The organism is Gordonia araii NBRC 100433 (genome assembly GCF_000241265.1).
Taxonomy (GTDB): domain Bacteria; phylum Actinomycetota; class Actinomycetes; order Mycobacteriales; family Mycobacteriaceae; genus Gordonia; species Gordonia araii.
The window spans coordinates 57672-113874 of sequence record NZ_BAEE01000063.1 but is presented as its reverse complement, the minus strand read 5'-3'; the positions used below and the strand labels follow the sequence as shown (position 1 = coordinate 113874).

Here is a 56203-nt window from a genome sequence, read left to right as displayed (position 1 = left end):
CCGGATACGCGGCGAATGTCGAGGCGGTCGTGACACCGCCCGGCGAGCCCCGGCCGATCGACGGTCTTCCCGAAGCCGCCGTCCACGACACCGGCGAGACGCCGACGATCGCCACTCTCGTGGAGTGGGCCGACCAAGCCCTGGACCGCGACGTGACCGCGGCCGACACGCTCAAGAACGTGCTGGTCAAGATCCGGCGGCCCGGCGAGGAGTGGCAGATCACCGGCATCGGTGTCCCGGGCGACCGCGAAGTCGACTTCAAGCGACTCGAGGCGTCGGTGGAGCCGGCCGAGGTGGAACTGCTGACCGATGAGGATTTCGCCGCCAACCCGGCGCTGGTCCGGGGCTATATCGGCCCCAAGGGGGTTCAGGCGGCAGGCGGCACGTACCTGGTCGATCCCCGGGTGGTGACCGGCACGGCGTGGATCACGGGCGCCGACGAGCCGGGGCGCCACGTCGTCGACCTGGTCGTCGGCCGTGACTTCACCCCGGACGGCACGATCGAGGCCGCCGAGGTGCGGGAGGGCGATCTCGCCCCCGACGGGGCCGGAAAGCTCGTCACGGCCAAGGGCATCGAGATCGGACACATCTTCCAACTCGGCCGCAAGTACACCGACGCCTTCGACGTCGACGTTCTCGGTGAGGACGGCAAGCCCGTGCGGGTCACGATGGGCTCCTACGGCATCGGTGTGTCACGTCTGGTCGCGGTCATCGCCGAGCAGCGCCACGACGAGAAGGGGCTGCGCTGGCCGCGCGAGGTCGCGCCCTTCGACGTCCACGTCGTGATCGCCAACAAGGACGAGGCCGCGATCGCCGGTGCGCAGGCGCTGGTCGACCAGCTCGACGCCGCCGGCGTCGACGTGCTCTTCGACGACCGTAAAGCGTCGCCCGGCGTGAAGTTCAAGGACGCCGAACTGCTGGGCATGCCGACCGTGGTGGTCGTCGGCCGCGGATTCGCCGAGGGAAAGCTCGAGGTCCGCGACCGCCTGACCGGGGAGACCACCGAGGTCGCGGTCGGCGAGGCGGCTGCCGCCATCACCTCGGCCGTGCGCGGGTCGGCCTAGCTACTTGATCCTCGGATCGCCCGGAACGGCGACGACGGTCGGCGAGATCCCGGCGACCCCGCGCCAATAGGCGGCCCGCACCGCGGAGTCGGTCAGCCCCTCGACGCCGGTTTGCCGCAGTTGGTCGGATTCGGCCTGCTCGACGAGCGCCCGGTAGGCCGTGGCGGCGTCCTCCTCGGCACGCACGGCCGCACTTCCGGCGGAGCGGACATCGGTGACCTGCTGTGGAAGGCGGTAGCCCGCGGCCGGCGTGGGGACCTGGCCGCCGGCCTTCGTGAGGCTTTCGGCCAGCGAGCGGCGCAGCACCCGGTGCGCGGCGATATCCACGGCGACCTGGCTGCGCACGTCGTTGCGGGTGAAAGCGGTTAGCACCCCGTAGGTGAAGATGGCGGCGTCCTCGGCGCGAATCGCCGCGGTGAGCGCATCGGTGACGGTCACGGCAGCAACCCTTTCAGACTTGCGATGGACGCCGAGATCGACGCGGTCAGCCCGGCCTGGAATCCACTCGTCGTCGTCGCGACCTTGCCCGCCGAATCGGCGTCCGCGGTCAGGCTCGTCCCGAACTGTTCGATTCCCGGGGCCGGCGAGGGCGGTGCCGATGTTGTTCCCGGCGCCGACGTCCGCGGTGTCGAGGTGCCCGGTGCCGCGGGCGTCGGGGCCGCGCTGGGCGTCGAGATCAGCGACGCCGACGACGGGTGCAGGCGGGTGATCTCGTCGCGGAGCAGCTTCTCGTGTTCGGCGCGGATGGCCGCGATCTGATCGAGCGCCGCGGCGTTGCGCGTGTCGACGGCACGCAGTTGACGGGCTGTGGCCGCCGATGCCGCGGCAGCGCTGGCCAACGGCACCAGCCGGCCGGCCAGGACCTCTTCGGGCGACGGCTCGCTACTGCACGCCGAGAGCGCGACCGCGCCAAGGGGTACGGCGACCGTCGCGGCGGCGGCACCGCGGAGCAGGGTTCGACGAGACAGGGAAGTCACCTCGGCAATGATGCCATCGCCTAGACTCCTGTGGTGCGCGCCGGGGCCTTCGGAGCGTGCGAGCGGGGACCGACCCGCGACGATGACCGAGGAGTGTGAGTGGCGTGGCGCCCGATGCCGACAGTGTGGCAAAGATCGTGACGCCGATCATCGAAGACACCGGGCTGGAGGTCGACGGTCTGTCGGTCGTACGGCGCCCCGGCAGAGGCGAATCGGTCATCACGGTCGTCGTCGACGGGGACGACGGCGTCGGCCTCGACGCGTTGACCGAACTCACCCGGGCGATCACCGCCGCGTTCGACGAGCAGTCGTGGGCGCAGGACTATGCCCTCGACGTGACCTCGCGCGGAGTCGACAGCCCGCTGACCAAACCGCAGCATTGGCGGCGCAACCGCGAGCGTAAGGCGCAGGTCGTGGTCCGGGGTGCCGGCGGGAGCGGTGCCGCTGCCAACGACGAGAAGTTCACCGGCCGAATCGGTAATCTCGTCGGCGACACGGTGTCTCTCGTCGTCAACCAGAAGGGCCGCATCGCCGTGCGCGAGGTCGCGCTCGACGACGTGGTCTCGGCGGTCGTCGTCGTCGAATTCGGGGAACCGAGCAAAGCGGAGCTGGACCTGTGCCGGGAGAGCGCCGGCGAGTGAACACCCACAATTGAACACCGCACAAGTGAATAGGAGTCACCACGCCATGAACATCGACATCGCTGCCCTGCGCATGATCGAGGCCGACAAGGGCATCCCGATCGACACGGTCATCACCGCCATCGAGACGGCGCTGCTCACCGCGTACCGGCACACCGACGGGTTCGCGCAGCACGCACGGATCGACGTCAACCGCAAGACCGGCGAGGTCCGGGTCATGGCGCAGGAGGTCGACGAGAACGGCGTGATCGTCCACGAGTGGGACGACACCCCCGAGGGTTTCGGTCGGATCGCGGCGACGACGGCGCGCCAGGTCATCCTGCAGCGGCTTCGCGACGCGGAGAACGAGAAGAACTTCGGCGAGCTAGTCGCGCACGAAGGCGAGATCGTCGGCGGTGTCGTCCAGCGCGACGTCCGGGCGAACGCGCGGGACCTGGTCGTCGTCGCGATCGGCAACGAGGCCAACGGCACCGAAGGGGTGATCCCGGCGGCCGAACAGGTGCCGGGCGAGACCTACGAGCACGGCGACCGCATCAAGTGCTACGTCGTCGGTGTGTCGCGCGGACCTCGCGGACCGCAGATCACCCTGTCGCGCACCCATCCGAACCTCGTGCGCAAACTGTTCGAACTGGAGGTGCCGGAGGTCGCCAACAAGTCGGTGGAGATCATCGCGGTCGCGCGCGAGGCCGGACACCGTTCCAAGATCGCCGTCCATACCGGGGTGCCCGACCTCAACGCGAAAGGCGCGTGCATCGGCCCGATGGGCCAGCGGGTGCGCAACGTGATGAGCGAGCTGGCGGGGGAGAAGATCGACATCATCGACTACTCCACCGATCCGGCCGTGTTCGTGGCCAACGCGTTGTCGCCGGCCAAGGTCATCTCGGTGACCGTCGTCGACGAGGCGAACAGGGCGGCGCGGGTCATCGTGCCCGAGTATCAACTATCGCTGGCGATCGGCAAAGAAGGACAGAACGCGCGCCTGGCCGCCCGGCTCACCGGGTGGCGCATCGACATCCGTTCCGACGCCGATCCCGAGCCCGCACCGGCGGCCGGCGGCGCGGCGGTATGACATTGGGGATGGCAGAGGGCTAGACTGGCAAAGGTTGCGCGAAATCTCGCCCTATCCACGGAGAACCTGCATGCGTCATCGTCCGACGAGGATGTGTTTGGGATGCCGGGGACGAGCGGATCGTGCGCAACTGGTCCGAGTGATCGCGCGACGCGGTCCCGACGGACCGGTGGTCGAGGTCGACCACCGCAAGACCCTGCCCGGGCGCGGCGCCTGGTTGCACCCGTCGTCGGAATGCGTTTCCGAAGCGGTGCGCCGCAAGGCGTTTGGCCCGGCATTGCGGGTCGACGGGATTGCCGTCGACCCAGACGGCCTTGTCGCTTCGCTGAATCAGGCGAGCGGCGAGGGCCAACCGGAAGAACAGGTAGCACAAGACATGAGCACACCGTGAAGTTCCCACGATGAGCACGTATCGGAGTTAACTGAGGTCGTAGCGGGTGCCCGCTCGACCTCCAAGTGAGGAGAGCAGTGGCAGGCAAGGCCCGCGTGCACGAACTGGCCAAAGAACTGAACGTCACGAGCAAGGAAGTGCTCGAACGTCTCAAAGAACAGGGCGAGTTCGTCAAGTCCGCGTCGTCGACCGTCGAGGCCCCGGTGGCCCGGCGACTACGCGAATCATTCCCCAAGCCAGAAGCGTCGGCTCCGGCCGACGAGAAGCCGGCTGCGAAGAAAGCAGCGGCGAAGAAGGCCCCGGCCAAGAAGGCCGACGCTGCGGCAGTTCCGGAAACGGTGGCCAAGCCGGCAGCGCCCACGCCGGCGGCGGCGAAGCCCGCCGCACCCAAGCCCGCGGAACCGGCCCCAGCAGCACCGGCTGCCGAGGCGCCGTCGGCGCCAGCGGCATCGGCCGCACCGGCGCCGTCCGCACCCCCGAGCGGCGCTCGTCCTGGTCCCAAGCCGGGACCGCGCGCGCCCCGCGTCGGCAACAATCCGTATTCGTCGGCTCCGGCCCCGGCGCCTCGTCCGCCCGCGGCGCGTCCCGGCGGTGGCACCGCCGGCCCGCGTCCCGGTGGTGCGCCGCGTCCCGGCGGTACCCGGCCCAGCCCCGGCGGCATGCCGCCGCGCCCGAACCCGGGTGCCATGCCCAGTCGTTCGGCCCGGCCCGAGAGCGGTCGGCCCGGTCGCGGCGGACCCGGCGGTGGCGGCGGCGGTCGCCCCGGCGGCGGCGGTGGATACCGCGGTGGTCCCGGTGGCGGCGCGCCCGCGGGCGGTCCTCCCGGTGGCGGCTTCCGCGGTCGTCCCGGCGGTGGTGGCGGCGGTCGTGGTCGCGGCGGTGCCGCGGGCGCGTTCGGTCGTCCCGGTGGGCCCCGCGCAAGGGTCGCAAGTCCAAGCGGCAGAAGCGCCAAGAGTACGACTCGATGCAGGCCCCGACGGTCGGTGGCGTTCGGCTGCCGCGCGGTGAGGGCCAGACGATCCGGCTCGCGCGCGGCGCGTCGCTCTCCGATTTCGCCGACAAGATCGACGCCAACCCGGCAGCACTGGTGCAGGCGCTGTTCAACCTCGGCGAGATGGTCACCGCCACCGAATCGGTGAACGACGAGACGCTGGAGCTGCTCGGCTCGGAGATGAACTACGTCGTCCAGGTCGTCAGCCCGGAGGACGAGGACCGCGAGCTGCTGGAGAGCTTCGACCTCACCTACGGCGAGGACGAGGGCGACGAGGAAGACCTCGCGCAGCGTCCGCCGGTGGTCACCGTGATGGGTCACGTCGACCACGGCAAGACGCGGTTGCTCGACACGATCCGCCAGGAGAACGTCCGCGAGGGCGAAGCCGGCGGCATCACCCAGCACATCGGCGCCTACCAGGTGAACACCAGCCTCAACGGCGAGGACCGCCTGGTGACCTTCATCGACACCCCGGGTCACGAGGCGTTCACCGCCATGCGCGCCCGCGGTGCGAAGGCCACCGACATCGCGATCCTGGTCGTCGCGGCCGATGACGGTGTCATGCCGCAGACGGTCGAGGCCGTGAACCACGCGCAGGCGGCCGACGTGCCGATCGTCGTGGCGGTCAACAAGATCGACAAGGAGGGCGCGGATCCGTCCAAGATCCGTGGCCAGCTCACCGAGTACGGCCTCGTCCCCGAGGAGTACGGCGGCGAGACCATGTTCGTCGACATCTCGGCCAAGCAGGGCGAGAACATCGACTCGTTGCTCGAAGCCGTCCTGCTCACCGCGGATGCCTCGCTCGACTTGCGGGCCAACCCGGACATGGACGCTCAGGGCGTCGCGATCGAGGCCCATCTCGACCGTGGCCGCGGCCCGGTCGCGACCGTGCTGATCCAGCGCGGCACGCTGCGCGTCGGCGACTCCATCGTCGCCGGTGACGCGTACGGCCGCGTGCGACGGATGGTCGACGAGCACGGCGAGGACATCGATGCGGCGCTGCCGTCGCGTCCGGTCCAGGTCATCGGGTTCACCTCGGTGCCGGGTGCGGGCGACAACGTCCTGGTCGTCGAGGAGGACCGCACCGCTCGGCAGATCGCCGACCGTCGCGCCGCGCGCAAGCGCAACGCGCTGGCCGCACGCAGCCGCAAGCGGATCAGTCTGGAGGACCTGGATTCCGCGCTGAAGGAGACCAGCCAGCTGAACCTGATCCTCAAGGGCGACAACTCGGGCACCGTCGAGGCGCTCGAGGAAGCGCTGCTGGGAATCGAGATCGACGACGAGGTGTCGCTGCGGGTCATCGACCGCGGTGTCGGTGGCGTCACCGAGACCAACGTCAACCTGGCTGCCGCGTCCGATGCGATCATCATCGGGTTCAACGTGCGCGCGGAGGGCAAAGCCACCGAGCTGGCCAGCCGCGAGGGCGTCGACATCCGGTACTACTCGATCATCTACCAGGCCATCGACGAGATCGAGAGCGCGCTCAAGGGCATGCTCAAGCCGGTCTACGAAGAGGTGGAGTTGGGCCGCGCCGAGATTCGCGCGATCTTCAAGTCCTCCAAGGTCGGCAACATCGCCGGTTGCATGGTGTCGTCGGGTCTGATCAAGCGCAACGCCAAGGCACGCCTGCTCCGCGACAATGTCGTGGTCGCCGAGAATCTGACGATCTCGTCGCTGCGCCGGGAGAAGGACGACGTGACCGAAGTTCGCGAGGGCTTCGAGTGCGGTCTGACCGTGACGTACTCCGACATCAAGGTCGACGATGTCATCGAGAGCTACGAGTTGCAGGAGAAGGCGCGCGATTAGGGGTTCAGCCCTGGCCGCGCCGCTGGTGAAAGGCGGTTCGTGATGGTGGATCAGGCTCGCGCGGCCCGCTTGGCCAAGCGCATCTCGGCGATCGTCGCGTCGGCGATCGGCTCGGGTGAGATCAAAGACCCGCGCCTGGCGAACGTGACGATCACCGATGCCCGGGTGACCGGGGATCTGCATGATGCGACGCTGTTCTACACGGTGATGGGTGAGACGATCGACGCCGAGCCCGATTACGACGGCGCGGCGGCGGCATTGGCGAAGGCCACCGGGCACCTGCGATCGCTGGTCGGCGCGGGTACCGGTGTGCGGTTCACGCCCACTCTGACGTTCCAGCTCGACACCATGCCCGACACCGCGCGGCACATGGAGGAACTGGTGGCGCGCGCACGGGCCAACGACGAACTGGTGGCGCGCCAGGCCGCCGAGGCCAAACCGGCCGGTGACGCCGATCCGTATCGGGACGAGTCCGACCGGTGACGGCCGCGACGGCGGCCGATGTCGCGTCGTTGTTGGTCGACGCGGACGCGGTGACGGTGCTGTGTCATGTGAGGCCCGACCCCGACACGTTGGGCAGTGGTCTGGCCCTGGGGCAGGCGCTGGTCGGCCTGGGGAAGACCGTCGAGGTCGCGTACCCGGGCGACCTGCCGTTGCCGTCGACGCTCGACGGTCTGCCCGGGCGTGAGCTCCTCGTTCCCGAGGCCGACGTGGTCGGTCATCCGGTAGCCGTGTCGGTGGACGCCGCGACGCTGGGCCGACTCGAGGGCCTTGGCGAGAAGTTCGGCGCGGCGCGGCAGCGGGTGGTGATCGATCACCATGTGTCGAACTCGGGCTTCGGCACGGAAGACTTCATCGACTCGTCCGCCGACTGCACGGCCGCGCTGGTTCTGCAGATCATCGACGAGATGGGTGTGGAACTCAGCGAACCCATCGCGACCTGCGTGTACGCGGGTCTGGTGACCGATACGGGGTCGTTCAAGTGGGCGCGCCCGGCGTCCTTCGCCGTCGCGGCCCGCCTCCTCGAGGCAGGGGTCGACGGGGCCCGGTGGAGTCGTCAGCTCCTCGACAACCATCCGTTCGGCTGGATCCGCGTCGCCAGCGCGGTCTTGGCGAACGCCGAACTGGCCGAGTCGGCTTGCGGCGGAACCGGTCTCGTCTATGCGACGGTGCCTCACGACCTGTTGTCGTCGATGGCGTGGGACGAGTCGGAGAGTCTCATCGACCTGGTGCGCACGGTCCGCGACGCCGAGGTGGCCGCGGTGTTCAAGGAGTCCGAGCCGGGCAGGTGGAACGTCTCGCTGCGGTCGAAGGACCGCGTCGACGTCACCAGTATCGCCCGCGTGTTCGGCGGAGGCGGGCATGTCCGCGCCGCTGGCTACAGCGCAGTCGGCACAGCCGAGGACGTGACGGCCGCCTTGCTGTCGCAGGTGGGCTAGGTCGCCTCTCGGGATGATCTCGATACGCCGCCTCGCAAGCTCGGCGGCACTCGATCACCCAAGATGGTCGCCCCAGACGGGTGTATCGAGACCACGGTCGACGAAATGTGCCGCGCCGTTCGGTCGCGTTTGTCTGCCGGGTGCGGGTGATCTCGATACGCCGCCTCGCAAGCTCGGCGGCACTCGATCACCCAAGATGGTCGCCCCAGATGGGTGGTCGAGTGCCGGCGAGCCGCCAGCCGAGACGGGTGTATCGAGACCCCGTCGATCGACGTCTCAGACGGTGGCCCAAATGGGTGGTCGAGTGCCGGCGAGCCGCCAGGCGAGGCGGTGTATCGAGACCCCGCCGACACGGCTCGCCGGCGGGTGGGCCAGTGCCGGGCGAGGACGACGCGGACGGTCTGAAATGATCGGCGGATGCGCCGCATCGCCGACCTCGCCTTCTCGGCTTTGGTCGTGTTGATCGCGCCACCGCTCTACCTGCTGCTCGACCTGGCAGTCGTCGGACGGCTCGGCACGCGCGAGTTGGCCGCACTCGCCGTCGGAACACTGATCCTCGCCGTGCTCAGCACGCAGCTGACCTTTCTCTCCTACGGAACGACCGCCCGATCGGCCAGACGGTTCGGCGAGGGAGACCGCGACGCGGCCATCGACGAAGGCGTTCAGGCGACGTGGATCGCGCTCACCGTCGGCCTGGCGATCGTGATCGCCGGATTCGTCGCGGCGCCCTGGATCATGCGTGCTTTGGTGCCCGACGCCGAGGTGGCGCACGACGGTGCCGGATGGCTGCGCATCGCGATCCTCGGTGTACCGATGATTCTCGTCGCCATGGCGGGCAACGGCTGGATGCGCGGAGTGCAGGAGACACGGGCACCCGTGCTCAACGTCGTCGTCGGGCTGTCCATCGCGGCGGTGCTCTGCGTCGGCCTGGTGCCCGGAATCGGCCCGCTGCCGCAGCTCGGTCTCGACGGCAGCGCCTGGGCCAACGTCGTGGGCCAGTCGACGACCGGCTTGCTGTTCGGCGCCGCGCTGTGGCGCGAGGCGCGACGCAGCGGTGTCGACGGGCGGCCGGACAGGTCGATCATCGCCGCCCAGCTGGTGATGGCCCGCGATCTGATCGCGCGCAGCGCTTCGTTCCAGATCTGCTTCATCTCCGCCGCGGCGGTCGCCGCGCGCTATTCGGTCGCGTCGGTGGCCGCCCACCAGGTCGTGCTGCAGGTCTGGGAGTTCCTGTCGCTGCTGCTCGATTCGCTGGCGATCGCCGCGCAATCACTCGTCGGTGCGGCCCTCGGCGCATCGGCCGTCAGCGAGGCGCGACGAGTCGCACGACGGGTCACCGTCGTATCCATCGGCGTGTCCGTGCTGGTCGCGGCGTTGCTAGCGGCTGGGGCGTCGGTGTTGCCGCGGCTGTTCAACAGCGATCCGGAGGTGTTGAACGCCATCGCGACGCCCTGGTGGTTCCTGATCGCGATGCTGCCGATCGCCGGCATCGTGTTCGCGCTCGACGGCGTGCTGCTGGGCGCCGGTGACGCCGCGTTCCTGCGGACGGCGACCTTGGCGGCCGCCCTCGGCACGTTCTTGCCGCTGATCTGGGCGTCGCACTTCTTCGGCTGGGGGCTGGCCGGAATCTGGACGGGTCTGCTGGTCTTCATGACTGCGCGGCTGGCGGCGGTGTGGTGGCGCTACCGGTCGGACCGTTGGGCGCGATAGCTGAGCGCAGGCTATCCTAACCCTCATGATGAAAGCCTCACTTGTCGCAGCCGCCAGCGCGGTCATCGCCACGGCCGGCCTGCTCAGCGTCGCGCCTGCCGACGCCGCACCGCCGAAGACCAGGGTGATCCTTACGCCCGGACAGTCCGTGGGCGGCACATCGGTGATACCCGCATCCGGCGTGATGGCCGACAACCTGACTTCCCGCGGATACCCGACGACCCTCGTCGATCTTCCCGGCGTCGACCTGCGAAAGGATGCGCGTACCGTGGCGGCCGCCGTCGAACGGACCCGGCGCGCCCACCCGCGCGACCGGATCGCGCTGGTCGCCCACAGCGTCAGTGGGATCAGCGCCCGCTGGTACCTGAAGGAGTTGGGCGGCGCGTCCAAGGTGGCGACGTACGTCGCGATCGGTACGGCCCAGTACGGGTCGCCCGCCTCCTGCACCGCTGACATCGCCCGGGAGAACTGCCCGAAGACGCCGTTCTTCCGGCGGCTGAACGCCGGTGACGACACTCCCGGTCCGACCAAGTACTACGGCATTCGTAGCGAGAACGAGTACGCCGACGGTCACCTCGACGGTGGTCAATGCCGCGTGACGCCGATCCCGATCAACTACGTCCCGGCCGGCTTCGACCACACGATCGAGCCGATCACCCCCGCGGTGTGGGACGCGGTCGCGGCCTCGCTGGCCGGTCGCTGCAAAGGCCGGTTCGTCAACACGCCAGACGGTGTGCTGACCGCGCGCGGGTCGATGCTGCCCAACGCGCCGTACTTCCGCGAGTACAAGCCGTCGCGCTGATTCCGCTGCACTATCTCGTCGAGACTTGGGGGTTGGGATGAAGGAAACGATCAACCTGGGCAGTGTTCAAGAGACACTCCTGGTCCCGCTGTACGGGCGTGCGGTCGATGCACGTCGGCGTCGAAGCATACTGTCGGACACGCGCGCAGCGGAGATCGTCGACGGCATCGACTACGACTTCTCGAAGTTCAGCGTGCCCAACACCGCCGGATCGGTATGGCGCGCATCGATCTTCGACGGATTCGTCCGCGACTTCCTCGCTGTCCATCCGGAGGGAACGGTCACCGATCTCGGTTGCGGATTGAGCACGCGATTCGATCGCCTCGACAACGGGCGGGTCACCTGGCTCGATATCGATCTCGAAGACGTCATAGATCTCCGGCGCAGGTTCGTCGATGACGGCGACCGGTACCGGATGCTCGTCGGCTCGCTCTTGGAGACCGATTGGTACGAGGCGATCGATGCGGCCAAACCGGTACTACTCCTCAGCGAGGGGGTGCTGTTGTACTTCCACGACCACGAGGTCACCGCCACGCTGCGATCGATCTCGGCGGCCTTTCCCGGGGCACGACTGGCCTTTGACACCTCCGGGGAGAAGATGGTCCGAGGTCAGGACCGGACCCATGCCGACGTTCCGGCGGACTTTCACTGGGCGTGCGACGATCCCGCGGACCTGGAGCGATACGGCTTGCGATTGCTCGAATCCCACAGCTTCGGCAACCCGCCGAAGGCAGTCGTCGGCGCCTGGCCGTTGCTGCACCGGCTGGGCATCAAGGTCATCGGCCGCGTACCGCTGTCGAAGGTCTACCGGTTCAATCTGTTCGAGTGCACCCCGGGTTAGTCATCGACCTCGGGGAACGGCGGCGCGGTGCCGCCGTGGCACGATGGTCGGCATGGCAACGCTCTGGGCGATCAGCGATCTGCACGTGGCCCATCGGGGCAACGAGCACATCGTCGACAAGATCCACCCGCGCGACGCGAACGACTGGCTGATCGTCGCGGGTGACGTCGCCGAACGCACGGACGACATCGCCGACACGCTGCGACGGCTGGCGGCACGGTTCGACACCGTCGTGTGGGTTCCGGGCAATCACGAGCTCTACACGACGACGAAAGACCCGTTGCAGATCCACGGCGTCGCACGGTACGACTACCTGGTCCAGACGGCGCGCGATCTCGGCGTCGTGACTCCGGAGGACAGATATCCGCTGTTCGACCCGGGCGACGGCAGCGAGCCGGTGCGCATCGTCCCGATGTTCTTGCTCTACGACTACACGTTCCGCCCGGCGGGTACGGCCAACGCGCTGCAGGCGCTCGCGGTGGCCCGGGAGCGCAATGTGGTCGCCACCGACGAGTTCCTGCTGTCGCCGGAGCCCTTTCCGACGCGCGACGCGTGGGGACGCGCACGAGTCGAATCGACGAAGGCCCGCCTCGACGCCATCGATCCGGTGGAGAAGACGGTGCTGATCAACCACTGGCCGTTGCGCCGCGAACCCACCGAGGTGCTGATGTATCCGGAGTTCTCGCTGTGGTGCGGCAGCGAGCTGACCGCCGACTGGCATCTGCGCTACAACGCCGCGTGCTGCGTGTACGGCCACCTCCACATTCCGCGCACCACCTACTATGACGGCGTCCGCTTCGAGGAGGTATCGGTCGGCTATCCCCGCGAGTGGAAGCGGCGGGGATTGCCCGAGCCGCTGCTCCGGGCGATCGTTCCCGACGCGACGCCGCGCGACCTCGACGAGCACGGCGCACGATTCGAGTTGCCGCCCGACTACGAGGAGCGCGCCGCCGCGTTGCGCCGACGGATCGAGGAGCGCCGGGCACGCGCCGGCAGGACGTCCCGGCCAAGCGCAGCACAAGGAGAAGCGCCGAGTGCAGCACAAGGAGAAGAACAGTGACCGACGGCCCGCAGGCCACCGCGCGCACCATGATCGCGCCGATCCTTCCGTCCGGCGTCGCCTCCGCCGAGAGTTTCGGCGATCCCGACGGTCTGGCGGCGCTGCCCGCCGAAGAGTCGATCATCGGACGGGCCGTCGAAAAGCGGCGCAAGGAGTTCATCACCGCCCGGCACTGCGCGCGCATCGCGCTGGGGGAGTTGGGGATCGAACCCGTGCCGATCATGCGCGGCGAGAGGGACATGCCGCTGTGGCCCGACGGCGTCGTCGGAAGCATCACCCACACCGCTGGCTACCGTGCCGCGATCGTCGCCTACGCCATGCAGATCCGGTCGCTGGGCATTGACGCCGAGCCGCACGAGCCCCTGCCCGACGGTGTGCTCGATCTGACCAGCTTGGAGGTCGAGCGGGACGTCCTCGCGCAACGGCCCGACGGTTTGCACTGGGACCGCCTGTTGTTCTGCGCGAAAGAGACGACGTACAAGGCCTGGTTCCCGTTGACCCGGCGGTGGCTGGGTTTCGAGGATGCGCACATCACCTTCGAGCAAACCGGCGAGTTGAGTGACGGGGGAGCGCACGGCACCTTCGTCTCCCGCATCCTCGTCGACCCGGCCGCGGCGGATGGGGGACCCCCGTTGCTGGAACTGCGCGGGCGCTGGCTGATCGCGCGGGGATTCATCACGACCACCATCGCACTCCGGTGAACGGGGAACAGCGGTGAGTGAACACGCCCACCTCGACAATGCCGGGCTGGTCGTCGTCGACAAGCCCGCGGGCATCACCAGCCACGACGTGGTCTCCAAATGTCGCAAGGCCTTCAACACGCGCCGCGTCGGGCACGCCGGCACGCTGGACCCGATGGCGACGGGAGTCCTGGTCGTCGGAATCGAGCGCGCGACCAAGCTACTCGGGCTGCTCTCGCTGACCACGAAGTCCTACACCGCGACGATTCGGCTGGGGGCGGCTACGACGACGGACGACGCCGAAGGCGAGATCATCCGCCAGGTGCCCGCCGGCGGTGTCGGGGACGACGAGATCGCCGCCGCCATCGGGAAGCTGACCGGAGACATCGAGCAGGTGCCGGCCACGGTATCGGCGATCAAGGTCGACGGGCGTCGGGCCCACGACCGTGCGCGTGAGGGCGAAGAATTCGAGCTTGCCGCGCGCGCCGTGACGGTGTCGCGGTTCGACGTGACGGCGACGAGGCGCGGCGACGACGTGATCGACCTCGACGTCGACGTCGACTGTTCGTCGGGCACCTACGTCCGCGCACTGGCCCGCGATCTGGGTGCTGCGCTGGGAGTCGGGGGACATCTCACCTCGTTGCGTCGCACCGCCGTCGGACCTTTCACACTGGCGCACGCGCGTCCGCTCGCGGACCTCGAGGCCGACCCTGAACTGAGCCTGCACATCGACGAGGCGGCCCGGATAGCGTTCCCGCACCGATCGATCAGCGCCGACGAAGCAGAGGGCATCAGCCAGGGACGATGGCTCGATCCGATCGGGCTGAAGGACGTCTACGTCGTCATCGACCCCGAAGACCGTCCCATCGCGCTGGTGCGGGAGAAGGGCCGCCGGGCGAGCTCGGTCATGGTGGTCCGCCCGGCGACGCTGCGCTGACAGTCGCGACGATATACGCCCCCACGTGCCGTAAGGTATAAATCTCTGCAACGGATCAGAAGGCATCTGTCGAGGGGGATCAAGTGGCGCCAGGACCATTCCAGATCAGTGCTGACGAAGTCGGCAAGATAGTGAGGACGCTCGCCGACGAGTCGACGAACGTCCAGCACATTTCCTACTCGGGTTTCGGTGAGGCCAAGGGCGACGCATCGGCCGTCGCGGCGGCGCTGAAGTCGTTGGAGCAGCCGGCGGCGCGGGCGACGACCTCGATCGCGATGCGGATGGACAATATGTCCACGAGTCTGGAGAAGTTCAACGCGCAGACAGTGGAGAGCGACGGGGCGAGCGCTGCCGCGTTCGATCGGCTCAAGCCGCGATGAGTCCCACCATTGCCCAGCTCCGAACATGGGAGCCGGGCACCTTCGGCACGGCAGGCTCCGCTGCGTCCAAGGCTGCGAGCAAGCTGGACGCAGCGATCGAAGCCGCTCAGAGGTCGATCGACAAGGCCGAGCATTGGTCCGGGATGACCCACACGGCCGCGACGACCAAAATGACGCAGGAGCGCGACCACGTCAACGAGGTTCGTACAGTCTGCTCCAGATCGCAGACGAGGCCGAGTCCGCGGGTATCAACATCGGTCACACCAAAGACTATGTGCTCAAGGAGGTGGAGGCGGCCGACGGTGCTGGCTTCACGGTGAGCGATACCGGTGAGGTGACAGATCCGGCCGGGGAAGCGTTGGAGGACGCCGCGTCCCTGCAGCGTCGAATCCAGGAGGGCCTGCAGTACGCGGGAGACCTGGACCGTCAGTACGGTAAGGCGCTCGCCGACCTGTGTACCGACTTGGCCGCGATGCGGGAAGGGCAGGCGGACATAACCGTTCCCGGTGGCCGCCGGATGGATCCCGACGACGTGATCGCCTACCTGAACTCGCTGTCTCAAGAGGAGCGCCGGAGCTTCTTGTCGAAGATGAGCGAACAGGACATCCGTCGGCTGACACAGGCCAACCCGGAGTTCATGGGCAACACCGACGGCGTGCCCTTCAACGTGCGCGCCGAAGCCAACGAGACATTGATCCGCGATGCGCAGGCCGACGAAGAGCGCGCGGGACGAGGCAACGGCGACCGTGCCAACAAGCTACGGGAAATGCTCGCCGAGGTCAGCGTTCCAGGACGGAACGGCAAACCTGGTAACGAAGCGGCTCCCGGTGCCGACGATCGTCGAAGCGAGCGCAGGTTCATCGTGTTCGAGAACACGAAGAACGGTCGGATCATCGAGATGATCGGGTCGTTGGACAAGAACAGCAAGAGTGCGACGGTCTATGTCCCGGGGACGACGACGAACCTGGACGGCAGCCAGAGCAACTACAACGCGGCGTGGGAGTTGGCCAACAGGACCAAGGGGCCCGTGTTCTTCTACATGGACGGTGACCTACCGCAGGAACTGGGCGACAAGGCTGCGACGCCGCTGATTCCCGGGGCATCGGCACTTGGTCTAGGTCTGCTGACGGCGAATCCCGCGCTCACCGTCGCCGGGCTCGGAATGATCCCGGGCGCCGTGCCCGATGTTGTGGACGGTATGAAGGGTACCGCCGCAGATCCGTCTTTCGCCCGCGATATGGCGCCTCGCTTGGTCTCTTTCGGCAAGGAGCTCGATGCGGAGGTCGCGGCTAACGCTCCGGGGGCCAAGACGACCTACATCGGCCATTCTTACGGTGGATCTGTCGTCGGCAGCGCCGAACAACTGGGCCTGCGCGCCGACAACGTCATCTACGCGTCGTCGGCAGGTACAGGCGTCTTCGAGGGTGACTGGAACAATGCGAACCCCGACGTCAAGCGCTTCTCGATGATGGCTCCGGGTGATCCGATTCAGTACGTTCAATCGCTACCCGGTCAAACACATGGCAATGATCCCGACAGCGCCCCCGGTGTCACACGAATCGACACAGGCTACTGGGATGCCGACAGGCCCGACCAAGGGATAGTCAGCGGTACCGACGGACATGGAAAGTACTGGGACCGACCGGAATCAACGGCATTCCAGAACATGGTGAACGTGATCAACGGCGACGAACCGACCGAGTACGTCGAGCGCCAGCACGACCGCGTCACCGATGCGCACTGGTCGTTCTTCCAGTCCGCGTCCTGGGCCGCCGGGCCGCACGTCGGGATCTTGGTCGACGGTGCCGACGGCGATATCGACACGCCCGGACCCCTTCCCGATATCCCGCTGAAGTGGCCATGGAACTGGTGAGGATCGTGTCTAGATTGAAGCGAAGAGTTTGTGGCACCTTGGTTGTCGGGCTGTCGACACTCGCGGTCGTCGGGTGTTCCGTGTTGTCGCCGGAGCCTGAACCATTGGTGATGAGCCGGGAGGAGGCGTGGCGCGCCGTGAACGAGCCGATGAAGCTGGTGTATCCCGATTGGGCCACCGGCGACGTGCCGGATCCTCCTTCGCCCGGTCGCGACACGACGGAGCTGGAAGGGTGCGAAACGAAGGCCATGATGAGCGTCGGTCCGCCCTGGCGGGTCCGGGTTTCATCTGCTGCGATCGACGATGCCGACGAGTTGGAAGAGATCGCCGGCAGGTTCGATAAGCTGCTTGGCTTAGGGTTCAAGCGCAAGGAAGTGGGTGGCGATCCCTTGAACCGGATGATGGAGAATAGCAAAGGGTTCTGGGTGGAACTCGATGTCGATTCGACGTCCAAGATCGGCAAGTCGGCGCGGCTGAAGGCCGGGTCACCCTGCCTTGAGTTCAGCTACTGACAGGAGGTGATCGCATGGAGTCGCTAGCGAGTAGTCCGGCCGCTGACCTGTGGCGGCGGGGTGCGGTTGCGTTGGCCGAGGAGCGGACCGCCGATGCGCTGTCGGAGTTCGAACAGGCATGGGACCTGGTCGAGTCGCCGTTGGAACGTGTTGTGGGGGCGCACTTTTTGGCGCGGGCTCAGCCGGACGCTCGGTCGGCGCTGAAATGGGATCACCGGGCACTGCGCGAGGCCGAGCCGATCGAGGGCACTCGGGAACTGCTGATTCGTCTTCCCAGTGTCTATAGCGGGTGCGCAGAGAGCTACGCGAGTCTCGGTGATCGCGAGCATGCGGTCGCGATGTACGAAGCGGCTGGCGAGGTTCTCGACGCGGTCGACGAACCGCAACCGGGCGATTGAGGGAAGCGGTCTACGACGGGCTGCGAGTGCTCGAGTATGAGCCGCGCGGGCAGTCGGCGGGACTCGATGACCTGATGACGAGTCTGATGCGGCGCGGAGCGGACGAACTCCTTGACCCGTTGCGGGTCGCCGTTGTCTGCAACACTGGAACGGATGCCGCGCTTGAGCGGTTAGCCGAGACCTTGGAGCGGACCGTCGTGCTGCACCGCGCAGAGCTGCTTGATGACGAGCTGGCTCTTGCCGAGTCGGCGGCCGAGTACGCGCGCGCCGCACTCGAGGCTGACGATGATGCGCCTGTCGATGAAGCAGGAAGCGGCGAGCCAGCGCCCGCGGTAGAGGTGGAGTTGCGGCTATGACCATACGTAGATTGCGGACTTTCCCCTCCGTGGTTGCACTGAGTATCGCAGCCGGACTCTTGGCTGGTTGCTCGACGGCGGGGACTCCGGTCGCCAAGGTGGTTCCCACGGGGCCGGAGGGGACGTCGGTTGTTCCATATCAGCAGAATCCGCTTGCCGTAGCTGAGTTGCCAGATCCGTGCGTCGTGTCTGATGAAGTCCTGAAAGATGCCGGATTAGATCCTAGTTCAGCGAGTGGCCGGCAGTATTCCATGATGCGTTCTTGCGGATGGGATATTCCTCAAGTCCCTAACAATCCCATTGCCTTTATAGCGATGGTCTATGTGTCGAAGGCATCATTCGATCAAGAGCTAAAATCGACGACCAGAACCAACCGAAAGACAGTAGAAGTCGGCCCAGGCCGTAATGCGGTACTCGCAGATGGAACACTCGAACCCGTGGAAGATAACTCCGACGCAATAGTAACCTGGGGCACTCAATTCGGAACTATCTCTGTCGAAATGGACCTGATCTATAATCGTGGACCTAGATCGTTTGATACACGCGCCAAGGCTCTGGAATTTGCACGTGATGTATACAAGAACATGCAATAATTCGCCACAGGAATCTATTTAATCACCAAGGATAAAAATGGCCGAAAAAAATCTGACCACAGTGATGGGCGCAATCAGCGATATGGCGGGGTCGCTAAGGTTCGAGCCGGAGCGCGCTGCTGCGTGTGTCCAGGCGTGCGAACTTCTCCGTATCGAACTGACAGGGATGAAGAATCGACTAGGGGAAGTGCAGACGATTTCGGGACTTGGCGGCTTCGGCTCGATATCTCGGCTATCTGGGGCTTTAGGTGACCAGGCGAAAACAAAGCCTGGAGCATTAGGAAAATCTTTACAAGAACACATCGATGCCGTCGCTGCCCTTCGAGATTCATTCTGGTCGGCAGGGAAGAGTCTGACCGCATCGGACGAGGAGAACGCGCAGAAATATGCCCAGATTATGAGCGCAGCTAGGCTACGTCATCAGCTTGTGTATACGACGAATAGTCTGACTTCGCTGCCGGAATAGAAGGCTATGTTACATGTGCTACAAGAATCTGTTTCGAGACTACAAGGCGCACCCGGAGAACCGGCCGACGCTGCGGCGTCCGGGTTTCAACGATGCTGATGTGCTCGGGAAGTTGGGGCAGACGGAGGACTGGAGCGGAGACACGTATCGGAACATCGCGACGGGCCACCAGGGCGGAGTCGAGTCGTTGAGAACCGAAGATGCGCACTCGGCCGCCGTGGCATGGAAGCGTTTCAGTCAGAACCTCGGCACGATGCAGGGCGACTTGTCCGCTGCGCTAGGGAAGATCCCAGACTGGGAAGGGGAAGCGGGCAATGCTGCGCGGAAGGCGATCGGCGATCTAACCGAGTCACTCCAGTCGCTGGCGTCCGGTTCGCTTCAGATGGGCAGCGTCGTCTCGCACCTCGCGGATACGGTCGATCAGGTGAAGACGACGATCCCCGAGTCGTATGAGTCGTTTCACACGGGCTTGGACGACGCTGGCGCCGACGATGGCGAACGCAAAGCGGCGGAGGAGGCGATGGACAAAGTTGCCCGTGAGACGATGCAGAAGATCTACGATCCTGGGCTGCGGGAGGCGGCGATCGGTGCGCCGAGTTTTGGTCCGCCGACGATCAATCCGGGTCCGGGCCCGGGTCCCGGTCCGGGTTCGACGCCCGGGAACGGAGGCAACCGCAGTGGTTCTGGCACGGGGGGCAATCGAACGGGTGGCACGAAGACGCCGTCTCCGGGCAAGAACGTACCGACCGGCAATCAAGGGAAGGGCGGCGATCCGTCCGGTCTCGGCAACGCTCTGAATTCTGCGGCCCAGCAGATGGCGGGCGCAGGCAAGGACGCGGCTCAGAAGGCCGGCGATGCGGTCAACAAGGCGGTACAGGCCGCAATGCAGAAGAACCAGGCGACCGCGAACCAGCAGCGCAAGGGCAATCCTGGCACGACGGGTAAAGGAACCGGGACCAAGGGCGGAGGCAAAGGCGGCGGTGGCAAGGGTGGCGGAGCCGGTGGCGGCAAGGGACTGGCGGGAGACCTGGGGAAGGCCAGTTTGCGAAACGCGTTGAAGCTGATGGACAACGCGGAGCGTGCGTTGCTGGGTAACGTTGCCCGGTCGGCTGGTCCGATGGGCGGGATGCCAGGTGGGGCGGGCGCCGGTGCACGCGGTGCTGGCGAGGACAAGGCGCATCGTGCGGCGAAGTACCTGCACACGACCGAGCACGGCGAACTGTTGCTCGGCACGCCGGTGGAGGGCTACCGACCTGTCGTCACCGGCGTCGACGAGATGGTGAATGCAGACCCTTATCAGGGACTGCCTGTCGTTCCCGACGACGAAGGTGGCGGTGACTCGAAGAATGAGAACGGCAAGACCGACAACGACGCCAACCGCAAGAAGTAGGGCGTGGTCGTGGCCGAGCAGAAGATCAAGCTGCGCCCCCTGGGGCGCGTGCGGTCGTTAGCCGTGGACATGTTCTGTGAGGGCATCGGACGTGACCGCATGCCCTTTCCATTCATGGCCACGTCGAGATTCGACGATATCGACGAGGACGAGCGGGATCGACGCGAAATCGACCACATGCTCGAGCACGATCCGCCCGAAGAGTTCATTCCGTGGATGAGGCTGATTGGATTCCCGGACCTCACCATGCATCTGTACGGCGTCTACCCGCAGGACGAGGGGCCGATGGATCGAACGATCCGAATCAGTGGCGTGAGGATGGGCGACCTCGCGTATCTTGCAACCCAGGAGCCGACTGACGAGCTTGGTCATTCCGGCGACATCGTCGTCTATGAGGTTCCCGCCGTAGACCTGCATACCGCGATGGTCCGCTTGACACCCAGGTGTCGAGCTGGCGGACTCGGTAACGTTCGAGTCCGCCTGTCCGGCACAATGGCAGTCCCGAAGAGAACAGACCTCAAGCCAGAAGAATGGGAGCGTCGCCAGCGGTTCACGTCGAACAGTTCGGAGTTCTCGGCGTTCTTTCAGATCGTCGAAGGTCCGTCACGCGACTGGGGTCTGGACCCCAAGGCGACCAAAGTCTTCTGGGAGCACAGGTCCGGCGACGGTCAGTACCTCATGGATCGCTCGGATGGGGGCAAGCTTGCCATTCCGGTGGATTCTGACGGGTTGGAGACCGCGGTAACCGACGCCGTTCGAGAGGTGGTCAGGCGCGTTCGTTCCTCGCGCGACGCCATCGCACTGGGTGAACTGTGAGCGGCCGAAATGTTTGAGTCGACCTTAGGGGAGCATGCCTTGCGAATCGTGTCCCGGAGCGGGGGTGCCGTGGCGACCTTATGTGTGGCGGCGGTCTTGGTTGCTGGCTGCTCGACGCGAGTGCCGCCGTCGCCCGGAGCGGAATCAGCCGCACCGTTCGACACATCGACTGCGAACGGCGCGACCCCGTCGAAGCAGCAGCCTAATGAGAAGCGATTGTGGAATCCGTGTAGCGTTCCGAACAGTGCGCTGAGGGCTGCGAAGCTCGATCCTTCGACGACCATGGGGCGCAAACAGGAATTTGGCCGACGAGTGTGCTCGTGGTCTGGCTTCGATCCTGCATCCAACAAGCGTATTTTGGCTCTCGTAATAGCAGACACACAGTCGTTCGAGAAGAAGATCAGGAATGTAAACAACGTCAATCTTCAGATGATTGATCTCGCACCCGGTGTTCGGGGGTTTGTCGCTGATTCCAAATACGGAACGGCAACCGATTCCGCGGCCGCTGTGTGCTGGGGGACTTCGTTCGGCGCAATAAGTGTAAGCCTCGAATTCGAGAATCCTGAGCCTTCGAGGCGACTTGGTGCGCGAGAGCAGGCCTCGTCGTTCGCAAGTTCGGTTCACAAGGTAGCGCCTTCGTGACACGTCCACCCACGAAACTCCGTGGCAGGTCGCGACGCGCCAGTGCGGTGGTTGCCATGGTTTCTGCCGTCGGTCTCCTGATGAGTTGCTCGATCGAGGGCACCCCGGTCGGCAAGTTGGTGCCTACGGGCCCGGAGGGGACGTCGATCATTCCGGGCCATAAGAATCCGCTCAAGGTCGAAGAGTTGTGGGATCCGTGTTCGACGCCCGATTCGATTCTGAAGAGTTCAGGCTTGGACCCTTCATATCCTTCTCCGGAGATCTACGAAGGAGCAATGCGAAGATGTGCCTGGAATAATCCAGAGAGCTCGACTTCCACGCTTACATTCACGGGATTTGTCTTTGTATCGTTGGAGTCGTACGAGGAGAAGGTTAGATCGCCGAATCGTGTCAATCGGACGTTCGTCGAGATCGGCTCCGGTCGGCGCGGATTTATAGCCGATGGTACATCAAAGCCAGCTGAGAGAAATGCGGATGCAATTGTTACTTGGGGTACGTCGTTTGGTTCAATCTCTGTCGAGATTAACTATGTCAGTACCAGTTCGGGGCCGTCTCGTTTCGACGCACGGGAAAGAGTCCTGCCATTCGCTCGAGAAATCTTCAAACTAGCGCCGCGATGAGTGTGACGTGAAACTAGACTATTGTAAATAGCAAAAGTGTTGGGTTGACGTCAGGGGAGCATGTGTTGCGGATCGTGGCTAGGTTTGGTGGTGTCGTAGCAGCCGTGTGTGTGACGGCGGTCTTGGTTGCCGGTTGTTCGATGCACGTGCCATCGACGACGGGTACTGAATCAATGCTATCCGAGAACACGTCGATTGCTGGCGAGTCGAGCCCGTTAAAGGATGAGCCGGGAGAGAGGCGATTGTGGAATCCTTGTAGTGTTCCGAACAGTGCGCTGAAGGCGGTCAGGTTGGATCCTTCTACGACCATGAGTCGGGATCAGGAGTTTGGTCGACGGGGTTGCTCGTGGTCTGGGTTTGATCCGACTTCTAATAAGCGCATCTCGGCCCAGGTCATAGCCGATACTCAGTCTTTTGAAAAGAAGCTCAAGAATGTCAACTACGTCAATCTACAGATGATTGAACTCGCTTCAGGTGTGCCAGGTCTGGTCGCCGATTTCAAATATGGAACTGCAACGAATTCGGCGGCGGTCGTGTGCTGGGGGACTTCGTTCGGTGCCACAAGTGTCATCTTTCGATTGGACAATCCTGAGCCTGGGAGTCGGCTTGGTGCGCGAGAGCGGGCCTTGTTGTTCGCGAGGTCGGTTTACAAGGTGGCGCCTTCGTGACACGCCCACCCACGATCTGTGGCAGGTCGCGACGCGCTAGTGCGGTGGTTGCCATGGTTTCCGCCGTCGCTCTCCTGATGAGTTGCTCGGTTGAGGGGACCCCGGTCGGCAAGGTGGTTCCTACGGGTCCGGAGGGGACGTCGATCGTTCCTTACGAGGAGAATCCGCTCGACGTCGCTGAGTTGCCAGATCCGTGCGATATTTCGGAAGACGTTCTGAGCACTGCGGGATTGGATCCGTCCGCTCGAGAAACGAAATGGTCCATGATGCGGACGTGCGCTTGGGGTATTCCTCAGGTTCCGAATAATCGATCGCATATATAGCGATTGTCCGGTCTTCGAAGGCATCTTTTGCGCAGGAGTCAAAGTCGGCTGCGAGGACCAGCCAACGAAATATCGATATCGGACCGGGGTGTATCGGTAATATCGCGGAGGGTGTCGGCGAGAATGGCACAGATTCGATCGTTACTTGGGGAACAAAATTTGGCACCATGTCCGTCGAAGTAGACCTCATCTTTAATCGCGGGCCGAAACCCTTTGATGCCGAGGGGCCAGCTACGAGATTGGCCCGCGATGTGTGTGCTCTAGCGACGGCCTAGAATCTAGGTACAGATCTAATTTTGGATAGGGCTGCTGTCGTCGCGCTTGGGTCTGTCGGGCTGGCCGGTTGTTAGACCCGGGAATGCTGGCGCGAAAGTGGTCCCGAACGGGCCGGAAGGTACGTCTATCGTTCCTTACGAGAATCCGCTCGACGTGGCTGGGCGTCCGCCCGGCGACGTTGCGCTGACCGGTACAACCTAGGCTGTCCTCATGACTTCTGACGCCACTGAAGCTGATCGGTCCGACGACCTGAACGTGTTGCTCGGCCTGCTCGATGTCGAACAGGCCGACGACGACGTGTTCATCGGACAGCACCCGGAGCAGAAGACCGCCCGCACGTTCGGCGGTCAACTGCTGGGTCAGGGCGTCGTGGCCGCGACACGGTCTCTCACGCGCGGCAATCCGCCGGTGCACGCGCTCCATGCTCACTTCATCCGCGGCGGTGACGTCGAGAAGCCGATGGAGTACCACATCACGCGCTTCCGCGACGGCAAGTCTTTCGCGAACCGCCAGGTGACCGCCCGCCAGGACGGCGAGGACATCTTCACGATGCTCGTCGCCTACCAGGACAACACCGCCGGCCTGGAGCACGCCATCGAGAGCCCGACGGTGCCCTATCCGGAGGAACTGCCGGAGCTCGGCGAGCACTTCAAAGGGTACGAGGACACGATTGCGCTCTTCGTGAACGCATTGCATCCGATCGATATCCGCTTCGCCAACGACCCGACCTGGAAGGTGCGCGAAGCGGGGGAGAAGCTGCTGAAGAACCGGGTCTGGATGCGGACCGACGGTCGCCTGCCCGACGACCAGATCTGGCATGTCGCGGCAATGTGTTACGCCTCGGACACCACTGTGCTCGACTCGATCATCACCACCCATGGCCTGTCCTGGGGCATCGACCGGCTGTTCGCCGCGACCGTCAACCACTCGATGTGGTTCCACCGCGAGTTCCGTTTCGACGATTGGCTGCTGTACGCCACCGAGTCGCCGGTCGCCGCGGGATCTCGCGGCATCGGGTCCGGCCGGTTCTTCACCCGCGACGGGGTGCTGGCGACGTCTGTCGTTCAGGAGGCACTGATCAAGTACTTCCCGCCGAAAAACTGACTCCCGACGTACCCTGACCGGGTTGACCTCCGATCGAGCCGAATCAAGGAGCATGCGCAGCGTGGATCCGCACGACCAGCAGGAACCGACATCGACGCCGGATACGACGTCGGAGATTCCCGCCCCTCCGGGGGAGGAATCGGCGGCGCCGGAGTCCGGTGTCGCCGGACCGGTGCCCTCGACCCAGCCGGCCGCGGGCCCCGGCGCGGCGCCTACGTGGTCACCGCCGCAGATGTGGCTCGGACCCGGTCCTTATCTTCAGCGACGCACATGGCAGCGCACGACGCGCAACGCGATCACCGCGATCACCGGGGTGAGCGGCGCCATCTGGGCGCTGGGGGCGATCGCCGTCATCGTGGTCGGCTGGCTGATGACCGGATTCCTGCGGACGGCACCGTTCGACGGCGCCGGCGGCGTCGTCGTCAGTTGTGCGACGAGGACGACCGGCGACGTCTCGGAGGGCACGCGGGTCGTCGCGTGGTCCGATCGGACCGACAAGATCGTCCGCACGACGTTGCGGCGGGTCAAGGAAATCGAGCGGCCCGACCCGGACAACGCCGGCAAGACGAGGACCGTTTGCTACCTGCCGTTCACCCTGAAGGGGCTGCGCAGCGACGCTGCCGGCTATACCGTCCGGATCGGAGATACCGTGCCGCAGTTCGTCACAACGAAGTCCCTCAAGGAGGGCGCTTTCGTTCCTGTCGTCGTCCAGTCCGGCGGTGATCGGTGAGGGACGACGGGGGCCTCGACTGGGGCAATGAGCTGTCCAAGTCCATCGTCTGGACCCTGTGGGTGTCCGGGGTGGCTCTCGTCTGCCTCGTCGGCATCGGAGCCTTGCTGGCCGCGTATACCCACTGGGGCCGGCAATTCTGGCGCGTAGCCGGGAAGTTCTTCACCGACCGTGAGACCGCGCCGCAGGTGTGGCTGCTGATCGTGGTGCTGTTGCTGCTGTCCATCTTCGGTGTTCGGCTGAACGTGCTGTTCACCTACCAGGGTCTGGACATGTACAACTCGTTCCAGTCCGGCAGCGCCGCACTCGGGATGGACTCGTCGCAGCCGGGCCGATCGGCCGCTATCGACGCCGCGCAATCGGCGTTCTGGAAGTCGATGGCGATCTTCGGCCTCCTGGCGACCATTCACGTTGCGCGCACCCTTATCGAAGTATGGGTGGGCGCGGCATTCGAAGTGCGGATGCGCACGTGGCTCACCGAGCACGTCAGCGACGACTGGTTGCGTGGACGGGCCTTCTACCGCAACCGGTTCGTGCCGATCGAGGACAGCGGCGGCGAACTCACCGCCGGCGTCGACAACCCGGACCAGCGCATCGAGGGCGACATCACCACGATGGTCGAGTGGACACGACAGTTCGTGTTCAGCAAGGGCGGATCGGCCACCGGCGGCGTGATCCCGGCGGTCGTCACGATCGTGACGTTCACCATCATGCTGTGGGGGCTGTCGGGCCCGATGGATCTCTTCGGTTGGCACATACCTCACGGCCTCGTCTTCCTGCTGGTGATGTTCGTGTTCCTGGGATCGGTCATCGCGTTCTGGATCGGCCGACCGCTGATCCGGCTGAACTTCCTGAAGGAGCGGTTGACCGCGAACTTCCGATTCGCGCTGGTCCGCGTCCGCGAGAACGCCGAGAACGTCGCGCTCTACTCGGGTGAAGAGGTTGAACAGCGCAACCTGATGGGCCGCTTTCGCTTCGTCATCGACAACTACTGGAAGATCGTCTACCGGAACCTGCTGTTCTCCGGCTGGAACCTCGGCGTCAGTCAGACCTCGGTCGTTCTGCCGTACCTTGTGCAGGCCGGGCGGTTCTTCTCCGGGAGCATCAATCTGGGACAGCTCCAGCAGACCGCTGCCGCGTTCGGGAACCTCAGCGATTCGCTGTCGTTCTTCCGCCTGATGTACGACGATTTCACCGAGTATCGGGCTGCCCTGATCCGCCTCGACGGCCTGCGGGACGCCAACGAGAAGGCGCGTCATCTGCCGACGATCGCCACCTCCGACGGCAATATCGTCGAACTCGACCAGGTGAGCATCACCAAACCGGACGGCTCGCTTCTGGTCGACGATCTGGCCCTGACGCTGGAGCCCGGCGACGCGATGGTCGTCAAAGGCCGTTCGGGGAGCGGGAAGACGACGCTGTTCCGCGGGCTGTCCGGACTCTGGCCCTACGTCGACGGGTCGTTCAGCCGGCCCGGTGGCGGGGACACGCTGTTCCTGTCCCAGGTGCCCTACCTGCCGCTCGCCGACCTGCGTTCGGTGCTGGCGTATCCGGCACCCCCGCACGAATTCACCGACGAGCAGTTGCGCCAGGTGCTCGTCGACGTATCGCTGCCGCACCTGGCCGACCGGCTCGACGAGGACGAGTACTGGGCCAAGGTTCTCTCCCCGGGTGAGCAACAGCGGGTGGCGTTCGCCCGCATCCTGCTGTCCAAGCCGAAGGTGGTGTTCCTCGACGAGGCCACCTCGGCCGTCGACGAAGGCCTCGAGTACGCGTTGTACAGCCTCATCCGCAGCAGGTTGCCCGAGACGATCCTCGTCTCGATCAGTCACCGCAGCACCACCGATCAGCACCACACCAAGATGCTGGAACTGCTGGGCGACGGGCCGTGGCGGCTGAGCGATATCCCGGTGAAGGTGTAGCTGCCGGCGCACGTTACGAAGCCTTTACTTTTTGTCGGGCGAACCCCACCCGCCGACCCCTCGACCCGACTACGGTTGCGGTCAACTCACCGATTCACGCAAGGGGTATTGGCCATGGCCGACGATCTGATCACGTTCCCGCACGCCTCCGGAAAACCGGTCGCGACCCTGCCCGAAGGCTTCCAGGAGACGATCCGGCTGCGGCCGGAGGCCGTCGCCTTGCGCACCGTCGGAGGTGGGGTGCAGATCACGTGGAAGCAGTACGGGGAACGGGTGCGGGCAATCGCTTCAGGGCTCGCCGCACTGGGCGTCGGCCACGGCGACACCGTGGGCATCATGCTCACCAACCGTCCGGAATTTCATCTGGTCGACACCGCGGTGCTGCACCTGGGCGGCGTCCCGTTCTCCATCTACAACACCAGCGCGCCCGAGCAGGTCGAGTATCTGTTCGGCAACGCGGGCAACAAGATCGTCGTCACCGAGTCGGCTTTCCTGCCGATCCTCAACGCGGCCAAGACCGGCGTCGAGACGATCATCAGCGTCGACGGCGGCGAAGGCACGACGCCGCTGGCCGATGTGGAGGCCACGCCGGCCCCCGACGGGTTCGTCTTCGACGCGCGCTGGCGGGCCGTGCAGCCTGGCGACCTCGCGACGCTGATCTACACCTCGGGTACGACCGGGCCGCCCAAGGGCGTGGAGATCACCCATCGCAACATCATCGCGGAGCTGGCGTCGCTGCGGGAGATCATCGATGTGGACTTCGAGGACCGCCTGCTGTCCTACCTGCCGGCGGCGCACATCGCCGACCGCGTCTCGACTCACGCGACGAACATGATCCGCGGGCCCCAGATCACCAGCGAGCCCGACCCGCGCGCCATCGCCGCCGCGCTGCCTGACGCGCGGCCGACCTTCTTCTTCGGCGTGCCACGCGTATGGCAGAAGATGAAAGCCGGGATCGAGGCGAAGCTGGCGGAAGAGTCGAGCGGCATCAAGAGCAAGCTCGCCGGGTGGGCGTTCAGCGTCGGTGCCGAGGTCGCCGACCTCCGCCTGCAGGGGAAGTCGCCGTCGGGACTGCTCGGTATCCAGCACGGTCTGGCCGACAAGCTGGTTCTCTCCAAGGTGCGCGGCGCGATCGGCATGGACACGATCCGCGTCGCCGCATCCGGCGCGGCGTCCATTCCACCGGAGGTCCTGCGCTTCTACCTGGGCATGGGGATTCCGGTGCTGGAGGTGTGGGGCATGTCGGAGACGACCGGCGTGTCGACCATGACATCCGAGGACAACCTGGCGATCGGCACCGTCGGGCGCCCGATCGGTGGCGTCGAGGTGAAGCTCGGCGAGGACGGCGAACTGTTCGTCCGCGGCCCGGTGATCATGGCCGGCTATCGCAACCAGCCGGACAAGACGGCGGAAACGATCGATGCCGACGGTTGGCTCGCCACCGGTGACGTCGCTCAGATCGGCGCCGACGGCAACGTCACCATCGTCGACCGCAAGAAAGAACTGCTCATCAACGAGTCCGGCAAGAACCTGGCGCCGACCAACATCGAGAATTCGATCAAGGCGACATCGTCGCTGATCGGACAGATCGTCGCGCTGGGCGACGGCAAACCCTACGTCACCGCTCTCATCGTCCTCGATCCCGATGTGGCCGTCGTCAAGGCGCACCAGCACGGGATCGACGAGAACGACCTGGCGGCCATCTCGTCGCACCCGGAGGTGGTGGCCGAGGTGCGCAAGGCGGTCACCGAGGGCAATGCGAAGCTGTCGCGCGTCGAGCAGGTCAAGCGGTTCGTCATCGTGTCGTCCCCATGGGAGCCGGGCGGCGAGGAGCTGACGCCGACGATGAAGCTGCGCCGTTCGCCGATCAACACCAAGTACGCCGACGAGATCGTCGCGTTGTACTCGGATCCGGCCGGTGAAGGGGTCGTCGACCTGCGCTAACGCTGTGACACCGGTATTGACGATGGTGAATTCGTGTTTGACGGACGGCGACGGGGCTCAATAGCATCGCCGGCGTCCTACAACGGGGAAACGGCGCGGCCCGCACTGGCCAAACTCTTCGGCCCGCGCCCGGGATTCGACTACCTCACCCTGTCGGGGAGGTCGGCCGGACCGGTGCGGGTCAAGGATGCCCGGGCGCGGGCGCCGATGACCGGCGTGATGGTGGGCGTGCCGGTGTCGACGTTCGACTACCACTACCTGCGTGAGGACGGTCGGTGGAAGTTCGACTGGAAGCGCACCTGCCAGGAACTCAAGTGCCGCGGCAACCTGTTCTTCGGGTACTGACGTCGCGAGCGCAGGAGTGTGTAAGGCCGCTTAGGTTTGACTAACCAAACTGGCGGTCAATAGGATTCACTCAAAACAGACATTCGCAGAACGCAACCCCACGAGGAGATCGTCATGTCGAAGTTTGCCCGCGCCGCGTTCGGCGCCCTGTTCGCCGTCGTCGTCGCCACGGGGCTCGCAACCCCAGCCGCCCAGGCCGACGTGTCGGTCCGCAACGGCAAGGCCGCCGACCTGTCGGTCCGCGCCGAGCGTCCCAGTTCTGGCCAGCTGGAGCGCCAGTTCGCCGCGTTCTGGAACCCGAACGTTCCGCTGGGACCGAAGCTCGCGGTGACCTACCGCGGCAATACCCCGGCCGTGCGCAAGGCACTGGGCAACGTCATGTCGATGTCGCGCACCTACGACTTCTTCTCCGTGCAGGGCCGTTTCGGCGCCCCCAGCGTGTCCGGCAGCCGCATGTCGGCGACCGGCTCCGGCGTGATGGCGGGCTTCCCCGCGACGTCGGTGCGCTACCACTGGATCCGCGAGGGCGGTTTGTGGAAGTACGACTGGAAAGCCATCTGCTCGGAAATGAAGTGCAGCGGCAACCCGAACTTCGGCTACTGAACGATGCAAGCCGATCGCGAGCCATCAACAACTGAGGAGTGGCCCCTTGTCCAAGCTCATCACCGGTATCGTCGGCGTAGTTTTCGCGGCCCTGTTGGCGGTCGGTCTGGCGGCCCCGGCCGCGCACGGCGACGTCACCATCCGCGGCGCGAAGACCTCTGACCTCTACATGCGGTCGGCTACGCCGAGCAAGGCCGAGGTGAAACGGTCCTATGCGGCGTTCATGAACCCGAGCCTGCCGATCGGGCCGAAGCTGGAGGTGTCGGTCAACGGCGCGGCCAACCGCGGCGAGCTGCAGCGGATGCTCGGACTGTCGCGCCAGTACGACTTCTTCTCCATGAAGGGCGACGTGGTGTCGGTGAACGTCAGCGGCAACACGATGACGGCCCGATTCCACGGCACCATGGCGGGCTTCCCGGCGCAGGGCTTCACCTACTCCTACGTCCGCGAAGGTGGGCTGTGGAAGTACGACTGGAAGCGCAACGCGCAGACCAACGGCATGCCGGCGAAGTTCGTTTGATCGAGATATCTGGCGTCACCAAGGCTTACGGGGAGAAGAAGGCCGTCGACGATGTGTCGTTGACCGCCGTCCCGGGTGGCGTGACCTACCTGCTCGGACCCAACGGCGCGGGCAAGTCGACGGTGATGAGGATGATCGCCGGATTGACGTCGCCGGACTCCGGAACGATCGCCATCAACGGCCGGTCGCTGCGCCGGATCCGCGACGTGAAGCACGAGATCGGCTTCTCGCTGAGCGCTCACTCGCGAAACCCCAATCACACGGCGATTCAGCATCTGCGATGGCAGGCGCGACTCGCGGGGATCGGTGACGGCGAGGCCGAGCGAGTACTCGCCGAGGTCGGACTCGAACCCGCGGCCAAGCGACTCGTGGGAGGGTTCTCCCTCGGCATGCTCCAGCGCCTCGGAATAGCGTCGGCACTGCTCGGCGACCCCGCCGTGCTGGTGCTCGACGAACCGGCCAACGGCCTCGACGTCGAGGGCGTCCTGTGGCTGCGCGATCTCTTCGGCCGCCTCACCGCCGAGGGGAAGACGCTGCTCGTCGCGTCGCACAGTCTCGGCGAAGTGGAGATCACCGCATCGTGGATCGTGATCATGGGTCGGGGACGGGTGTTGTGCAACGCGAGGGCCGACGACGTCCTCGCCCGAGCGGCCGGACCGCGCAGGTTGGAGTCGATCTACTTGGAACTCACCCGCGGCAGCGTCGAGTACTCGGCGGGGGAGGCACGTTGACCGCGTTCGTCCGGTCGGTGCGATCGGAGATGGCGAAGCTGTCCTGGCGCAGCCCGCTCTGGTACGCCCTCATTCCGCTCGCGCTGATCATCCCCGTGGGAATCAACGCGTCGCTCGCCGCCGCGGCACAGATGAACAAGATCGACGGCAGCGGCGGGATGGACACCGACAACGCCGCATACTGGGTCATCGTCTTCTCCACCTTCATCTTGATGGCGGGAGCGGTGACTTCCTACTGCGGTGAGTTCAAGGACAAGACCGCAGACATCGTGTACGGCATCGTGCCGGCACGGTGGCTGATGCCGGTCGCGAAACTCGTCGTCTACGGAATCGTCGCCGCGGCAACGACTTTCGTGGCGACCCTGATCAATCTTGCCGTGCTGCCCAAGGTGTTCCCGGAGATATGGGATCGGGTAGATCCGCTGGATCCGGCCGGCGTACGACTCCTGATCGGGACGCCAACGCTGGCCTTTCTGGTCGTCATGCTGGCGCTGGGCGTCTCGATGCTCATTCCGCGGCCCGGGGTGGCGATCATGGTCCTCCTGCTGTGGAAGTGGGGCGTCGAGACGTTCGTCGGATTCATCCCGGGCGACTTCGGCATCTTCCTCCAGCGCATCGCGCTGTTCAAGAACGGCGAGATGGGTGCCGGTCAGTCGCCGACGTTCGACAGCATCTTCGGCGGGCCGAACGGGTCCATGGTCTACTTCGCCGCCGTCGCGGCCGTGTTCTTCGGCATCGGCGTCGCCCGGCTCACGTTCCGGGATCTGCCCGGCGACTGACCGGTTGGCGGTTGCCGGTGTTCACCGAGCCCGCACGACGACGGCGTTGCCGTCGTGGTCGGCCGTTGTATAGGTCGCGTCCGGACCGCTGGCGTTCCGAGCGGAACGGTCTGGGTGCGCTGGTAGACGCTCCTGGCTTCGAGGGCGGCCGCCAGCTCGTCGCGTGCGCGGTTGAACGACGAATAGACGTGCTGCGGCGGGATGTGCCCGTAGTCGACATTCTCCCGGCTCAAGGCCCCGATGAAGACCCATCCGCCATCCGTGCGATGCGGCCCGAAGATACGTCCGTGATTGTTGTTCTCCTCGAACGGGTGCGTGGAGAAGGCGTGGTCCTTCTGCTCGGGCAGCTGGCCGTGCACCTGGCCGCCGATGACACCCCGGTAGCCGGATGAATGCCCCGTCCGCGGTGGGTAGCCGGCGCTGGTCATCGCCTCGACGAGCCGTGCTTTGGCCTCCGCCGCATCGCGGGCCCCGGCATCGACGAAGATCACATTGATCGGCTCGCGGAAGGGCTTGCCGGCCAACGACATCCCGAGCCAGGCTGCGATCTCGCCGTCCGGCGCGATCATCCACTGGCCGATGCGCGGGAGTCCGGGGACATCGGCGGTACCCATCGCCACCGGCGACACGGGCGCGGTGGCCGCGGTCGTCGGTGCAGGTGAATGAGCTTCGGGCGGCGTTGCCTGCCGGCTTGACTCCGACGGCGCGACCGGGCCGGAGTTGGTCGTGGTGCAGGCTGTGGCGACGGCCGCCAGGCAGATGGTTGCGATCACGTGCCGGAGCCGTCGGGGAGTCATGGCCCGATCCTAGGTCGGCGGGCGTCCACCGACCTTCGATTCGAGCGAGTGCCTCAGGCGTAGGAGGGGACGAACTTGATGCGCGCGTGCTGCTTTCGTGCCGCGTCGCGGAAGTTCTTCATCGCTCGCTTCATGTGGAAGCCGTTCGTGACGATGACCGCGCCGTCGGCGCCCATCGCCTTGAGCATCCGCACGGTGTTGGTCGCGTTCTGGACCGTGCTCTTGGACTGTCCTTCGTTGACCATCTGCCACACGGGGATCCCGCGCTTGATCAGTCCGATGTTCATGAACTGCGCTTCGGACACGGGCAGCCACCAGGTGTCCCCGCCGGAGACGACGATCCGGTTGAACGGGTGAGTCCGGCCGAGCCGTGCGGCCTTGCTCAGCCGCTGCTCCAGGATGGCCGGAGTCTGACCGAAAGTGCCCATCTTCGCGCCGAGCACCACGATGTAGCGGCCACCGGGGTTCTGCCACAGGAACATGCCCTCCGGACCGAACATGTCCGTACCGGAACTGCCGAAGTCCATGCTGCCCGCCGCGGCTTTGTGCGGTGCCGGGGCGGCCTGTGCGGCGCTCACCGAACCGGTGATCAGGGCGGCAGCGGTAACCAGGGCAGCGGAAAGCAGGAGTCGCAGGCGCATGTGCGCGAGTGTAGCGGCGAATCCTGGCAACAACCTGCGGGGCAGGTGTGAACCAGCGGGACAGATGTGAAACTGTGACGACGTTCTCAGCCGAGCCGACCGGCCGACGCCAGCTCAGAGCCAGCCGCGTTCACGAGCCCGGACGGCCGCCTCGTAGCGGTTCGAGACCGCCAGCTTCGTCATCGCCGAGGAGAGATAGTTGCGGGTCGTGCCGGCCGAGAGGTGGGCGCGGGTAGCGATCTCCTCGACGGAGAATCCCTCGAGGGCCAGTTCGAGGACATCGGACTCGCGGGGCGTTAGAGGTGAATCGCCGGTGCTGATGGCTTCGGCGGCCAGTTCGGGATCGACGTAGCGACCGCCGCCGTGCACGGTGCGGATGACGTCGGCCAGTGTCGTCGCCGAGGTGGTCTTGGGCAAGAATCCGCGGATGCCGGCCTCCAGTGCCCGTTTGAGGTAGCCGGGGCGCCCGTGGCTGGTGACCATCACGATTCCCGCATCAGGGGTGAGACTCAGGAGTTCGACCGCCGTCTCGATGCCGTCGCGCCCCGGCATCTGCAGGTCGACGATGGCGACGGCGGGTTCCGCTCCGGCGTCGACCCTGGCGCGCCAGGCGTCGAGGAGTTCATCGCCGGTCCCGACGTCGGCGACGACGGTCAGGTCGTCCTGGAGGTCGAGCATCGATGCCATCGCGGAGCGGATGAGGTTCTCGTCGTCGGCCAGGAGAATGGGAATCATGATGGTCCCCACCGTATGCGCAGCTCATAGCTGCCGTCGTCGGATGTGGTCGACATGCGGGCACCGACCTCGCTCAGCCGTTCGTCCAGGCCGCGGAGTCCGGAGGGCGTTCCCGGCCCGCTGACGACCCCGTCGTTGCGCAGCGACATCCCCGACGCCGCCAGCGCGAGTGTCGCCGACCGTGCGCGGGAGTGCTTCACGATGTTGGTCGTTCCCTCCCGCACGACCCACGCCGCGACCGGGTGGAACTCGGAAGGGATCGCCGCGGTGGTGCCTTCGACGTGCAGTTCGCAACCCGCGGCCGACAGCAGTGATCGAGCGCCCTTGACCTCAGCCTCCAAGTCGACGTCGCGGTAGCCGCGGACGAGGGCGCGCATCTGTTCCATCGACTCCACGGCGAGCGACTTCACCTCGTCCATCTCATCGGCCGCCCGATCGACGGCTCCCGCGCGGGCCAGCGTGGTGGCCAGCTCGCTCTTCACCGCGATCGCCGAGAAGCCGCGGCCCACGACATCGTGCAGATCGCGCCCGAAACGCAGGCGCTCCTCGGCGACCTTGAGTTCGGCTTCGGCGGTCTTCGCCCGCTCCAATTCGTCGACGATCCGGAGGCTCCACAACGTCAGCAGCGCGGTACCGAGAAGTGCCGCCCCGGTGGCGAATATCGCTGCGGTCGCGGCCAGTCCCCAGGTGACCGGGGAGCGCAGGATCAGCCCGGTGGCGGCGCTCAGCACCAACAGCGCCGACCAGGGCCTGACGACGAAGGGAAGCACCGCCATGGCCGCCACGAACACGGTGAAAGCCGCGGCGACTCCGACGCGCGAACCGGTGTGGTCGTCGGGCAGGGCGAACGACGCGGCGATACACCCCAGCCACAGCGCGCCCAACACGAGACAGGCGGCCGGGATCATCCACGGCCTGGTTCGGGCCGAGCGGGGGTCCGCCGCGAACTCGGGTCGCCAGCCGATGACCGTCACGCCGACCGCTCCCGCGGTCCCGATCACCAGCAGTTGCCAGCCGTCGGTGCCGCGAAAAGCCAGCGAGGCGATGACGACCACGATCACCGCCTGCAGGGTCGCCCGGGTGTAGAGCCGGTACCGGGCCGGATCCGACAGCTGGCGCCACCAGTCCGCGAGCGGAAGCGTCATCCGCGGTCGTCCCAGCGAAAGCGCTTGTAGACGACGAAGAACGCGATCGCTGCCCATAGCCCCAGTGTGACAAGAGGACGCCCGAAATCGGCGAACGACTCGGCGAAGCGCAGCGGCTCGCCGCCGGCCAGGGGAGTCCCGGCGGCTCCGAGGCCGATCAGATCCGATACGGCGGCGAACGGGGTCCAATCGGCGATCGTGCCCAGGCGGTCCGGCAGCACGCTCCGGATGGAGCCGAGCCCGACGATTGCCAACACCATGACGGGCATCGACGTGATCTGCGCGGCTTCGGCGTTCTTGGTGAACACACTGGTGGCCAGTGCGAGCAGCGTGAAGACGACCGCCCCGCCCGCCAGGGCTAGAACGAATGCCAGTGGATTGACCGGGGCCGGCGCGCCGGTGGCATAGACCACCGCGCCGACCACCACGGCACCGATCAAGGTGAGTATCAGCCCGGGGACCGCCGGTGCCGAGAGGATCTCGCGGTCGGTCGACTCACCGGTCCGGAGTCGTTTCAAAACTCCCTCCCCGCGCCGGGTCGTCACCATCGACAACACCGAGTAGTACTGCACGAAGACCAGGGCCATGAGGGCGAACGTCTCCAGCGTGCTGGTCGCCAGGGCGGCCGCGTCGGCGGTGGTGCCCTTCCCGATGAAATGCCACGCCAGCGGGGTGGCGATCGGGAACAGCACGCCGGTCACGACCAAGGTCTTGTTTCGCCGGAACTGGAGCCATTCGGCCTTCGCCAACGACCCGAAGCGGGTTCTCTTCGGCTGCCGGGGGCCGTGCCGTCCGCTGGCTCGGCTCGGCAGGTGGATGGTGTCTGGCTGAGTCATCGTGCTGCTCCGATCGTGGTCGATGCGGTCGACGGGAGATCTCCCGCGGTGGAATGGTCGTCGGCGATGGTGAGGAAGACCGTCTCCAGGGACGCGGCGCTCGCCTGCAGATTCGGCAGCGGCACTCCGGCGTCGCGCGCCCAGCCGAGCAGCAGGTAGAGATGCTCGGCGAGATCGTGCGTGGCGACGGTGACTCGCGCACCGGCGTCGATCGTGGCACCGGCGAGTTCCGGCAGCGCGATCCCGGGATGATCGAAGGCGATGGTCGACGGATGGTCGTCGACGATCTCGCCGAGCGTGCCTTCGCGCGCGATCTCTCCCGCGTGCATGATGGCGATGCGGTCGGCGAGGGCCTCGGCCTCGTCGAGGTAGTGGGTGGTGAGGACCATGGTGACGCCCTGGCGCTTCAGTGCGGCCAGCAGATCCCAGGTGGCGCGCCGGCTTTCCGGATCGAGCCCGGTGGTGGGTTCGTCGAGGAACAGCAGCCGCGGCTGCCCGAGTAGCGCGCAGGCGAGGTCGAGCCGCCGCTGCTCGCCGCCGGAGAGGGAACCGACCCGCACGTGCAGGCGATGGGTGAGACGCACGTTGTCGACGACGTCGGCGATCTCGGCCGGGAAGGAACACGTGCCGCGCCACATTTCGAGCGTTTCGGCGACCGTGAGTTCGGCCGGGAGACCGCCCGACTGCAACATGATCCCGATCTGCGGGCGGAGGTCGGCGCGGTCGGCGATCGGATCGCAGCCGAACACTTCCACGGTGCCGCCCGACGGCGGGGCCAGCCCTTCGAGCACGTCGAGGGTCGAGGTCTTGCCCGCGCCGTTGGTGCCGAGCAGGGCGAAGACCTCGCCCTCGGCCACGTCGAGGTCGATGCCGCGGACGGCGTCGTAGGAGTCCGAGCCCGACCGGTAGGTGCGTCGTAGCCCGCGGGCGGTGATTGCTGGTACCTGGGTCATGGCACTACCTTCGCGCACGCCGAGCGCTACCGGCAGTGGGGAGAGTCATCGGTTTCGCGACGGTCTGTCATGACGCGGCGATGACAATTGTCATCTCTCAACCGAAGGTGAACGAGTAGGCGGTGAGCCCGGGGGACAACGAGATCGTCACCGTTCCCCGTTCCGACGACGAGCGGGTCGCCACGGTGCGGATGTTGGGCGGTCCCGACACGGGGACGGTCTTGGTGCTTCCGTCGCCGACGGTCGTGAGCGTTCCCGACCCGCCGACGTTCAGATATACCTCGCGGGCGCGGTAGGTGAGCGTCAGCTTGGCGTCCGGACCAGCGACGATGCCGTCATCGGTGAGCGTCCAGGTCCCACTCAGGCGATAGCGGTGGAGCGCGGGAGGCCCGGTGTCGGCGAACGTCCGGACCCCGGCGGTGTACTCCCCGGTGCCGTCGTACATCTGCTGCTTCGAGGCGCCGAGGAAGACCTCCGGGGTGCGTTGCTTGTCGGCCGGCGTGTTGTCGGGCAGGTCCGACGGCGGCGGCAACTCGACGCCGGGAGTGGCCGCGGCGAGCAGCGCGCGGATGTAGGCCTCCTTGCGGTCGTACTTGCCCTCACCGAGACTGACGTGCCGGATCACGCCAGTGGCATCGACGAGGTAGCCGGCCGGCCACGCCACGTTCTGATACGCCTTCCAGGTGCCGTAGCCGTTGTCGATGGCGAGCGGAAAGGTGAGCCCCATCTTCTTCGCCCCGGCCACGACGTTGCCGGTGTCGCGCTCGAAGGCGTATTCGGGTGTGTGCACTCCGACGACTCGCAGACCGAACGGCTCGTACTTCTTCCACCACGCCTCGACATGGGGGAGGGAGCGCTGGCAGTTGATGCAGGAATAGGCCCAGAAGTCGATGAGCACGACCTTGCCCCGCTGGTCGGCCATCCGCATCGGCGGACCGCCCAGCCACTGGTCGATGCCGGCGAACTCGGGTGCGTGTCCGCAGTCTTCGAGTCCTTTGTCCTCGCCGTTGAAGGCAGCCTCCTGGCAGGCGCGCAACGAGCCGTTGCCGGCCGCGACCGGAACGTTGATGTGCGCCTTGAGCGGGTCGGCAAGGGACTTGGTGTAGTCGGGGATTCGGCGCTGGATCGCGCCGGTGACGTCGAAGGTGAGCGCGACGGCGAGAGCGATGATCATCGCCCCAGCGATGCCGCGGACGAGGCGTTGGCGGCGCTGCAGTCCGCGCACGCGCGAGGTGAGTTTGTTGCCGGCGAGCGCGATGCCCAGGAGCGGTATCGATACGCCCACCGCGAAGGCGATGGTGAGGAGAACGGTCTCGGTCCCGATGGTCCCGGTCGCGCCCGCCACGGCGATGGCGGCCAGGACGGGACCGGCGCACGGGACGAACACCGCGCCGAGCGCGAGGCCGAGGATGAAGCCGCCGCCGGCGCCGGAGCCTTTCGAGGACACCTGTCGCTGCGGGATCCGGGCGAACGCGCGTTCCAGCAGTTGTTCCAGCGACGGCACCAGCATCGCCAGTCCGACGAGCACGAGGGCGGCCAGACCCAACCAGCGCAGGAGCGAGGCCGGCAGGTTCAGGGCGGCGAGCAGCAGTGTTCCGAACAGGGTGATGAGTGCGAAGCTCAGCGCCAGACCGGCAACGATGCTGACGGCGCGCAGCCGCCCGGGGTGTGTGTCCGACGGGGCCGCGCCCGCTGCCGTCGGCGCTCCCGCACCTCCCAGCAGTACGACGGGCAGTACCGGGAGGACGCACGGCGACACTCCCGCGAGGACACCGCCGACGAAACCGACGAGCAGGAGCGTTACGCCACTCACGTCACCACGTCGTGCCGTTCATCCCCGGGATCACGCAACGCCCGGTGCGGTCGACCCGGCCGATGAGCATCAGGTCGTAGCCGGTGCAGGACGAGTTGATCGGCGCACACGTGCCGATCGTGGTGATCACCTTGTTCGGGCCGCAGGGCGTTCCCATCTTGGGTGCGGCATTGGCGGTCGCGCCCAATCCGCCGATTCCGGTGATGACGGCCCCGGTAGCGGCTACCGCGGCGATCAGGCGGCGGGTTGTGGTCACTCTGGCCATCGTGGCCTCCTAGGTGGATCGTTGCGAGTCTCCCGACCTCACCCAGAATACGCCGGGTGTGACTTAAGTCATATCGTCGTAACGGGCCGCATCGTTAGCGCCGGCCGCCGATGAGTTGTGCCGCCCGCTCGCCGATGACGACCGCGGGGGCGTGGGTGTGTCCGCGGATGATCTCGGGCATCACCGAGGCGTCGGCGACGCGGAGCCCCGCCACACCGCGAACCTTGAGTTCGGGGTCGACGACCGATTTCTCGTCCTTGCCCATCCGCGCCGTCGACGTCGGGTGGTAGAGCGTGTGCGAAAGGTGTTCGAGCGCCGTCGTGATCAGGTCCTCCGGCGACAGTCGTTCGCCGCCCGCCGGCGCCACGTAGGTTCCGTTGATCACCGATTTGAGGCTGGGTGCGCCCAGGATCTGCTGGGTGATCTCCAGGCCGCGAGTCATGGTCGCGCGGTCGATGCCCTCGGGGTCGGACAGGTAGTTGGGGTCGACGATCGGCTTGGCCGTTGGGTCGGCCGACGAGAGCCGGATCCCTCCTCGGCTGTGCGGCTGCAACAGGATCGGCCCCGTTGTCAGGGCATGCGCGGGAATGCCGGTGAGGCCCTCGTCGACGTAGGCGACCGGCGCGAAGATGATCTCGACGTCGGGCAGCTCCAGTGACGGATCGGTGCGGACGAACCCGTACGCCTCGGCGACGTTCGAGGTCAGCATTCCCTTGCGCCGCAGCAGATAGCGGGCGAGCTGTCCGAGGCTGGTCGCATCCTTCAGAGTGTTCCCGTCGACGCCGACGGCGAACATGCTCACCAGGTGATCGCGCATGTTCGCTCCCACCTCGGGCGCAGCGGCCACCACGTCGATCCCGAATTCGCGCAGGTGCTCCGGGTCGCCGATGCCCGACAGCATCAGCAACTGCGGCGTGTTGACCGCGCCCCCGCAGAGGATTACCTCTCGCCGTGCCTTCGCTTTGTGCCGCGCGCCGTCGCGCAGATACTCGACACCGGTGGCCGCCTTGCCGTCGAACAGGACGCGGGACGCCTGTGAACCCGTCCGGATCGTCAGGTTGGGCCGATCGCGGGCCGGATCGAGGTAGGCCTTCGCCGCGCTGTGCCGGGCACCGTTGGATTGCGTGACCATGGTCTGGGTGAAGCCGTCGGGCTGCGGCCGGTTGGCCTGCTCGACGTCGAAACCCGATTCCCGTACCGCGGTCAGGAAGGTCGCGGTGAGTTCTCTCGGGTCGCGCTGCGGCGACACGCTGATCTGGGTCGAGGCGAGCAGCGGAGCCAACGACTCCCAGGCCCAGCCGCCGCCGGCCGCTTCGCCCCAGGCGTCGTAGTCGGCCGCGAAACCGGGCACCCACATCATCGCGTTCAACGCCGACGATCCGCCGAGCACCTTCCCGCGCGGCCAGTAGACGGTCCGGCCGTCCAGACCGGGTTGCGGCGTCGTCTCGTAGTTCCAGTCGAATTCCGACTTGAACAACTGGGCGAACGCGGCGGGGATGGAGATCTTGGAACTCTTGGCCTCCGGTCCGGCCTCGAGCACGAGAACACTGTTCGAGGTGTTCTCGGAGAGTCGGCCGGCCAGCGCCGAGCCGGATGATCCGGCTCCGACGATGATGTAGTCGAACTCGTCAGTCATGGGTGTCGTCCTCGTCGTTCTGAAGGTCGTCGGTGAGTTGAACGGGGGAGCGTCTGCTCAGGCGCGGAACGCGGACAGGAAGATGCCCGGGAGTTTCAGCCACGAGGGGGCGGTCGCGTAGGCGTTCAGCTTTCGGCCGGTGCCCGCGGCGCTGCGCGCCGTGACGAACCACGGCGGCTTGGGGAACAGCGAGAACTCTCCGCCGAGCACCGACCGCGGGAACGGGCGGAACGGTCCGGTGACCACGGTGCGCTCGGTGTCGGGGATCAGTAGGCCGTTGTGGACGATCCCCAGACCGCTCTGCGCGTCGTCGAGGGTGTGGCCGGGGAACGCGCCCCACGTCGCGGTGGGCGTCAGGAAGGCCATTCCCGTCCACGCGTTGATGCCGATCGCGCCGTAGCGAAGCCGTGCGACCGCATCGTCGAAAGCCGTGCCGAGCTGTTTGCGCTGCGCGGGTGCGATGAGAATGTTGGCGCCGAGCGTGCCGACGAGGTCGTCGTTGGAGTACGCGACCGCCCGGTCGAGGAATGCGCCGGCATCGTCGGCGTCGAGTTCGACCACACCGAGGACCGGGGCGAAGTACTCGGTCGTCTCGACGGGGCAGTCCTCGCCCGCTTGCGCGCGGATCAGCACCCGCTGGCCGCCGGAGAAGGCCTCGGCGGATTCGTGGGAGTCGGCGGCGGCGGACAGACGGGACTGGCTACCCGGATACCACGGGGTGCGCGGAGCGATGCGCTCGAGCGCGTCCCGGAGCTCTTTCAGGAAGGCCTCGCGCTGGTCCCAGGAGCGGTCCAGCACGACGACCTGGCCGGCGATGCAGTTGTGACCGGCGTTGTGTAACCGCATCGTGGCGACGTTCTCGGCCTGGAAGCGCAGATCGGCGCGGCTCCACTTGCCGGGGACGACGATGATCGGGGAGACGCCGCCCAGTTCGCTGGTGATGGGCTTGTCCAGCAACGGGCGGTTGTCGCGGCGGCGCTCGTCGGCGTCGGCGCCCCGCCCCCACACGATCGCGTCGTGCGTGTTGATGCTGCCGGTGATGTGGACGTGCGAGATGCCGTCGTGCTGGCAGAGGTACTCGCCCTCGGCGGCGCCTCCTTGGACGACGCGGACCAGGTCGGCCTCGACGAGGGGCGCCAGTGCTGCCCGGTAGACGGTGAGGAGATTGGCGAAGGTCGGATTGATCTTGAGGATGCTCGTGCGATTGTGGGCGACCAGCTCGGAGAGGACGTCCAGCGGGCCGATCGAGGTGATGTTGCCGGCGCCGAGGACGAGCGACACTCCGCCGGACGCGCCGGTGTCGCGGGCCGCGGCCCCTGCACCGGCGCGCACGTCCGCCTCCTTCTCACCGGGCAGCGTCCAGACCTCGGCGGAAAACCCGTGGAACAGGAGTCCTTCGCGCAGATCGTGCGGCAGCACCCGCCACGCGAGGCGCCCACCGGGAACCGGACGGGCTTTGACGCCGTCCAACGGCGACTTGCCCTCGGCGAGTGCCTGTAGCGAATGGGCGACCGTGCCGAAGCCGGCCAGCGTGGCGTACGGCCCGGACAGCCACTCTTCGCCGACGAGCGGAGAGTTCGGATCGAGTCCTTTGATGTCCGTCGCTGTGCGAGTCCATCGCTCCGCCACACGCGCGATTGACTCGTGCGTGCGGCCGATCAGCGCGGCCCGCTCGGCGACGCGAAGCGATGCCCACGATGCCGCGCCGTCGGCGAGTGCGGCGACCGCCGCGTCGAGGCGCTCGGTGTCGATTGAGGCCGATTTCTGGGCTTTCGTCGTGGGCATGCCGTCTCCTGGTGTGTCGCGGACCACATAGTGTGTGGGTACATTCTGTGGCGGCCGACGCAGGATTGAAATAGGCCGATGCTCAGAGTTTTCAGATGCAGACTGTGCACGTGCACAGTTCGGGGGTAGCGTGTGGGCATGTCGCACAGTCTTGCGGAACCGCGCAGGCGGTCGGTTCTCGCCCACGTCGATCCCGACGCGCTGACCCGGTCGGTCACCGACGAGATCCTCGCCGGGGAGGATGCCTATGCCGAGCGCACCATGCCGCGCGACCTGTTGGACGCGGTGACCCGTGACAACATCCTCGCGTTGTTCGCCGCGATCGACGGCGAGACCCTCGACCTCGAGCCCGCGCGCCGTGTCGGGAGCCTGAAAGCCGAACTCGGGATCCCCTTGGCCGGCGTGATGCACGCCTACCGGATCGCCGGGATCAAGCTGTGGCACGAAATCGGCGACGTCGCGGCCGGCAGCGTCGAGGAGGGCGGGCTGTTCGAGCTGGGCATGCAGGTTTGGTCGATCCTTGACCAGTTCTCGACAGCGGCCGCCGAGGCGCACCGCGAAGTCACCGACTCCCGCGGCCGATGGGTGGAACAAACCCGCATCGCCGCGGTGCTCGACCTGCTTGACGACGCGTCCGATCCGCAGCAGCGCGACCATGCCGCCGCGGTGCTCGGCTGGACCGACGATTCGCGGCTCGTCGTTGTCGCCACCGACAGCCCGATCAGTGCGCTGAGCACCTCCGATGGACCTGCCGGTGCCATTCAGTGGGTGGATCGCGGTGGGTTGCGGATGGGGGTCTCGGTCGTCTCGGGTGGCACGACGCGGCGGCGGTGGACTCCGGATCTCGATGCCCGGATCGGGGTCAGCGAGGAGTTCGATCTGCTCCAGGACGCACCCACCGGCGGGCGGCAGGCAGCGCTTGCCCTGCGATGCGCCGGCACCGCGCGTGCCGGCGTCGTGCACTACGGCGAGATGCCGGTGGAGACACTGGTCGTGTCACAACCGGCGGTTTCGCTGGAGGTGGCGGCACAGATCCTCGGTGGTCTCGCGGACCTGCCGGAGGATGACAGGAACGTCCTGCTGGATACCGTCGAGGCGTGGATCGAACTCGACGGATCCAGTTCCAAGGCCGCCGGTCGACTGCACTGCCATCGCAACACCGTGCTGTATCGGCTCCGGCGGGTGGAGAAGCTGACCGGCCGATCGGTGGCCAAGCCGGCCGATGTCGTCGCACTGGGCGTCGCCGTGCTGGCCCGACGCCACCTCGGGTAGCGCTCTCGCGGTCAGCCCAGGGCCATGGCGCCGCCGCTGTACTTGGCGGCGCGGGGATCCTTCTCGGTTCCTCCGGTGTCGCGGCTGATCCACACCGTCGGCGTCAGTTGCCGGTATTCGTGGATGCTGACCGGAACGCCGAAGAAGTCGGCTCGGAAGTCGGCCGTCCATGCGGGTTTGCGGTCCCACGTCGAGACGCCCTTCTTCAGCGGTGCGCCGATGTCGCGGCCGAAGATGTAGTCCTTGTAGACCCACGGCTGGCCTTGCGGGCCTTTGGTGAAGGTGAGGCTGCTACCGAACTTGGACTGAGTCTGGGTGAATGCTCTGGCTTGCTCGTAGGGCGCCAACTTGCCTCGTACATGCATGACCGGCAGCAGGGCCAGCGGCTTGCGCCCGACGGGAGCAGCGCCGAGCGGTGCGGCGGCGAACAGATTCAGGATCTGTTGGCCGGTGCAATGATTCATCAGCGAGTCGATCGTGCGGTCGCGGTCGGTTGTGCTGATCACGCACCGGCCATCCGGGACCGAGCGCGGCGCGGCGGCCGCCTGGCCGGTGCTCGCGACGAATCCGATCACCGCCAGCGAACTGATGATCGCGCGAACTGTTGTCTTCCGAAGATCCATTCGATCTCACCCCGATCCGACCGACCCCGACGGCGGTCTCCATCGCGATAGTAGCCATGCCGGGAAAGCAGGCCGGGGGACCGGGGTCAGTTTGGGAACGACAACCCGACCTCGTCGGCATACTCCGACAGACGCTCCAGATGGCCGCCCAGGTGGGGTTCGGCACCGAGGTGCGCGCGGCGGTGCAGGACGTAGTCGGTGAAGATCGCCTGCGCCCGCGCCGTGTTCCCCGAAGCCAGGTGCATCCGGACCGCCAAGAGGTGATCGGGTCCACCGATCCCGCAGGTCTCGTGACTGGAGGGTGGCCTGCCCTCCAATTCCGCCAGCAGGGCGGTGCGGTCCGGGTAGCGCGCCAGCCAGCCGAACCCGTCGGTGGTGATCGCGGTGGTGAGCCGGGCAACGGTACTCGCGTCACCCAGGGGCCAGGACTCGCCTCCGTTTCTTCGGCCGACGAACCGGCGCAGGACCGACCGATTATCCTGCGGCCGCGATAAACGGCGTCGCAGTTGGCAGTCGGATTCGCTAATCCATTTCTTGTCGTCGATGGGTGGGCCTTCGGGGCCGAACCGACTCGACTCGAGCCGCCACGCCTCGGCGACGAATACCCCGAGGTTCACGGCGAAGTAGGCGTAGGGGTTGGGTCCGCGTCCTCGGATCTGCAACGTGTCGAACGGCGCGATGACGCGCCCGAGCTGAAAGTTGACGACGTGCACGAAGCCCGGGGAGATCGTCCGGTTGTAGGTCCTTCCCCTCTTGCGGAACCCGGCCGTTCGCAGCGTCGGACCCACCTGCGCGACGATCTCGTCGAGGGTGCGGGACAGTTCGCTCGCCATCGGGCCAGTCTAGGTCCGAGCCGCGCGACGACCTGCCGCGGCGGGGCGCCTAGAACGACGTCTCGTTGTACTTCGCCAGGACCTCGCGAATACGTTTATCGTCGCGGTCGGCCGCGGGCACCAGCACCTCGGCGACGACGTCGGTCAACTCGGCGACGCGCTGATGCAGGCGTTGGGTTTCCTGCACTTCGCGCTCCAACTCCCGGAAGCGCGACGGCAACTGACGCAGCTTCGTCACCGAGCCGACGGCGCGAGCGAACTGCTCGTTGAGCAAACCTGTCCGGGACTTCAGCGCGCCCATGTCGCGACCAATCTGCACACGTGGGGATCCTCCTGTTTGTAGACGGCGAGGCCATGTCCGGCCTCAAGGTGTTCGATGGTGCCGCCGGTCGACTCGATTTCGGCGGCGACGCTTCGCGGTTCGAGGTAGCGGCGGAAATGCTCGCCGAATTCGTGCTCGGCGTCGGCATCCAGGCCGGTGCGGAACTCGAGGTAGAACTTGCCGCCGCGGCGCAGACTCATGCTGGCGATCCGCCACAGGTTGTGTCGGCCGGCGTCGTGCAGGGCATGAATCAAGAAGCGTCCGTACAGGATCGGCGGTTCGTCCCGGTGCGAGAGCTCCCCGCCGATGCCGAGTACCTGGCGGATGTCGTAGAGGTTCAGCGTCTTGAACCGCGCGGGTAGATCATCCTCCCGCGCGATGATTCCGGCACGTTCGGTCGCTGCCGGCACGTAGTCGAGACCGAGTACATCGCGGCCCTGCCGCGCGAACCACAACGCGTCGCGCCCGGTGCCAGTGCCGATATCGACGATCTGGGTGGCGGCGTTCGGCTCGCGGTCGAGGAACCAACGCGCGAACGGTGACGGTTCGGTCGGAACCGATCGTTGCGATTGGCCGAAGTAGAACGGCCACCAGTGGTCGTGATTGCCATCGTTGCCCCGCAGCCATCCGTCGAGACGATGCCGCGCCCAGCGCGGCACGTCGAACTTGAACGACGGGTCGGGGATGCGCCAGCCAGAGCCGTAGGTGATGGCCAGCAGCGCCTCCGGGTCGGCGGGCGCCACGATGGATCGGCCGTGGAGTTCGACCTTGCCCAACGGCAGGACGATGTCGCGGTGGAACTTCTCCGACACCACCTCGGGCAGCAGGTAGAAGGTGTCCTCGACGACGAAACCCGCGAAGACGTCGATGGCTCGGCCGCCTTCGGCGTCGGGGACGATCACCTTGAAATCGCCCGCTGAGAATCGCCACGTCCAGTAGCCCGCCTCGATCATGACCCGTTCCAGCGCGTACGACTCGCGCATCACGTCCACCGGAGTGGTGTGCCTGCTCAAGTAGGCCACGTCGGCATCGGAGTCGTGGGCGATGAAGGTGCCCTCGCGAACGGCGCCGAGCAGTGCGCCGTAGGCGAGAAAGGCGTCCACCCCGGCGTCGGTCAGCCGCGCGAGAACGTCCTCGACGGCGTCGAGCAGCGCGTTGATGGTGGCCTCGCCGCGCTCGGCGAATGCGCACTGCAGGTCGCCGGCCTTGTCGACGGTGAGAGGCCGTCCGGCACGGTCGACGATGTTCACCCGCTCGCCGCTGTCGTCGAAGACGTGCTCACCCTCGTAGAGGGTGCGGTCGGCGGAACGGTCGCGCACGGTGATGTGCCCGGAACCCCGCAGATACGGCTTGAGGCTGTCGGGCCAGGGGGCCAGGCGGTTCGCCGCACCCAGGAGTAACACCCGCCTGGTGTCACGCGCCGGTTGAAAGGACCACACCCACTTTCCGTCGAAGAGCACGTCGACGACGGAAGGCTCGGCGGAATCCACGGCGACGCCCTCGCCGTCGACGCGCGCGGTTCGGAGTTCAGCCATGAGCGCACCCCGGCGCCAGGTGAACGCAGCGCGTCTTGTTGATGAACATGAGTTCCAGACGCTAGCCGCAACTGCGGGCGCGGGAGAGGGATGAAATCAGGCTGATCGGATCTTGACCGAGCGCGCCGATCCTCCAGTCGCTACCGGCCGGTGCCGGAGCGCTGCTCCAGTAGGTAGGCGCCCACCCCGGCGACGAGTGCGGCGGGCAGGATATTGATCAGCAAGATGGGCAGTTCTTCGGCGAGGGTGTAGCCGTGGCTGATGCCGATGCCCATGTTCACGACCATCGCGATGGCCCAGACGGTGACGAAGGCGATCGCCGCGCGGCGGACCCCGAGCCGTTCGCTTCGGCGCCCTATCGCCAGAGCGGCGAGTGCCGCGACGATGCCGATGGTGATGATGATGACGGTCCGCACGGTGTCTTTCTCCCGGTCAGTTGTTGGCGCGTCGGAGGAGCTGGCTGTAATTGTTGCGAGCGTCGAATCCTAATAGACGGCAGCCTTGGTCTGGCGAATTTCGGAAAGCCTCCTCGCCCGGCCGGGCGAGGAGGCAGTCCGCCGCCTAGGTGAGGAGTCCGGCGAAGAACGCGCGGATGTCGTCGGCGACAACAGCCGGGCGCTCCAGGGCGGCGAAGTGGCCGCCCTCGTCGAACCGGCTCCAATGCACGATGTTCGAGTTGTCGCGTTCGGCGAAGACTCTGATCGTCTGGAAATCGTCGGCGAAGACGGCGACCCCCGTCGGGGCCTCGTTGATTCGATCTTCGGACTCGATGCGTGCGTCTTCCAGGTAGCTGCGGCCCATGCCCGACGCCGCATTGGCGAACCAGTTCACGCTGACTTCGAGAAGGATCGTCTCCATCGGCACGAGGGAAGTGCCGTTGCCGAAGGAGTTGAACAGCTCACTGTAGGCGAGCAGTCCGATCGGGGAATCGCTCAGGCCCACCGCCACCGTCTGGGGCCGCGAGGCGTTCATCGTGTTGTATCCGCCGACCGACTGGAACCACTGCATGTGCTCCAACCCGGCGTAGTCGCCCGGTTCCAGCTTCTCGAACTCCGCGGGATCGCCGGACGGAAACGAGAAGAGTTGCAGCACATGCAAACCGAGGAAGCCCTCCGGGTTCAGCAATCCGAGTTCGCGGGCGATCATGGCTCCCTTGTCGGAACCGTGGACGCCGTAGCGGTCGTAGCCGAGTCCGCGCATGAGCCGGTCGTAGGCCGCCGCGACGCGTGCGCTCGTCCAGCCGGACGAGGAAAGAGGTTGTGAGAAGCCGTATCCGGGCGCGTCGGGGATCACGACGTCGAACGCGTCTTCGGCGCGGCCTCCGTGTGCCACCGGATCCACGAGCCTGTCAATCATGTCGAGGTAGTCGATCGCCGACCCGGGATAGGTGTGGGCCAGGAGAAGCGGGGTGGCGCCTTCGTGTGCGGAACGGACGTGCACGAAGTGGATGGTCTGGCCGTCGATCTCGGTGGTGAAGTGCGGCACGGAGTTGATCCGCGCCTCGGCGGCGGGCCAGTCGAAGGCGCGCCAGGCCTCGACCGCCTCGCGAAGATACGAGTTCGGCGTTCCGGCGTCCCAGTCGTCCGACGGCGAAGGCTGGGGGAGACGGGTGCGATCGAGGCGATCGTGGAGATCCGCGATGTCGTCGGCACTGACCGACACGGTGAACGGGTGGACTTCGAGAGCGGTGTTTGTGTTGTTCATATCGACAACGCTAGATCGCAAATAGGTACGATCATTTCCTAATATTGCACCGACTTTTCGGAGGTTTCCATGGCCGACCCGACAGCGAGACTTCTCGCGCTTCTGGCGCTGCTGCAGTCGGCGCCGGAACGCTCGGGGCGGGAGCTGGCCGAACGGCTGGGCGTGACGCCTCGCACCATTCGTCACGACATCGAGCGCCTGCGCGGTCTCGGCTACCCGGTCGACGCGAACCGCGGGGCCGTTGGTGGCTACCGGCTCGGTGCGGGCGGGAAGCTGCCGCCGTTGCTGCTCGACGACGAGGAGGCCGTTGCCGTCACCGTCGGACTGCGGGTTGCCGCCGGCATCGCGGGCGTCGACGAGGCCGGCGCGCGAGCGCTCGCGAAGCTTGAGCAGGTGCTTCCGTCCCGTATCAGGCCGACCGTCGATGCCTTGCGGTCCACCGTCGACCGGGCACCGGAGAATGACGACACGGACGCTCCCGATCCCGAAGTGGACGCCGCGGTGCTTCGGGCCGTGGCGGCGGCGATCCGCGCCGAGGAATGGTTGCGCTTCGACTACCAGGATCGGCCGGTGCTCGTCGAGCCGTACCGGCTGCTGACCTGGCACCGGCGCTGGTATCTCGTCGGCCGCGACCCGCAGGACGGGCAGTGGGCGACGTACCGCGCGGACTGGATGAAGCCGAGAATGCCGACGGGGCGGCGTTTCGACCCGCAGCCGCTTCCCGGCGGCGACTACACGGCGTTCGCCATGCGAAGCATCGCCATCAGTGCCTGGAAAGTGCACGCGCGCTTGCGAATCGAGGCGTCGGCCGAGAGTGTGCTCGCCCGCATCCACGCCGCGGTCGGTGTCGTCGAACCGATCGACGACAATCACTGCGTCCTCGTCACCGGAGCGGACAGTCTCGACACCATCGCGGCCTACATCGGCATGCTGACGATGGACTTCACCGTCGAATCGCCGCCCGAGCTGGTTCCGCTCCTCAAACTCATCGCGGAGCGCTATCAGCGTGCCGTAGCGGGATCGTCGTTCGGGGATTGACGCCGATGAAGCTGCGCCCCGAGTCGATCAGAGATCGGTTTGGTTGCCGGGCAATTTGGTTGGTCACCGCCGCGCGCGTGGTTGGGTCGCGCGCCAGGAATGTGTCATCGGCCCCAGATCGAGGGGCTGGATGCGGTCGATCTCGACGTCGCGCACCGTATCCAAGGAGCCCCATAGCGCGGCACCGCCGCGAGTCCGCAACAGCGGTCCGACAACGCGGCGGAATCGCTCGATTTCGTCGCTTGTGCCGGCTCGCACGGGTGCCACCCGACCGAGCAGACGGAGGCCCGGGGTGGCGGAGAACCTTCCCCGCATCAGTGCGGGCAGCCACAGGCGTTGCCTGCTGTCGACGGCCAGGATCGCGATGTTCGGGTCGCGATCGACGTTGGCGGCGAGGCGTTTGTTGAATGCCTCGAAGTAGATGGCCGTCCCGGGATCGCCGAGCATCACCGATCCGATCGGTGTGACGTGCGGCGAGCCGTCGGGATTCGTGCTCGCGATGCTGCAGCACAGCGACGATCTGACGGCGCGGCGCACGACCAGGCACGCTTGGGCCCACTGGGCGTCGGTGATCATGACGTCGGCCGGTCTGTGGGGTGGGCGGCGGCGGTCTGATGCTGCGTCCGCCGGTCGATCGCTCGCAGGATGTCGCGCCGGATTAGTCCGCTGAACGGACGAATCACTGCCCAGTAACAGCCGAACTTCCGGCGGGTGGCGGAGTCGGTCGCCTCGCACAACGTCGTCGTTTCGAGCCTGGTCCGGCCGTCGGGGAGTTCGACAAGGACGAACTCCGCCCCGTATTTCAGCCAGCCGGGCTCATCGAAGGCGACGAGCGCGGCGAGGTCGGGCACGTCGCGCTCGTCGCCGTGCAATTGCCATGGCCGCCCGATCATCCCGCTGCAGAGGTAGTGCGGCGCCTCTTCGTGTATCGGCGCCATCGGGCTCGGCGGATCGAGGAGCCGACGACGGGTGGCGTCGGCGAGCGAGTGGCCGCGGATCCGCATGAGCGGCTTGGTGATGAGGAGGTCGGACCAGGTGGTTTCCTGGAGCGCTCGCCACGTGTCGTCGATGCCGGCGGCGATCACCCGATGGTGGTGTTCGGCGAAGTGGGGTGTCAGGGCGTCGGAGAGACGTCGTGGAGGCGAGTGTTTTAGTTGATCAATTCTAATTGGCATGTTCTAAAACTAGCTCTACGATCAGATCGTGGCAAGACCCAGCAAGTTCAGCGCGGAACAGATTCTCGATGCGGCCCGTGATGTGGTGTTCAGTGTCGGCAAGGATGCGTCGGTGGCTTTGGTGGCGGCCGAGCTCGGCGGGCCGGTGGGGTCGGTGTATCACCGCTTCGCTTCTCGCGAGGAGCTGTTCGTGGCGCTATGGGTGCGCTCCATTCGGCGCTTTCATGTGGGGCTGCTCGACGCGTTGGACGACGGTTCTCCCGCCGATGCGGTACTCGCCACCGCGATGCACATCCCGCGGTACTGCCGTCTGGAACCGGCCGAGGCGGCGGCGATGACGCTCTACCGCTGGGAACGCGTGCGGCAGGCACCGCCGCAGCGGTACGCCGACGAGGTCGAGACTCTCAACGACGACGTGTTCGCGGCGATGGCGCGGTTGTGCACCCGACGATATGGCCGGGCCACCGAGCGACGACGCCGCGTCCTGGACATCGCGATCCGGCAGTCGCCGTACGGATTGGTGCGCCCCTACATAGGTCCCGGTAGCGACGGCGTGCCCGAGTGGATGGACGAAGTCGTCGTCACTGCCAGCCGGGCGATCGCCGCGCTGGGGGACTGATGGAGTCCTCGTCGCTAGTGGAGGCCAGCCGGACGAATGATGTGCGACGTGGCACCCGGGTAACGTCAGCGGCCAATCAATCGGCCGATCGGGAAGCCCATGAAACCTACGTTTGAGCGCGACACCCTGCCGGGTGTTCTGCGCACCCGCCTGACAGCCACGCGGCAGCTCACGAATGATCTTGCCAACGCTGAGTTCGTCAGCTCCCCGGTCGTGTGGGTGGCGGTACTCCCCGGTGCGCTGATAGTTCCGATGCTCGCCGCGGGATCCTTGTTCGGCCTGGTGATGGGCGGTCCGTCGATGTGGCAGTACCACACGATCACCAGCGTCTCGATCTTGGTGGCTTCGCCGGTAATCGGAGCGATTATCCTCATCGGTCTGCCGGTTGTCGGATCCCTGGGCCGCGGTCGCGGTCGCTGGGCCGCGCAATTGCCTGCGGGGTCGTTGCTCTACGCCGACTTCGGCGAGGAGTGGATCGGGTGCGGTTGGGACGGCACCTATCAGACGGTGATGCTCGCCCATCTGAAGCGAGTGCGCCGCGTCAGCCGCGTCCTGGTGCTGTCCGGGGGCGACACTCCACTCCTGATCCCAGAGAGCCTGGTACCCGAACACATTAAGGCCGGCCTTTTGTCAGGCCAGTGGCGCCTGCGCGCGCAGGCGTCTCCGCCGGCTCATCAGCCCATATACCCGGGCCCGGAAGTACTGTCTCCGGCCGCGGATACGGTTCACGTCGAAGCTGTTGCGGACGGTGCACTGGCGGACCGGCTGGCCCGGGCTTCCCGGCGCAGTAGCGCGGCGTCGTGGGCAGTGGGATTGATGGTGTCGGCCCCGCTTGTGATGGTCGCCTTGGTATGGATGAGTCAGGGGTCGCTCGACTGGCTCACCATGTTGCCGATCATCTCTGTCTGTGGCTCCGGCGGCGCTGTCTTAGGCTATAGCCTGCTGCGTGGGACCAAAGCCCACCTGCAACAACTTGTGCCGCAAGGCGCTCCCATCGTCGCGGACTACGGCCCCGACTGGCTAGGCGTCCGGCTCGGGAGTCATGTGCAGACCGTGCAGAAGTCGAACATCAAACGAGTCAATGACATCGACGGCGTGCTGGTGCTCACGCTGCGCGGATTGCAGACCGGCATCCTCATTCCCCGCGAAGTGGTGCCCGAGGATATTTCGCGTGAATTGCTCAGCCTCGGCCGCGGCAGAAACTAGGGCTACTGAAGGTTGTTTGGTGCCCTCGGTGAGACTCGAACTCACACTGGACGGGTTTTGAATCCGTTGCCTCTGCCAATTGGGCTACGAGGGCGCGGTTCTTGAGTTTAGTGGATGAACGCACCGGCTTGCCAACCGCGCCCGGTAGTCTCATCACCTGACGTTTCTGCAGATGGAGAGGATGCCTGTGGCAGCCGATGACCAACGGCCCAGCAGGGTGCTGGTCGCCGAGGATGACTCGCTGATCCGAATGGACCTGGTCGAAATGCTGGCCGAAGAGGGCTACGACGTGGTCGGCGAGGCTCCCAACGGCCAGATCGCGGTCGACCTGACGGAGAGCCTGCGCCCCGACCTCGTGATCATGGATATCAAGATGCCGGTCCGCGACGGGATCGACGCGGCGACCGAGATCGCGGAGAAGCGGCTCGCACCCGTCGTCATGCTGACGGCGTTCAGCCAACGGGACTTCATCGAGAAGGCGCGCGACGCCGGCGCCATGGCGTACCTGGTCAAGCCGTTTTCCAAGGCCGATCTCGCGCCCGCGATCGAGGTGGCGGTCAGCCGTTACCGGGAGCTGACCGCCTTGGAGGCCGAGGTCGAATCGGTGCAGGAGACGCTTGAGACCCGCAAACTGGTCGACCGGGCCAAAGGTTTGCTGATGAGCCAGCACGCGATGACCGAACCAGAGGCATTTGCCTGGATTCAGCGCACGGCGATGGATCGTCGGACGACGATGAAGCAGGTGGCCGAGGTGGTCATCGCGAACGTCAAATAGTGAGGGCCAGGCGATGAGAATGCGACGCGGCTTGCTCGTACTCGCGGTGTTGACGACGGCTGCCGCCGTCGCGACGGGATGCGCGACCACCGACGTCGCCGTCCCGGCCTCGTCACCGGACTCTCGGAGCAGTGGCGTCTCCTCGCCGGCGAGCGCGCCGAGGCCATCGTCGGATCTGAATCTTGCGATCAGTCCGATCGGGCAGATCAACCTCGCGGGCAAGCGGTTCGACACGCCCGCGTTGTCCGGACCGGCCGACCCGGCGGGCAACGGGCAAGCCAAATGCCGGCGTCTGACGATCGCCGTCGCCGGGGACCTCACCACCCGTGACGGGGTTGACGGTGCCGGCGTCGCGAACGGCGTTCAACTGGCCGTCGACCAGCACAACGCCAAGAACCCCCAGTGCCCGCTGATCGTCGTGCGGGTCGACTCCCAGGGCAACACCGTCACCGCCGCCGACCAGGCCAAACGGCTAGCGCGCAACGGCAACGTCCTGGCGGTCATCGGCCCGCTCTCGTCAGCGGAGGTCCTGGTCGCCGGACCGACGTTCGACGATGCGGGTGTGGTCATGTTGAGTCCGTCGGCCACCGCTCCGACATTGACCGACAAGGGGTGGAAGACCTTCTTCCGCGGGGTGAACAACGACGATGTCCAGGGGGAGTCCGTCGCGCGCTACCTCGTCGGGACCGCCGGACGAAAGCGGGTCTGCGTGATCGCCGACGACACGGACGGCGGTGCCGCGCTGGCCCGCGCGGTCACCCAGGGGCTCGGGGAGGCGGCCGTCGAGTCGTGCTCGGCCAACGTGCGGCGCGGCGATCCGGCCAACGCCGCGCGCGCGGCCGAAGTCGTCAAGGCCGGAGCCGACGCCGTCTTCTTCGCCGGGGCCGCGCGCGACGCCGGGCCGTTCGCCAAAGCGCTGCGCGAGGCTGCCCCGACCGTGCTGTTCGCGGCGGGGAACGAGGCCATCGGTCCCGAATTCCTCGGGCTCGCCAGCGATGCCGCTGCCGGCGCCGTGCTGTCGTGTTCGTGTGCCGCGGATCCGGACCCTTTCACCGCCGCCTTCACGCCGAGATTCGGTGCGCCCCCGCGGTATTCGCTGGAGGCCTACGATCTCGCGACGGTGGTGATCCGCGGCATCGCGGCGGGCAACCAGAACCGTGCACGACTGCGCGATTTCGTCGCGGAGTACGAGGGGAACGGTCAGTCGCGCCACTACCGGTGGGCGCCGACGGGCGAATTGATCGGCAACACCGTATGGCTGTACCGGGCGGGGCCGGGGTAGCAGGTCGCCAGCCGGCGCTCAGCCCGAGCGCCGAGCAATTCGATCGTCTGCCCGGTGCAACTCGCACCGTCGGGGCTCACCACTAGACTTCGTTCCGTGAGTCCAGCGCAGAAGTCAGCCTCAAAGCCCTCCGCCGCGCAAGCAGCCGACGAGCGTCCGCTGCTCATGCTGCTCGATGGGCATTCGCTGGCCTACCGAGCTTTCTTCGCATTGCCCGCCGAGAACTTCAAAACCGCAGGTGGGCAGACCACCAACGCGGTCTACGGCTTCACGTCTATGCTCATCAACCTGCTGCGCGACGAGCAGCCTACGCATATCGCGGCGGCATTCGACGTGTCGCGGAAGACCTTTCGCTCGGAGCGCTACCCGGAGTACAAGGCGCAGCGCGACAAGTCGCCCGACGAGTTCCGCGGACAGGTCGATCTCACCAAAGAGGTCCTCGGCGCCATGGGCATTCCGGTATTCGCGGTCGATGGCTTCGAGGCTGACGATGTCATCGCGACGCTCACCACGCAGGCACGGGAGAAGGACTACCGGGTCCTGGTGGTCACGGGCGACCGGGACGCCCTGCAACTCGTCGACCCGGAGACCACCGTCCTCTATCCGAAGCGCGGAGTCTCGGAACTGACGCGGTTCACTCCTGAGGAGGTCGAGAAGAAGTACGGCCTGACCCCGCAGCAGTACCCCGACTACGCGGCGCTGCGCGGTGACCCGTCGGACAACCTGCCGGGAATCCCGGGCGTCGGCGAGAAGACCGCGGCCAAATGGATTCGCGAGTACGGATCGCTCGTCGGCCTCGTCGACAACGTCGAGG

At 66.4% G+C, this 56203-nt stretch carries 59 protein-coding genes, 1 tRNA gene and 1 pseudogene (2 of these 61 only partly in view); 39 read left to right on the top strand and 22 right to left on the bottom strand.

The features are described 5' to 3' along the window. Positions 1-1064, top strand: the 3' portion of a protein-coding gene (locus GOARA_RS13645; RefSeq protein WP_040523300.1) for a proline--tRNA ligase. The gene continues 673 nt to the left of window position 1, outside the view; only the last 1064 of its 1737 coding nucleotides appear in the window; its start codon lies off the left edge, out of view; its stop codon occupies positions 1062-1064. On the opposite strand, the gene GOARA_RS13640 is transcribed toward GOARA_RS13645, so the two are convergent. Together GOARA_RS13640 and GOARA_RS13635 are read right to left on the bottom strand one after the other, a co-directional pair. Further along, the gene (locus GOARA_RS13640) at positions 1065-1502 is read right to left on the bottom strand and encodes a ferritin-like domain-containing protein (RefSeq protein WP_007322983.1); all 438 of its coding nucleotides are present in this window, start codon (positions 1500-1502) and stop codon (positions 1065-1067) included. Then, positions 1499-2041, bottom strand: coding sequence for a hypothetical protein (locus GOARA_RS13635; protein WP_007322982.1), 543 nt, complete (start codon positions 2039-2041; stop codon positions 1499-1501). The genes GOARA_RS13640 and GOARA_RS13635 overlap by 4 nt, the downstream gene beginning before the upstream one ends. A 104-nt stretch (positions 2042-2145) precedes the next feature. Between GOARA_RS13635 and rimP the strand changes: the two genes are divergently transcribed. From rimP to GOARA_RS13570, 13 genes and pseudogenes are all read left to right on the top strand, one after another. Next, complete coding sequence (rimP, locus tag GOARA_RS13630; protein ID WP_007322981.1) at positions 2146-2682, top strand: ribosome maturation factor RimP; 537 nt, start codon at positions 2146-2148, stop codon at positions 2680-2682. Positions 2683-2728: 46 nt separating this feature from the next. Then, positions 2729-3751 (top strand): transcription termination factor NusA, encoded by a 1023-nt coding sequence (gene nusA / locus GOARA_RS13625; protein WP_007322980.1) that lies wholly within the window; start codon positions 2729-2731, stop codon positions 3749-3751. Between the two features lie 70 nt (positions 3752-3821). Next, positions 3822-4142, top strand: a complete 321-nt coding sequence (locus GOARA_RS13620) for a YlxR family protein (RefSeq protein ID WP_050947290.1) — start codon at positions 3822-3824, stop codon at positions 4140-4142. Positions 4143-4219: 77 nt separating this feature from the next. Then, positions 4220-6939: pseudogene (gene infB / locus GOARA_RS13615) on the top strand (translation initiation factor IF-2). Positions 6940-6981: 42 nt separating this feature from the next. Then, on the top strand, positions 6982-7422 hold the full coding sequence (rbfA, locus tag GOARA_RS13610) for a 30S ribosome-binding factor RbfA (protein ID WP_007322977.1): 441 nt from the start codon (positions 6982-6984) through the stop codon (positions 7420-7422). Then, positions 7419-8378, top strand: coding sequence for a DHH family phosphoesterase (locus tag GOARA_RS13605; protein WP_007322976.1), 960 nt, complete (start codon positions 7419-7421; stop codon positions 8376-8378). Before rbfA ends, GOARA_RS13605 begins: the two co-directional genes overlap by 4 nt. A gap of 417 nt (positions 8379-8795) precedes the next feature. After that, entirely contained in the window at positions 8796-10088 is a 1293-nt protein-coding gene (locus GOARA_RS13600; RefSeq protein WP_007322975.1) for an MATE family efflux transporter, read from the top strand. Positions 10089-10113: 25 nt separating this feature from the next. After that, on the top strand, positions 10114-10890 hold the full coding sequence (locus tag GOARA_RS13595; RefSeq protein WP_007322974.1) for an esterase/lipase family protein: 777 nt from the start codon (positions 10114-10116) through the stop codon (positions 10888-10890). Positions 10891-10927: 37 nt separating this feature from the next. Continuing rightward, a complete protein-coding gene (locus GOARA_RS13590) occupies positions 10928-11731 on the top strand; it encodes a class I SAM-dependent methyltransferase (protein ID WP_007322973.1) in 804 nt (267 codons plus the stop codon). A gap of 52 nt (positions 11732-11783) precedes the next feature. Then, positions 11784-12791, top strand: coding sequence for a metallophosphoesterase family protein (locus GOARA_RS13585; protein ID WP_040523352.1), 1008 nt, complete (start codon positions 11784-11786; stop codon positions 12789-12791). A gap of 29 nt (positions 12792-12820) precedes the next feature. Continuing rightward, on the top strand, positions 12821-13492 hold the full coding sequence (locus tag GOARA_RS13580) for a 4'-phosphopantetheinyl transferase family protein (RefSeq protein ID WP_040523350.1): 672 nt from the start codon (positions 12821-12823) through the stop codon (positions 13490-13492). Positions 13493-13505: 13 nt separating this feature from the next. Next, a complete protein-coding gene (truB, locus tag GOARA_RS13575; protein ID WP_007322970.1) occupies positions 13506-14408 on the top strand; it encodes a tRNA pseudouridine(55) synthase TruB in 903 nt (300 codons plus the stop codon). 83 nt (positions 14409-14491) lie between these two features. Continuing rightward, on the top strand, positions 14492-14788 hold the full coding sequence (locus GOARA_RS13570) for a hypothetical protein (protein ID WP_007322969.1): 297 nt from the start codon (positions 14492-14494) through the stop codon (positions 14786-14788). Positions 14789-14894: 106 nt separating this feature from the next. Here GOARA_RS13570 and GOARA_RS20270 read toward each other — a convergent pair whose 3' ends face one another. After that, positions 14895-15050 carry a hypothetical protein gene (locus GOARA_RS20270; RefSeq protein WP_170265659.1) on the bottom strand — a complete coding sequence of 52 codons (156 nt, stop codon included), beginning with the start codon at positions 15048-15050 and terminating at the stop codon, positions 14895-14897. Between the two features lie 12 nt (positions 15051-15062). Here GOARA_RS20270 and GOARA_RS13565 point away from each other — a divergent pair, with 12 nt between their 5' ends. From GOARA_RS13565 to GOARA_RS13490, 18 genes are all read left to right on the top strand, one after another. Further along, entirely contained in the window at positions 15063-16661 is a 1599-nt protein-coding gene (locus GOARA_RS13565; RefSeq protein ID WP_050947289.1) for an alpha/beta hydrolase, read from the top strand. Then, a complete protein-coding gene (locus GOARA_RS13560) occupies positions 16643-17173 on the top strand; it encodes a hypothetical protein (RefSeq protein ID WP_138947699.1) in 531 nt (176 codons plus the stop codon). Before GOARA_RS13565 ends, GOARA_RS13560 begins: the two co-directional genes overlap by 19 nt. 14 nt (positions 17174-17187) lie before the next feature. Beyond that, entirely contained in the window at positions 17188-17571 is a 384-nt protein-coding gene (locus GOARA_RS19045) for a hypothetical protein (protein ID WP_007322966.1), read from the top strand. Positions 17572-17597: 26 nt separating this feature from the next. Beyond that, positions 17598-17927 (top strand): UDP-N-acetyl glucosamine 2-epimerase, encoded by a 330-nt coding sequence (locus GOARA_RS13550; RefSeq protein WP_138947698.1) that lies wholly within the window; start codon positions 17598-17600, stop codon positions 17925-17927. Positions 17928-17956: 29 nt separating this feature from the next. Continuing rightward, positions 17957-18520 carry a DUF3558 domain-containing protein gene (locus GOARA_RS19925; RefSeq protein ID WP_170265661.1) on the top strand — a complete coding sequence of 188 codons (564 nt, stop codon included), beginning with the start codon at positions 17957-17959 and terminating at the stop codon, positions 18518-18520. A 37-nt stretch (positions 18521-18557) separates the two neighbouring features. Continuing rightward, positions 18558-18986 (top strand): hypothetical protein, encoded by a 429-nt coding sequence (locus GOARA_RS19920; protein ID WP_007322963.1) that lies wholly within the window; start codon positions 18558-18560, stop codon positions 18984-18986. Positions 18987-18999: 13 nt separating this feature from the next. Next, positions 19000-20376 (top strand): WXG100-like domain-containing protein, encoded by a 1377-nt coding sequence (locus GOARA_RS20265; RefSeq protein ID WP_007322962.1) that lies wholly within the window; start codon positions 19000-19002, stop codon positions 20374-20376. A 9-nt stretch (positions 20377-20385) separates the two neighbouring features. Then, positions 20386-21192 carry an ESX secretion-associated protein EspG gene (locus tag GOARA_RS13535; RefSeq protein ID WP_138947697.1) on the top strand — a complete coding sequence of 269 codons (807 nt, stop codon included), beginning with the start codon at positions 20386-20388 and terminating at the stop codon, positions 21190-21192. Positions 21193-21201: 9 nt separating this feature from the next. Continuing rightward, on the top strand, positions 21202-21834 hold the full coding sequence (locus tag GOARA_RS20850) for a DUF3558 family protein (protein ID WP_083834881.1): 633 nt from the start codon (positions 21202-21204) through the stop codon (positions 21832-21834). Between the two features lie 2097 nt (positions 21835-23931). Continuing rightward, a complete protein-coding gene (locus GOARA_RS13530) occupies positions 23932-24825 on the top strand; it encodes an acyl-CoA thioesterase (protein ID WP_007322960.1) in 894 nt (297 codons plus the stop codon). A gap of 61 nt (positions 24826-24886) precedes the next feature. Then, positions 24887-25555 (top strand): hypothetical protein, encoded by a 669-nt coding sequence (locus tag GOARA_RS13525; RefSeq protein WP_007322959.1) that lies wholly within the window; start codon positions 24887-24889, stop codon positions 25553-25555. Further along, entirely contained in the window at positions 25552-27477 is a 1926-nt protein-coding gene (locus tag GOARA_RS13520; protein WP_007322958.1) for an ABC transporter ATP-binding protein/permease, read from the top strand. The genes GOARA_RS13525 and GOARA_RS13520 overlap by 4 nt, the downstream gene beginning before the upstream one ends. 114 nt (positions 27478-27591) lie before the next feature. Next, on the top strand, positions 27592-29421 hold the full coding sequence (locus GOARA_RS13515) for an AMP-dependent synthetase/ligase (RefSeq protein WP_007322957.1): 1830 nt from the start codon (positions 27592-27594) through the stop codon (positions 29419-29421). A gap of 33 nt (positions 29422-29454) precedes the next feature. Then, positions 29455-29766, top strand: a complete 312-nt coding sequence (locus tag GOARA_RS19905; protein WP_007322956.1) for a hypothetical protein — start codon at positions 29455-29457, stop codon at positions 29764-29766. Between the two features lie 114 nt (positions 29767-29880). Further along, positions 29881-30369 carry an MTB12 C-terminal domain-containing protein gene (locus GOARA_RS13505; RefSeq protein WP_007322955.1) on the top strand — a complete coding sequence of 163 codons (489 nt, stop codon included), beginning with the start codon at positions 29881-29883 and terminating at the stop codon, positions 30367-30369. Between the two features lie 46 nt (positions 30370-30415). Beyond that, positions 30416-30889, top strand: coding sequence for an MTB12 C-terminal domain-containing protein (locus GOARA_RS13500; protein WP_007322954.1), 474 nt, complete (start codon positions 30416-30418; stop codon positions 30887-30889). Next, positions 30886-31620: an ABC transporter ATP-binding protein gene (locus tag GOARA_RS13495; RefSeq protein ID WP_007322953.1), complete on the top strand. Its 735-nt coding sequence runs from the start codon at positions 30886-30888 to the stop codon at positions 31618-31620. The genes GOARA_RS13500 and GOARA_RS13495 overlap by 4 nt, the downstream gene beginning before the upstream one ends. Next, a complete protein-coding gene (locus tag GOARA_RS13490) occupies positions 31617-32399 on the top strand; it encodes an ABC transporter permease (RefSeq protein WP_007322952.1) in 783 nt (260 codons plus the stop codon). The genes GOARA_RS13495 and GOARA_RS13490 overlap by 4 nt, the downstream gene beginning before the upstream one ends. Here GOARA_RS13490 and GOARA_RS13485 read toward each other — a convergent pair. The 10 genes from GOARA_RS13485 to GOARA_RS13440 all read right to left on the bottom strand — a co-directional run bounded on the left by GOARA_RS13485 (position 32321) and on the right by GOARA_RS13440 (position 43005). Then, a complete protein-coding gene (locus GOARA_RS13485) occupies positions 32321-33196 on the bottom strand; it encodes a hypothetical protein (RefSeq protein ID WP_007322951.1) in 876 nt (291 codons plus the stop codon). The two genes, GOARA_RS13490 and GOARA_RS13485, sit on opposite strands and share 79 nt — an antisense overlap. Before the next feature lie 53 nt (positions 33197-33249). Beyond that, positions 33250-33837 (bottom strand): YdcF family protein, encoded by a 588-nt coding sequence (locus GOARA_RS13480; protein ID WP_007322950.1) that lies wholly within the window; start codon positions 33835-33837, stop codon positions 33250-33252. A 114-nt stretch (positions 33838-33951) separates the two neighbouring features. Then, on the bottom strand, positions 33952-34572 hold the full coding sequence (locus GOARA_RS13475) for a response regulator transcription factor (RefSeq protein ID WP_040523343.1): 621 nt from the start codon (positions 34570-34572) through the stop codon (positions 33952-33954). Further along, positions 34569-35717, bottom strand: coding sequence for a sensor histidine kinase (locus GOARA_RS13470; protein WP_007322948.1), 1149 nt, complete (start codon positions 35715-35717; stop codon positions 34569-34571). Before GOARA_RS13470 ends, GOARA_RS13475 begins: the two co-directional genes overlap by 4 nt. After that, positions 35714-36553 (bottom strand): ABC transporter permease, encoded by an 840-nt coding sequence (locus GOARA_RS13465; protein ID WP_007322947.1) that lies wholly within the window; start codon positions 36551-36553, stop codon positions 35714-35716. Before GOARA_RS13465 ends, GOARA_RS13470 begins: the two co-directional genes overlap by 4 nt. After that, positions 36550-37506, bottom strand: a complete 957-nt coding sequence (locus tag GOARA_RS13460; RefSeq protein ID WP_007322946.1) for an ABC transporter ATP-binding protein — start codon at positions 37504-37506, stop codon at positions 36550-36552. The genes GOARA_RS13465 and GOARA_RS13460 overlap by 4 nt, the downstream gene beginning before the upstream one ends. A 97-nt stretch (positions 37507-37603) precedes the next feature. Further along, positions 37604-39319, bottom strand: a complete 1716-nt coding sequence (locus GOARA_RS13455; RefSeq protein WP_007322945.1) for a cytochrome c biogenesis protein CcdA — start codon at positions 39317-39319, stop codon at positions 37604-37606. A gap of 1 nt (position 39320) precedes the next feature. Next, a complete protein-coding gene (locus GOARA_RS13450) occupies positions 39321-39584 on the bottom strand; it encodes a hypothetical protein (protein ID WP_007322944.1) in 264 nt (87 codons plus the stop codon). A gap of 94 nt (positions 39585-39678) precedes the next feature. Further along, positions 39679-41220 (bottom strand): GMC family oxidoreductase, encoded by a 1542-nt coding sequence (locus GOARA_RS13445; protein WP_007322943.1) that lies wholly within the window; start codon positions 41218-41220, stop codon positions 39679-39681. Between the two features lie 57 nt (positions 41221-41277). Then, entirely contained in the window at positions 41278-43005 is a 1728-nt protein-coding gene (locus GOARA_RS13440; protein WP_007322942.1) for an aldehyde dehydrogenase family protein, read from the bottom strand. A 138-nt stretch (positions 43006-43143) separates the two neighbouring features. On the opposite strand from GOARA_RS13440, the gene GOARA_RS13435 reads away from it, so the two are divergent. Further along, a complete protein-coding gene (locus tag GOARA_RS13435) occupies positions 43144-44277 on the top strand; it encodes a PucR family transcriptional regulator (protein WP_040523269.1) in 1134 nt (377 codons plus the stop codon). Between the two features lie 11 nt (positions 44278-44288). Here the strand turns inward: GOARA_RS13435 and GOARA_RS13430 are convergent, their stop codons facing one another. From GOARA_RS13430 to GOARA_RS13405, 6 genes are all read right to left on the bottom strand, one after another. Then, the gene (locus GOARA_RS13430; RefSeq protein ID WP_007322940.1) at positions 44289-44900 is read right to left on the bottom strand and encodes a hypothetical protein; all 612 of its coding nucleotides are present in this window, start codon (positions 44898-44900) and stop codon (positions 44289-44291) included. A gap of 86 nt (positions 44901-44986) precedes the next feature. Beyond that, entirely contained in the window at positions 44987-45733 is a 747-nt protein-coding gene (locus GOARA_RS13425) for a DUF4304 domain-containing protein (protein WP_007322939.1), read from the bottom strand. A gap of 49 nt (positions 45734-45782) precedes the next feature. After that, on the bottom strand, positions 45783-46052 hold the full coding sequence (locus GOARA_RS13420; protein WP_007322938.1) for a DUF6752 domain-containing protein: 270 nt from the start codon (positions 46050-46052) through the stop codon (positions 45783-45785). After that, the gene (locus GOARA_RS13415) at positions 46022-47590 is read right to left on the bottom strand and encodes a class I SAM-dependent methyltransferase (RefSeq protein WP_007322937.1); all 1569 of its coding nucleotides are present in this window, start codon (positions 47588-47590) and stop codon (positions 46022-46024) included. The genes GOARA_RS13420 and GOARA_RS13415 overlap by 31 nt, the downstream gene beginning before the upstream one ends. Before the next feature lie 140 nt (positions 47591-47730). Next, entirely contained in the window at positions 47731-48006 is a 276-nt protein-coding gene (locus GOARA_RS13410; protein WP_007322936.1) for a hypothetical protein, read from the bottom strand. 145 nt (positions 48007-48151) lie between these two features. Beyond that, complete coding sequence (locus GOARA_RS13405) at positions 48152-49294, bottom strand: epoxide hydrolase family protein (protein ID WP_007322935.1); 1143 nt, start codon at positions 49292-49294, stop codon at positions 48152-48154. Between the two features lie 69 nt (positions 49295-49363). Between GOARA_RS13405 and GOARA_RS13400 the strand changes: the two genes are divergently transcribed. Continuing rightward, on the top strand, positions 49364-50332 hold the full coding sequence (locus tag GOARA_RS13400; RefSeq protein ID WP_007322934.1) for a helix-turn-helix transcriptional regulator: 969 nt from the start codon (positions 49364-49366) through the stop codon (positions 50330-50332). 63 nt (positions 50333-50395) lie between these two features. Here GOARA_RS13400 and GOARA_RS13395 read toward each other — a convergent pair whose 3' ends face one another. Together GOARA_RS13395 and GOARA_RS19035 are read right to left on the bottom strand one after the other, a co-directional pair. Then, positions 50396-50908: a pyridoxamine 5'-phosphate oxidase family protein gene (locus GOARA_RS13395; RefSeq protein ID WP_007322933.1), complete on the bottom strand. Its 513-nt coding sequence runs from the start codon at positions 50906-50908 to the stop codon at positions 50396-50398. Next, positions 50905-51507 (bottom strand): hypothetical protein, encoded by a 603-nt coding sequence (locus GOARA_RS19035; RefSeq protein ID WP_138947696.1) that lies wholly within the window; start codon positions 51505-51507, stop codon positions 50905-50907. The genes GOARA_RS13395 and GOARA_RS19035 overlap by 4 nt, the downstream gene beginning before the upstream one ends. 28 nt (positions 51508-51535) lie before the next feature. On the opposite strand from GOARA_RS19035, the gene GOARA_RS13385 reads away from it, so the two are divergent. Together GOARA_RS13385 and GOARA_RS13380 are read left to right on the top strand one after the other, a co-directional pair. Continuing rightward, on the top strand, positions 51536-52126 hold the full coding sequence (locus tag GOARA_RS13385) for a TetR/AcrR family transcriptional regulator (protein WP_007322931.1): 591 nt from the start codon (positions 51536-51538) through the stop codon (positions 52124-52126). A 99-nt stretch (positions 52127-52225) separates the two neighbouring features. Continuing rightward, entirely contained in the window at positions 52226-53332 is a 1107-nt protein-coding gene (locus tag GOARA_RS13380; protein ID WP_007322930.1) for a hypothetical protein, read from the top strand. Between the two features lie 17 nt (positions 53333-53349). Here the strand turns inward: GOARA_RS13380 and GOARA_RS13375 are convergent. Then, positions 53350-53426: transfer RNA gene (locus tag GOARA_RS13375), tRNA-Leu, on the bottom strand. A gap of 93 nt (positions 53427-53519) precedes the next feature. Here GOARA_RS13375 and GOARA_RS13370 point away from each other — a divergent pair. The 3 genes from GOARA_RS13370 to polA all read left to right on the top strand — a co-directional run. After that, positions 53520-54107 (top strand): ANTAR domain-containing response regulator, encoded by a 588-nt coding sequence (locus GOARA_RS13370; RefSeq protein ID WP_373277752.1) that lies wholly within the window; start codon positions 53520-53522, stop codon positions 54105-54107. Between the two features lie 13 nt (positions 54108-54120). After that, positions 54121-55389, top strand: a complete 1269-nt coding sequence (locus tag GOARA_RS13365; RefSeq protein WP_007322928.1) for a branched-chain amino acid ABC transporter substrate-binding protein — start codon at positions 54121-54123, stop codon at positions 55387-55389. 96 nt (positions 55390-55485) lie between these two features. After that, on the top strand, positions 55486-56203 hold the 5' portion of the coding sequence (gene polA / locus GOARA_RS13360) for a DNA polymerase I (RefSeq protein ID WP_040523261.1). It continues 2033 nt past the right edge of the window; the window shows 718 of its 2751 coding nt (coding positions 1-718); it begins with the start codon at positions 55486-55488; the stop codon falls past the right edge of the window.

Excerpts from the sequence above, each read along its gene's own strand:
- GOARA_RS13445 (WP_007322943.1), bottom strand. The coding sequence starts at position 41,220 with ATGACTGACGAGTTCGACTACATCATCGTCGGAGCCGGATCATCCGGC.
- GOARA_RS13405 (WP_007322935.1), bottom strand. The coding sequence starts at position 49,294 with ATGAACAACACAAACACCGCTCTCGAAGTCCACCCGTTCACCGTGTCG.
- GOARA_RS13505 (WP_007322955.1), top strand. The coding sequence starts at position 29,881 with ATGTCGAAGTTTGCCCGCGCCGCGTTCGGCGCCCTGTTCGCCGTCGTC.
- GOARA_RS13470 (WP_007322948.1), bottom strand. The coding sequence starts at position 35,717 with ATGACGCTTCCGCTCGCGGACTGGTGGCGCCAGCTGTCGGATCCGGCC.
- GOARA_RS19920 (WP_007322963.1), top strand. The coding sequence starts at position 18,558 with ATGGCCGAAAAAAATCTGACCACAGTGATGGGCGCAATCAGCGATATG.
- rbfA (WP_007322977.1), top strand. The coding sequence starts at position 6,982 with ATGGTGGATCAGGCTCGCGCGGCCCGCTTGGCCAAGCGCATCTCGGCG.
- GOARA_RS20850 (WP_083834881.1), top strand. The coding sequence starts at position 21,202 with ATGTTTGAGTCGACCTTAGGGGAGCATGCCTTGCGAATCGTGTCCCGG.
- GOARA_RS13585 (WP_040523352.1), top strand. The coding sequence starts at position 11,784 with ATGGCAACGCTCTGGGCGATCAGCGATCTGCACGTGGCCCATCGGGGC.
- GOARA_RS13400 (WP_007322934.1), top strand. The coding sequence starts at position 49,364 with ATGGCCGACCCGACAGCGAGACTTCTCGCGCTTCTGGCGCTGCTGCAG.
- GOARA_RS13485 (WP_007322951.1), bottom strand. The coding sequence starts at position 33,196 with ATGACTCCCCGACGGCTCCGGCACGTGATCGCAACCATCTGCCTGGCG.
- GOARA_RS13475 (WP_040523343.1), bottom strand. The coding sequence starts at position 34,572 with ATGATTCCCATTCTCCTGGCCGACGACGAGAACCTCATCCGCTCCGCG.
- GOARA_RS13620 (WP_050947290.1), top strand. The coding sequence starts at position 3,822 with ATGCGTCATCGTCCGACGAGGATGTGTTTGGGATGCCGGGGACGAGCG.
- GOARA_RS19045 (WP_007322966.1), top strand. The coding sequence starts at position 17,188 with ATGGAGTCGCTAGCGAGTAGTCCGGCCGCTGACCTGTGGCGGCGGGGT.
- GOARA_RS13415 (WP_007322937.1), bottom strand. The coding sequence starts at position 47,590 with ATGGCTGAACTCCGAACCGCGCGCGTCGACGGCGAGGGCGTCGCCGTG.
- GOARA_RS13480 (WP_007322950.1), bottom strand. The coding sequence starts at position 33,837 with ATGCGCCTGCGACTCCTGCTTTCCGCTGCCCTGGTTACCGCTGCCGCC.
- GOARA_RS13365 (WP_007322928.1), top strand. The coding sequence starts at position 54,121 with ATGAGAATGCGACGCGGCTTGCTCGTACTCGCGGTGTTGACGACGGCT.
- GOARA_RS13530 (WP_007322960.1), top strand. The coding sequence starts at position 23,932 with ATGACTTCTGACGCCACTGAAGCTGATCGGTCCGACGACCTGAACGTG.
- GOARA_RS13595 (WP_007322974.1), top strand. The coding sequence starts at position 10,114 with ATGATGAAAGCCTCACTTGTCGCAGCCGCCAGCGCGGTCATCGCCACG.
- GOARA_RS13590 (WP_007322973.1), top strand. The coding sequence starts at position 10,928 with ATGAAGGAAACGATCAACCTGGGCAGTGTTCAAGAGACACTCCTGGTC.
- GOARA_RS13380 (WP_007322930.1), top strand. The coding sequence starts at position 52,226 with ATGAAACCTACGTTTGAGCGCGACACCCTGCCGGGTGTTCTGCGCACC.
- GOARA_RS13465 (WP_007322947.1), bottom strand. The coding sequence starts at position 36,553 with ATGACTCAGCCAGACACCATCCACCTGCCGAGCCGAGCCAGCGGACGG.
- nusA (WP_007322980.1), top strand. The coding sequence starts at position 2,729 with ATGAACATCGACATCGCTGCCCTGCGCATGATCGAGGCCGACAAGGGC.
- GOARA_RS13515 (WP_007322957.1), top strand. The coding sequence starts at position 27,592 with ATGGCCGACGATCTGATCACGTTCCCGCACGCCTCCGGAAAACCGGTC.
- GOARA_RS13440 (WP_007322942.1), bottom strand. The coding sequence starts at position 43,005 with ATGCCCACGACGAAAGCCCAGAAATCGGCCTCAATCGACACCGAGCGC.
- GOARA_RS13395 (WP_007322933.1), bottom strand. The coding sequence starts at position 50,908 with ATGATCACCGACGCCCAGTGGGCCCAAGCGTGCCTGGTCGTGCGCCGC.
- GOARA_RS13450 (WP_007322944.1), bottom strand. The coding sequence starts at position 39,584 with ATGGCCAGAGTGACCACAACCCGCCGCCTGATCGCCGCGGTAGCCGCT.
- GOARA_RS13600 (WP_007322975.1), top strand. The coding sequence starts at position 8,796 with ATGCGCCGCATCGCCGACCTCGCCTTCTCGGCTTTGGTCGTGTTGATC.
- GOARA_RS13430 (WP_007322940.1), bottom strand. The coding sequence starts at position 44,900 with ATGGATCTTCGGAAGACAACAGTTCGCGCGATCATCAGTTCGCTGGCG.
- GOARA_RS13425 (WP_007322939.1), bottom strand. The coding sequence starts at position 45,733 with ATGGCGAGCGAACTGTCCCGCACCCTCGACGAGATCGTCGCGCAGGTG.
- GOARA_RS19035 (WP_138947696.1), bottom strand. The coding sequence starts at position 51,507 with ATGCCAATTAGAATTGATCAACTAAAACACTCGCCTCCACGACGTCTC.
- GOARA_RS13580 (WP_040523350.1), top strand. The coding sequence starts at position 12,821 with ATGATCGCGCCGATCCTTCCGTCCGGCGTCGCCTCCGCCGAGAGTTTC.
- GOARA_RS13460 (WP_007322946.1), bottom strand. The coding sequence starts at position 37,506 with ATGACCCAGGTACCAGCAATCACCGCCCGCGGGCTACGACGCACCTAC.
- GOARA_RS20265 (WP_007322962.1), top strand. The coding sequence starts at position 19,000 with ATGTGCTACAAGAATCTGTTTCGAGACTACAAGGCGCACCCGGAGAAC.
- GOARA_RS13435 (WP_040523269.1), top strand. The coding sequence starts at position 43,144 with ATGTCGCACAGTCTTGCGGAACCGCGCAGGCGGTCGGTTCTCGCCCAC.